This is a genomic window from Chromobacterium fluminis (assembly GCF_011602385.1).
Taxonomy (GTDB): Bacteria; Pseudomonadota; Gammaproteobacteria; order Burkholderiales; family Chromobacteriaceae; genus Chromobacterium; species Chromobacterium fluminis.
Genome location: NZ_JAAOMA010000038.1, coordinates 1 through 48265, shown reverse-complemented (window position 1 = coordinate 48265; position 48265 = coordinate 1). Strand labels below are relative to the sequence as shown.

The 48265-nt window shown below is 62.4% G+C and carries 56 protein-coding genes and 1 tRNA gene; 48 read left to right on the top strand and 9 right to left on the bottom strand.

All coding sequences use genetic code 11. The features are described 5' to 3' along the window. Window positions 1-491 precede the first annotated feature (491 nt). The 19 genes from HA052_RS20945 to HA052_RS20855 all read left to right on the top strand — a co-directional run bounded on the left by HA052_RS20945 (window position 492) and on the right by HA052_RS20855 (window position 17290). Window positions 492-1016: a hypothetical protein gene (locus tag HA052_RS20945; protein ID WP_166453431.1), complete on the top strand. Its 525-nt coding sequence runs from the start codon at window positions 492-494 to the stop codon at window positions 1014-1016. Between the two features lie 431 nt (window positions 1017-1447). Beyond that, entirely contained in the window at window positions 1448-1729 is a 282-nt protein-coding gene (locus HA052_RS20940; RefSeq protein WP_166453430.1) for a hypothetical protein, read from the top strand. Window positions 1730-1828: 99 nt separating this feature from the next. Next, window positions 1829-2509 (top strand): hypothetical protein, encoded by a 681-nt coding sequence (locus HA052_RS20935; protein ID WP_166453429.1) that lies wholly within the window; start codon window positions 1829-1831, stop codon window positions 2507-2509. A 99-nt stretch (window positions 2510-2608) separates the two neighbouring features. Next, window positions 2609-3142: a terminase small subunit gene (locus HA052_RS20930; protein ID WP_166453428.1), complete on the top strand. Its 534-nt coding sequence runs from the start codon at window positions 2609-2611 to the stop codon at window positions 3140-3142. Beyond that, window positions 3081-5081: a phage terminase large subunit family protein gene (locus HA052_RS20925; protein ID WP_166453427.1), complete on the top strand. Its 2001-nt coding sequence runs from the start codon at window positions 3081-3083 to the stop codon at window positions 5079-5081. Before HA052_RS20930 ends, HA052_RS20925 begins: the two co-directional genes overlap by 62 nt. Window positions 5082-5119: 38 nt before the next feature. Next, window positions 5120-5380: a gpW family head-tail joining protein gene (gpW, locus tag HA052_RS20920; RefSeq protein ID WP_206118984.1), complete on the top strand. Its 261-nt coding sequence runs from the start codon at window positions 5120-5122 to the stop codon at window positions 5378-5380. A gap of 167 nt (window positions 5381-5547) precedes the next feature. After that, a complete protein-coding gene (locus HA052_RS20915) occupies window positions 5548-7053 on the top strand; it encodes a phage portal protein (RefSeq protein ID WP_206118983.1) in 1506 nt (501 codons plus the stop codon). Continuing rightward, entirely contained in the window at window positions 7050-7910 is an 861-nt protein-coding gene (locus HA052_RS20910; protein ID WP_166453425.1) for a S49 family peptidase, read from the top strand. The genes HA052_RS20915 and HA052_RS20910 overlap by 4 nt, the downstream gene beginning before the upstream one ends. Window positions 7911-7942: 32 nt before the next feature. Beyond that, window positions 7943-8602 carry a hypothetical protein gene (locus tag HA052_RS20905; protein ID WP_166453424.1) on the top strand — a complete coding sequence of 220 codons (660 nt, stop codon included), beginning with the start codon at window positions 7943-7945 and terminating at the stop codon, window positions 8600-8602. Between the two features lie 28 nt (window positions 8603-8630). Beyond that, the gene (locus tag HA052_RS20900) at window positions 8631-9281 is read left to right on the top strand and encodes a head decoration protein (RefSeq protein WP_166453423.1); all 651 of its coding nucleotides are present in this window, start codon (window positions 8631-8633) and stop codon (window positions 9279-9281) included. A gap of 67 nt (window positions 9282-9348) precedes the next feature. Then, window positions 9349-10386 (top strand): major capsid protein, encoded by a 1038-nt coding sequence (locus HA052_RS20895; RefSeq protein ID WP_166453422.1) that lies wholly within the window; start codon window positions 9349-9351, stop codon window positions 10384-10386. 2 nt (window positions 10387-10388) lie between these two features. Then, window positions 10389-10718 carry a head-tail joining protein gene (locus HA052_RS20890; protein ID WP_166453421.1) on the top strand — a complete coding sequence of 110 codons (330 nt, stop codon included), beginning with the start codon at window positions 10389-10391 and terminating at the stop codon, window positions 10716-10718. 2 nt (window positions 10719-10720) lie between these two features. Next, on the top strand, window positions 10721-11251 hold the full coding sequence (locus HA052_RS20885) for an ATP-binding protein (RefSeq protein WP_166453420.1): 531 nt from the start codon (window positions 10721-10723) through the stop codon (window positions 11249-11251). Between the two features lie 9 nt (window positions 11252-11260). Then, window positions 11261-11425, top strand: coding sequence for a DUF2635 domain-containing protein (locus HA052_RS20880; RefSeq protein WP_166453419.1), 165 nt, complete (start codon window positions 11261-11263; stop codon window positions 11423-11425). A 58-nt stretch (window positions 11426-11483) separates the two neighbouring features. Further along, window positions 11484-12965: a phage tail sheath subtilisin-like domain-containing protein gene (locus HA052_RS20875; RefSeq protein ID WP_166453418.1), complete on the top strand. Its 1482-nt coding sequence runs from the start codon at window positions 11484-11486 to the stop codon at window positions 12963-12965. A 58-nt stretch (window positions 12966-13023) separates the two neighbouring features. Next, window positions 13024-13392: a phage tail tube protein gene (locus tag HA052_RS20870; protein WP_166453417.1), complete on the top strand. Its 369-nt coding sequence runs from the start codon at window positions 13024-13026 to the stop codon at window positions 13390-13392. Then, a complete protein-coding gene (locus HA052_RS20865) occupies window positions 13392-13667 on the top strand; it encodes a phage tail assembly protein (protein WP_166453416.1) in 276 nt (91 codons plus the stop codon). Before HA052_RS20870 ends, HA052_RS20865 begins: the two co-directional genes overlap by 1 nt. Before the next feature lie 144 nt (window positions 13668-13811). Beyond that, a complete protein-coding gene (locus tag HA052_RS27425) occupies window positions 13812-15848 on the top strand; it encodes a hypothetical protein (protein ID WP_206118982.1) in 2037 nt (678 codons plus the stop codon). Continuing rightward, window positions 15845-17290, top strand: a complete 1446-nt coding sequence (locus HA052_RS20855) for a DNA circularization protein (RefSeq protein WP_166453415.1) — start codon at window positions 15845-15847, stop codon at window positions 17288-17290. The genes HA052_RS27425 and HA052_RS20855 overlap by 4 nt, the downstream gene beginning before the upstream one ends. A 1-nt stretch (window position 17291) precedes the next feature. On the opposite strand, the gene HA052_RS20850 is transcribed toward HA052_RS20855, so the two are convergent. After that, entirely contained in the window at window positions 17292-17546 is a 255-nt protein-coding gene (locus HA052_RS20850; RefSeq protein WP_166453414.1) for a hypothetical protein, read from the bottom strand. Window positions 17547-17621: 75 nt separating this feature from the next. On the opposite strand from HA052_RS20850, the gene HA052_RS20845 reads away from it, so the two are divergent. The 16 genes from HA052_RS20845 (at window position 17622) to HA052_RS20770 (ending at window position 29595) form a co-directional block, all read left to right on the top strand. Further along, window positions 17622-18707 (top strand): phage baseplate assembly protein, encoded by a 1086-nt coding sequence (locus HA052_RS20845; RefSeq protein ID WP_166453413.1) that lies wholly within the window; start codon window positions 17622-17624, stop codon window positions 18705-18707. Beyond that, a complete protein-coding gene (locus HA052_RS20840; protein ID WP_166453412.1) occupies window positions 18704-19309 on the top strand; it encodes a phage baseplate assembly protein V in 606 nt (201 codons plus the stop codon). Before HA052_RS20845 ends, HA052_RS20840 begins: the two co-directional genes overlap by 4 nt. A gap of 2 nt (window positions 19310-19311) precedes the next feature. Further along, entirely contained in the window at window positions 19312-19755 is a 444-nt protein-coding gene (locus tag HA052_RS20835; RefSeq protein WP_166453411.1) for a phage GP46 family protein, read from the top strand. A gap of 1 nt (window position 19756) precedes the next feature. Further along, complete coding sequence (locus HA052_RS20830) at window positions 19757-20893, top strand: baseplate J/gp47 family protein (RefSeq protein WP_166453410.1); 1137 nt, start codon at window positions 19757-19759, stop codon at window positions 20891-20893. Window positions 20894-20902: 9 nt separating this feature from the next. Beyond that, window positions 20903-21499, top strand: coding sequence for a YmfQ family protein (locus HA052_RS20825; RefSeq protein WP_166453409.1), 597 nt, complete (start codon window positions 20903-20905; stop codon window positions 21497-21499). A gap of 8 nt (window positions 21500-21507) precedes the next feature. Continuing rightward, a complete protein-coding gene (locus HA052_RS20820; protein ID WP_166453408.1) occupies window positions 21508-22794 on the top strand; it encodes a gp53-like domain-containing protein in 1287 nt (428 codons plus the stop codon). An 11-nt stretch (window positions 22795-22805) separates the two neighbouring features. Then, window positions 22806-23354 carry a hypothetical protein gene (locus HA052_RS20815; RefSeq protein WP_166453407.1) on the top strand — a complete coding sequence of 183 codons (549 nt, stop codon included), beginning with the start codon at window positions 22806-22808 and terminating at the stop codon, window positions 23352-23354. Then, a complete protein-coding gene (locus HA052_RS20810) occupies window positions 23351-23884 on the top strand; it encodes a DUF7338 family protein (RefSeq protein ID WP_166453406.1) in 534 nt (177 codons plus the stop codon). Before HA052_RS20815 ends, HA052_RS20810 begins: the two co-directional genes overlap by 4 nt. Window positions 23885-23957: 73 nt before the next feature. Beyond that, complete coding sequence (locus tag HA052_RS20805; protein WP_166453405.1) at window positions 23958-24248, top strand: hypothetical protein; 291 nt, start codon at window positions 23958-23960, stop codon at window positions 24246-24248. After that, entirely contained in the window at window positions 24233-24856 is a 624-nt protein-coding gene (locus HA052_RS20800; RefSeq protein WP_166453404.1) for a transglycosylase SLT domain-containing protein, read from the top strand. Before HA052_RS20805 ends, HA052_RS20800 begins: the two co-directional genes overlap by 16 nt. Then, complete coding sequence (locus HA052_RS20795) at window positions 24856-25122, top strand: hypothetical protein (RefSeq protein ID WP_166453403.1); 267 nt, start codon at window positions 24856-24858, stop codon at window positions 25120-25122. The genes HA052_RS20800 and HA052_RS20795 overlap by 1 nt, the downstream gene beginning before the upstream one ends. A 1-nt stretch (window position 25123) precedes the next feature. Beyond that, a complete protein-coding gene (locus HA052_RS20790) occupies window positions 25124-26395 on the top strand; it encodes a hypothetical protein (RefSeq protein ID WP_166453402.1) in 1272 nt (423 codons plus the stop codon). A 56-nt stretch (window positions 26396-26451) separates the two neighbouring features. Next, window positions 26452-27009 (top strand): P-loop nucleotide/nucleoside kinase family protein, encoded by a 558-nt coding sequence (locus HA052_RS20785; RefSeq protein WP_166453401.1) that lies wholly within the window; start codon window positions 26452-26454, stop codon window positions 27007-27009. Beyond that, window positions 27006-27557 (top strand): hypothetical protein, encoded by a 552-nt coding sequence (locus tag HA052_RS20780; RefSeq protein WP_166453400.1) that lies wholly within the window; start codon window positions 27006-27008, stop codon window positions 27555-27557. The genes HA052_RS20785 and HA052_RS20780 overlap by 4 nt, the downstream gene beginning before the upstream one ends. A 143-nt stretch (window positions 27558-27700) precedes the next feature. Beyond that, complete coding sequence (locus HA052_RS20775) at window positions 27701-28312, top strand: hypothetical protein (RefSeq protein ID WP_166453399.1); 612 nt, start codon at window positions 27701-27703, stop codon at window positions 28310-28312. Between the two features lie 314 nt (window positions 28313-28626). Then, on the top strand, window positions 28627-29595 hold the full coding sequence (locus tag HA052_RS20770; protein ID WP_166453398.1) for a Rha family transcriptional regulator: 969 nt from the start codon (window positions 28627-28629) through the stop codon (window positions 29593-29595). 422 nt (window positions 29596-30017) lie between these two features. On the opposite strand, the gene HA052_RS20765 is transcribed toward HA052_RS20770, so the two are convergent. The 4 genes from HA052_RS20765 to ispB all read right to left on the bottom strand — a co-directional run bounded on the left by HA052_RS20765 (window position 30018) and on the right by ispB (window position 31992). Beyond that, complete coding sequence (locus HA052_RS20765) at window positions 30018-30278, bottom strand: XRE family transcriptional regulator (protein WP_253314624.1); 261 nt, start codon at window positions 30276-30278, stop codon at window positions 30018-30020. 142 nt (window positions 30279-30420) lie between these two features. Next, window positions 30421-30762 (bottom strand): helix-turn-helix domain-containing protein, encoded by a 342-nt coding sequence (locus HA052_RS20760; RefSeq protein WP_166453396.1) that lies wholly within the window; start codon window positions 30760-30762, stop codon window positions 30421-30423. A gap of 110 nt (window positions 30763-30872) precedes the next feature. Beyond that, a tRNA-Arg gene (locus HA052_RS20755) sits at window positions 30873-30947 on the bottom strand. 115 nt (window positions 30948-31062) lie between these two features. After that, on the bottom strand, window positions 31063-31992 hold the full coding sequence (gene ispB, locus HA052_RS20750; protein WP_206118985.1) for an octaprenyl diphosphate synthase: 930 nt from the start codon (window positions 31990-31992) through the stop codon (window positions 31063-31065). Between the two features lie 229 nt (window positions 31993-32221). On the opposite strand from ispB, the gene rplU reads away from it, so the two are divergent. The 7 genes from rplU (at window position 32222) to HA052_RS20715 (ending at window position 37730) form a co-directional block, all read left to right on the top strand. Continuing rightward, the gene (rplU, locus tag HA052_RS20745; protein WP_039753142.1) at window positions 32222-32533 is read left to right on the top strand and encodes a 50S ribosomal protein L21; all 312 of its coding nucleotides are present in this window, start codon (window positions 32222-32224) and stop codon (window positions 32531-32533) included. Between the two features lie 12 nt (window positions 32534-32545). After that, window positions 32546-32821, top strand: coding sequence for a 50S ribosomal protein L27 (rpmA, locus tag HA052_RS20740; protein WP_043640972.1), 276 nt, complete (start codon window positions 32546-32548; stop codon window positions 32819-32821). Between the two features lie 130 nt (window positions 32822-32951). Beyond that, entirely contained in the window at window positions 32952-34112 is a 1161-nt protein-coding gene (gene obgE, locus HA052_RS20735) for a GTPase ObgE (RefSeq protein ID WP_166453394.1), read from the top strand. 450 nt (window positions 34113-34562) lie between these two features. Next, on the top strand, window positions 34563-35342 hold the full coding sequence (locus HA052_RS20730) for an ABC transporter substrate-binding protein (protein ID WP_166453393.1): 780 nt from the start codon (window positions 34563-34565) through the stop codon (window positions 35340-35342). Between the two features lie 204 nt (window positions 35343-35546). Continuing rightward, window positions 35547-36236 carry an ABC transporter permease gene (locus tag HA052_RS20725; protein ID WP_081548507.1) on the top strand — a complete coding sequence of 230 codons (690 nt, stop codon included), beginning with the start codon at window positions 35547-35549 and terminating at the stop codon, window positions 36234-36236. After that, window positions 36233-36946, top strand: coding sequence for an ABC transporter permease (locus HA052_RS20720; RefSeq protein ID WP_166453392.1), 714 nt, complete (start codon window positions 36233-36235; stop codon window positions 36944-36946). The genes HA052_RS20725 and HA052_RS20720 overlap by 4 nt, the downstream gene beginning before the upstream one ends. A 16-nt stretch (window positions 36947-36962) precedes the next feature. Continuing rightward, a complete protein-coding gene (locus HA052_RS20715) occupies window positions 36963-37730 on the top strand; it encodes an ABC transporter ATP-binding protein (RefSeq protein WP_166453391.1) in 768 nt (255 codons plus the stop codon). A 111-nt stretch (window positions 37731-37841) separates the two neighbouring features. On the opposite strand, the gene HA052_RS20710 is transcribed toward HA052_RS20715, so the two are convergent. Both HA052_RS20710 and HA052_RS20705 read right to left on the bottom strand, forming a co-directional pair. Beyond that, window positions 37842-38078: a putative hemolysin gene (locus HA052_RS20710; protein ID WP_166453390.1), complete on the bottom strand. Its 237-nt coding sequence runs from the start codon at window positions 38076-38078 to the stop codon at window positions 37842-37844. Between the two features lie 18 nt (window positions 38079-38096). Continuing rightward, window positions 38097-39224 carry a succinylglutamate desuccinylase/aspartoacylase family protein gene (locus tag HA052_RS20705; protein WP_166453389.1) on the bottom strand — a complete coding sequence of 376 codons (1128 nt, stop codon included), beginning with the start codon at window positions 39222-39224 and terminating at the stop codon, window positions 38097-38099. A gap of 154 nt (window positions 39225-39378) precedes the next feature. Here HA052_RS20705 and HA052_RS20700 point away from each other — a divergent pair, with 154 nt between their 5' ends. From HA052_RS20700 to HA052_RS20685, 4 genes are all read left to right on the top strand, one after another. Next, entirely contained in the window at window positions 39379-40656 is a 1278-nt protein-coding gene (locus tag HA052_RS20700) for a hypothetical protein (RefSeq protein ID WP_254894574.1), read from the top strand. Continuing rightward, window positions 40656-41420 (top strand): hypothetical protein, encoded by a 765-nt coding sequence (locus HA052_RS20695; RefSeq protein ID WP_081548394.1) that lies wholly within the window; start codon window positions 40656-40658, stop codon window positions 41418-41420. Before HA052_RS20700 ends, HA052_RS20695 begins: the two co-directional genes overlap by 1 nt. Next, on the top strand, window positions 41420-44230 hold the full coding sequence (locus tag HA052_RS20690; RefSeq protein WP_166453388.1) for an ATP-binding protein: 2811 nt from the start codon (window positions 41420-41422) through the stop codon (window positions 44228-44230). The genes HA052_RS20695 and HA052_RS20690 overlap by 1 nt, the downstream gene beginning before the upstream one ends. Window positions 44231-44307: 77 nt before the next feature. Beyond that, window positions 44308-44862 (top strand): REP-associated tyrosine transposase, encoded by a 555-nt coding sequence (locus tag HA052_RS20685; RefSeq protein WP_081548398.1) that lies wholly within the window; start codon window positions 44308-44310, stop codon window positions 44860-44862. 473 nt (window positions 44863-45335) lie between these two features. On the opposite strand, the gene HA052_RS20680 is transcribed toward HA052_RS20685, so the two are convergent. Beyond that, entirely contained in the window at window positions 45336-45743 is a 408-nt protein-coding gene (locus HA052_RS20680; RefSeq protein WP_166453387.1) for a hypothetical protein, read from the bottom strand. Window positions 45744-46067: 324 nt separating this feature from the next. On the opposite strand from HA052_RS20680, the gene HA052_RS20675 reads away from it, so the two are divergent. Both HA052_RS20675 and HA052_RS20670 read left to right on the top strand, forming a co-directional pair. Continuing rightward, window positions 46068-46337: a hypothetical protein gene (locus HA052_RS20675; protein WP_166453386.1), complete on the top strand. Its 270-nt coding sequence runs from the start codon at window positions 46068-46070 to the stop codon at window positions 46335-46337. A 691-nt stretch (window positions 46338-47028) separates the two neighbouring features. Continuing rightward, entirely contained in the window at window positions 47029-47367 is a 339-nt protein-coding gene (locus HA052_RS20670) for a DUF1484 family protein (protein WP_166453385.1), read from the top strand. A 228-nt stretch (window positions 47368-47595) separates the two neighbouring features. Here the strand turns inward: HA052_RS20670 and HA052_RS20665 are convergent, their stop codons facing one another. Beyond that, window positions 47596-48063 (bottom strand): DUF1842 domain-containing protein, encoded by a 468-nt coding sequence (locus HA052_RS20665; RefSeq protein WP_166453384.1) that lies wholly within the window; start codon window positions 48061-48063, stop codon window positions 47596-47598. Window positions 48064-48265: the final 202 nt, after the last annotated feature.

The following is a 48265-nucleotide window of genomic DNA, read 5'->3' as shown; positions in this document are numbered from 1 at the left end:
GGGCTTGCCGAGATGGATTATCTGGGCGACCATATATCCCAGTTCCGCCATGCCATGCGCGATGCCGAAATCAGCCTGCCCGACGACCTCTAAATGTGCAGGGTGTGCAAGTAGTGTTCAGGTTTCTGTGCAGGTTGCAAACTCAATAACGACGCGGGTTTGTGCAGGATGTGCAGCTAAAACGGTCATGCGCGCAGGCGCGTGGCCTTTTTTATTTTTCCCTTTCCCCATTTAAATGTTTTTGGCGGTGAAAATAATATCTCGCGTGCGCGTAAAAACAGCCTGCACAGGCTGCACAACCTGCACAAATCCCCGTTGTTATTAGCTTTGAGGATTGGCGGTATTTGCACATGGCCATGCACAAGGGGTGCACGGGTATTTTTGCAACCCTGCTGGCATTGAACTTGGCCTGTAGTAAAATACTGATTAATAAAAGAAAGCCTGGCTTGACTGGGCTAAGGAGTCTCCAAGGGTCTTCACGGAGGCGAACTGTGAACCGCAACCAAAATATCGACGTTGTATCTATCGTCCGGAAGGCGATTGAAGTTTTATCCGCAGCGGGTGGCGCCAAGGCCATCGATTATGGGCGTGGTCCTTGCGGCCGGGAGTTTGTCGGCGCGCTGGTGATGGATGTGGAGGCGGCTTCGGCCATCAACGAGGCCATGATTCTGCTGCCGCCCGAGCACAACCTGGCGCTGATGTGGAAGGTGCTCAACAATGACCCGCGTGATGGCTGGGCGGTTTGCCAGGATCTGGCATGCTTTGCCTCTCATCACCTCGGGCCATCTGGTGATAAGTTCGGGCGGGAAGGGCTGCTGTACTGGGTGCGCCATTGGGCGAGGCGCGACGGAAGCTGCCGCGAGGCCGCCTGGCGATTTGGCTCCTCCTACGACACCCATAACCGTTACTACCGCGAGGTTGTCCAGCCGTTGATCAACGGTTGGTTCGTTGCCGCCAGGGGCGCTCTTGAGCCTGTCATCGAAAATTATTACCTATCCGTTCGGGATGCAGCTTGACAGGGTAAAAATCTGACAATAATATGCAATCTGCAGCGACCCAAATTGCGTCTAAAGCCCGGAGAACCCCTCCGGGCTTTTTGCATTTCGGGCGCCAGAAAGGCGGCGACCACGGCCAGCAACCGAGCAAAGGAAGCGGATGGGTGGAGTTGGCGAAAGGCGGAGTTACCCAGCCAAGGATGGCGCACCAAGCGCATGGGGTACTGACCGGGTGGCGACCGGATAACGCATCAGCAGCCTTACTTACGACGACATCGCAACGCAATCAGCCGGACGAGTCATGCCAAACCGGCCCCGGACGCTGTAACCGGGATCGAGTACCTCTAGATCGCCTCCGCTTGGGCTTCTTGCCTGGGCGCGCCGCCCTTCGGGGTGGCACCCTTCCAGCCCCGCGCATCGTCGCGGGGCTTCTGCTTTCCAAGGAGCATCACATGTCGAAGCCGTCTCAGCCGTTTGCCCGCGCGCTCGCGTTCAGCCAGGCGCTGACCGCCATCATCAACCTGCCGCTGGCGCTGCGGATTGCCAAGCTCGCCGAGCTGGGCAGCTACCAGTCGCAGGGCAAGGGTAAGGGGCGCTTCACGGGCAAGTTCAGTGCCAAGCGCATGCGCAACTCCAACAAGGCGTTTGAGCATGCCTGCGGCTGCGGCCCGCGTGAGGTCGCCCGGCGCCGTCGCCAGATCGAGCGGGGCATGCTCCAAGTCTCTCCTGTTTAAGCCCTGCCAGATCGCAGGGCTTTTTGTTTCTGCGCGCGGTTGGCATAGGAGCCATAGAACCTACGGGTAATCCGCGTGCCCCTCATTCGAAAGTCCGCCATGGCTGCCAGCATTTCGGTATTGACCAATGCCCGGGAGCTTCAGCGCAAACTGGGAGCCGTTGCGCGCAAGCAGCTGCCATTTGCCACGGCCCAAGCACTCACCGCGGTGGCGGGGCTCGTCCAAGATGGCGAGACCAAGCTACTGGTGGAAAGGCTCAAGAACCCGTCGCCCTTCACTCGAAAATCGGTGGGGATGCGCGGAGCGCGCAAGAGCAACCTGGAGGCGATGGTCTTTATCAAGGACAGGGCTGCCCGCTACCTGGAGCCGTTCGAGGATGGCGGTGTGCACCGGCTGGCCGGTCGTGCGCTGCTCAACCCGAAGGACATCAAGCTGAACGCCTACGGGCAGCTGTCGCGCGGCGCGCTGGCCAAGCTCAAGGCCCGTCCCGATATCTTCATCGGTCCGGTGAAGACCAAGAAGGGTGTGGTAAACGGCGTGTGGCAGCGGCCTACCGATACCCGCCGCGTCACGCTGCTGAACTCCAAGGGGAAGCGGCTGAGCCGGCTCAACAAGGCCGCCGAACAGCGTGGCCATCTGAAACTGCTGATCCGCTTCGGCGATGCGTTGCCGGTCAAGACCCACCTGGGCTACCGCGAACGGGCGCAGCAGATCGTCGCGCGCAACTTCAATCCCGAGTTCGATAAGGCGCTGGCCAATGCCTTGGCCACAGCCAGATGACCTAGGCGATTGCCATGGGTCCTTCCTGGAGGGGTAAGTCCCGAGGGCATTGCGCGCCGCGTTTCCTTTCTAGTCACGAGGTTTTCCATAGGGGGTTATATGGTGCACGGCCTTGCCCGACCCGGCACTCAAGCCGAGTTCGGCCACCTGGTTGGCATCAGCCAGCCCGCCGTCAGCGACTTGGTCGCGCGCGGCGTGCTGCCCCCCGGCGCCAACCTGATCGATTGGCTGCAGGCGTACTGCGCGAATCTGCGCGAGCAAGCAGCGGGCCGGGCGGCCGAGGGTAATGGCCCGAGCCTTGTCCAGGAGCGTGCCCGGCTGGCCAAAGAACAGGCTGACTTGGTGGCGATGAAGAACGCCCGCGAGCGCCGCGAGCTGGCACCGGTCTGGATGCTCGAGGTGGTGCTAGCCGGCGTGTCGCGCCAGATCGCCGGCATCCTCGAGGCGATCCCCATCAACTTGAAGCGGAACTCCGGTTCGATCACCACCAAGGACCTGGAGTACATCACCCGCGAAATCACGACTGCCCGAAATCTGGCCGCGTCGGTAGAGTTTGACTGGAGCGAACTGGATGGACAGGAGCGAGATCCAGAAGGCCATTCAGCGGGGCCTGACCCCGATGGGGGCACCTGATCCGCTGACGCTGTCCGAGTGGGCCGCCGAGCATTTCTACTTATCGGCCGAGTCCTCATACGTCGAGCAGAAATGGGAAGCTTACCCGCCCCAGGTGGCGGTGATGAACGCCATCAGCAACGACGACATCCGAGAGGTGGACTGGATCAAGTCCGCCCGGGTGGGGTACACCAAGATCATCCTGGCGGCCATGCTCTACATGGCCGAGCACAAGCGGCGCAACCAGGCCATATGGCAGCCGACCGACGACGACTCCGACGACTTCGTGAAAACCGAGCTGGAGCCAGCGTTGCGGGACGTGACCGCCATGCGCAAGGTATTTCCGCAGTATCTGGCCCGGCACAAGAGCAACACGCTCAAGCAAAAGAAGTTCGTCGACTCGATCCTGTTCACCAAGGGCGGCAAGGCCGCCAAGAATTTCCGGCGAATCTCGATCGACACCGGCTTCCTCGATGAGGCCGATGCTTTCGACCGCGACGTAGAGAAAGAGGGCGACCCGTTCACCCTCGCCAAGAAGCGGACCGAAGGCGCCACCTTTCCCAAGATGGTGGTGGGCAGCACGCCCAAGCTCAAAGGCTTTTCGCTGATCGAAGACCGAGCGGCGCTGGCCGATGTCCTGCTGCGCTTCCATATCCGCTGCCCACATTGCGGCGAGTGGATCACGCTGCAGTGGGGCGGCAAGGACAAACCGTTTGGCTTCAAGTGGGTCAACGGCGACCCAGAGACGGTCGCCCACCTCTGTTGCGAATGCAGCGCCCTGTTCACCCAAGCCGATTATCTAACGGTCTGGGGTTCCGGGCGCTGGATCAGCGACTCTGGGATCTGGACCGCTGATGGTATCCGCTTCTACAACGCTGCGGATGAGGAGGTGCCAGTACCGGTCCACGTCGCATTCCACATCTGGACCGCCTACAGCCCGCAGGCTACATGGGCCGACATCGTGCGTGAGTTCCTGGCCGCCGCCGAAAAGGCCAAGGCCGGCGACATGTCGAAGATGAAAACCTTCGTCAACACCACGCGCGGCGAAGTTTGGGAAGAGGACGTCGAGAAAACCGACTCCGACGCACTGGCCGAACGGGCCGAGTCCTTCCCGCTGCGCGTGGTGCCGATGGGTGGACTGGTGCTGGTGGCCGGCGTCGACGTGCAGGCCGATCGCTTCGAAGTGGTGGTGTGGGCGCTCGGCCGCGGCGAGGAGTCCTGGACGGTCGATTATGTCCAGTTGCATGCCAACCCCGCTGACGAAACCGAGTGGGACAAGCTCGACGCCTACCTGCAGACGGCCTTTCCGCACGCGGCCGGCAGTATGTTGACCATCGAGGCTGCCGCAGTGGATACCGGTGGCCACTACACCCACCAGGCTTACAACTTCTGCCGCCAGCGCGCGCGTCGCAAGATTTTCGCGGTCAAGGGCGATAGCCAGCAGGGCAAGCCGATCAAGGGACGCAGCTCGTCGCAGGACGTGAACTGGCGCGGCAAGGTGATCAAGCGCGGCGTCAAGTTGTGGCTGGTCGGTACCGACACGGCCAAGGACTTGCTGCACGGCCGGCTGCAGATCGTTGGGGCCGGCCCTGGCGCGGTGCATTTCAGCAAGGAGCTGCCGGAGACGTTCTACAAGCAGCTGACGTCGGAATACCGGGTGCTGGCGAAAACCCAATCGGGCGATCAATACCGCTGGGTGAAGCCGTCAGGTAAGCGCAACGAGGTGCTGGATTGCACGGTTTATTCGATGTTCTGCGCCCAGCAGCTGGACCTGCACCGCTTTACCGACAAGATGTGGGAGCGGCTCGAAGCCGCAGTGCAACCGCCGAACCACGATCTGTTTGCCGCGGCACCGGCACCGGCTCCGCTTCCTGAAAAGCCGCCGGAGCGACCGGTGGACGCGCCGGCGCCACGCCCTGATCCCGCCCCGCGCCGATCCCGGATTTCCCGGTTTGCGTAGCCAGCCCGCTTCGGCGGGCTTTTTCTTTGGAGACAGTCTTGTTCAATCCGAACACGAGCCTATTGGCCGGCATGTCGACGGCGGCCCTGCAGCAGGCGCTGCAGGACGCCCAGCAAGCCTATATCGATCTGTCTACCGGCGCCAAAGGCGAATCCTTCTCCTACACACAGGGGGATGGGGCTAAGTCGGTGACTTACACCCGCGCCAATATCGGCCAGCTGCAAATGCTGATCAGGCAGCTTCAGCAGCAGCTCGGCATTATCTCGCGCGCCCGGCGCGCTATCCGTCCCATCTTTTAAGAATGGTCGCTCCCATGATCCTCGACTCTACAGGTAATCCAATTGCGCCCGCCGCGCCGACGGGAGCGGCGTATGGCCGGGCTAGGGCCGATTTAGGCCCCGGTGCCGCCCTGGCACCGTATTCCAGCGTATTCCCTTACGAGGCATCGAGCTGGCAGACGCAGGAAATGGGCGACTGGCTGCCGTGGATCCGCTCGCCCGATGCTGAGATCAACCAGTTCCGCGACCGCATGGTCGCCAGGAGTCGGGATCTCGCTCGAAACGATGGCTGGGCCGCCGGCGGCATCACCCGGATACTCGACAACACGGTGGGCGCCTCCATGCGTCTGGCGGCCAACCCCGACTACCGGGCCTTGGCCGCTTTGACCGGCAACAGCAAGTTCGATGCGGTCTGGGCCGAGGAATTCCGGCGCGCGGCCGAAGGGCTGTGGCGCGGGTATGCCGACGATATCGGCCGCTATAACGATGTGTCGCGCCAACTGACCGTATCCCAGCAGTTGCGCCTGGCGCTGCGGCACAAGCTGATCGACGGTGATTCGCTGGTGGTCGCCTACTGGCTGCCCGAACGGATCGGGCGCGGTGGTGCGCGCTATGCAACCTCGTTCATGGTGGTCGATCCTGACCGCCTGTCCAATCCGTACCAGATGGTGGACACCAAATACCTGCGCGGTGGCGTCGAGATCGACGACTATGGCGTGCCGGTGGCCTACCACATTCGCAAGGCCCACCAGAACGACTGGTACAACTCGGTCGAAAGCATGCAGTGGGAGCGCGTCGAGCGCGAGGACGAGGACGGCTGGCTGCGCGTTATCCACGATTTCGAGCGTGACCGTGCCGGCCAGAATCGTGGCATTGGCGTGTTCATCCCGGTGCTGGCGCGCTTCAAGATGCTGGCGCGGTACTACGGGGTAGAGCTACAAGCCGCCACGATCGCCGCGACCTTTGGCACCTACGTCACCAGCCCGTATGACCCGGAGCAGGTCGACGACGCGCTCAGCGATGGCGAGTTATCGAACTACCAGCAGTTGCGCTCCGACTGGGCGAGTGAGCGCCCGGCGATGCTTAACGGAGCGCGCATCCCGACGCTTGCACCGGGTGAGACGATCACCTCGGTGGGCGCCGCGCATCCGCACAACGGCTTCGGAGAGTTTGCGCACGAAATGCTGCGCACCTTCGCGGCGGCATCCGGCGTATCAGCAGAGCAGATAACTCAGGATTGGTCGAAGACTAATTACTCGAGCGCGCGCGCCGCCTTGCTGGAGAGCTGGAAGACGCTGACCCGGCGCAATACAGAGTTCAAGATCGGCACGGCCACCCCGATGTATGCGTGTTGGCTGCATGAGGCGATGGACCGGCGCGATCTTCCCTTGCCGCGCAATGCGCCGGACTTCCTCGATGCGCGCACCCAATACTCGCGCTGCGACTGGCTGGGGGTGGCCCGTGGTTGGGTCGATCCGGTCAAGGAAAAGCAAGGCGCCATTTTGGGCATGGATGGTTGTCTTTCCACCCTCAAGCGCGAGTGTGCCGAGCAGAGCCTCGATTACGAAGAGGTTATCCAGCAGCGTGGTGCCGAGAAAAGGCTGTTCGAAGAAGCCGGACTGCCTCCGCCCAAGTGGTTCGGTGATGGTGCCGCCGATGCCGCTCAACCCCCAGATGAGCCTCAACCGCAATGATCAATTATCCCCATCTTGCCCAGCGCCTGTTCAACGTGCCGATCGCGATCACCCCGCAAAAGGCGGAAGTGGTAATGGCGGCACTGGCCGATCGCTTCGGCATCGCCAGGCTGTTCCGCGCCAACGGCGATGCCGTCGCACTCGATGGCTTTGGCTACGACAGCGAGCCCGCCCAGGATCGCGCCTATGAGGTGGTCGCGGGCGTGGCCATCATCCCGGTGACGGGGACGTTGGTCCAGAAGCTCGGCACCATGCGCCCGTACTCGGGCATGACCGGCTATGACGGCATTCGCGCCAACCTAAGCATGGCCTTGGAAGACAAGGACGTGCGCGCAATCGTGCTCGATATCGACAGCCCCGGCGGCGAGGTGGCTGGGTGCTTCGACCTGGCCGATGCGATCTTCAAGGCGCGCGGCACCAAGCCCATCTGGGCAATCCTGACCGAGTCGGCCTTTTCCGCGGCTTATGCCCTGGCCAGCGCCTGCGACCGCATCATCGTGCCGCGCACGGGCGGCACTGGCAGTGTCGGCGTGATCTGTATGCACGTTGACATGTCGAAGGCGCTCGGCGCCGCCGGCATCACGGTGACGCTGATCCACTACGGCGATCGCAAGACTGATGGCAGCGACATGCAACCCCTATCGAAAGAAGCGCTGTCGCGCTTTCAGGCGGATGTCGATGCCATGGGAGAACTGTTCGTTAAAACGGTCGCCCGCAACCGCAAGCTGTCTGCTGCCGTCGTGCGCGGCACGCAGGCCACCACCTTCCTTGGCGCCGAGGGCGTCGAGATTGGCTTCGCCGATGCAGTAATGGCGCCGGATGAAGCGTTCCGCTCCCTGCTCGCCGAGCTGGGTTGAAGTGCTCCTGTAACTCTTACCAAGAGGTTTCTATGACTAAGCTTTCCCGCGTGGCGAGCGCGCTCTCGTTCGCCCATCTCGCAAGCATCGGTTCGTTCAAGGGCAAGCGCGCCCGCGCCGACGATGACCAGGATGACCGCCGTCCGGACGATGAGGCCGACGACGAGGGCCTGGACGAACGCGAACAGGACCGCGACAACGGCGATAGCCGCAAGAGCAAAAAGAGCCGCCGTGCCGATGACGATCGCGACGACGAAGAGGCGGACGACGAGCAGCTCGAGGATGGCGAAGACGACGACAACAAAGGCAAAGGTGCCAAGCGCGCCCGTGCCGATGATGACGACGAATCGGCAGAGGACGACGAGCGCGACGACGACGAGGACGAGCTGCGCGGCAAGAGTGCCGCCGCCTCTGCTCGTCGTCGTGAGCGTGCCCGCTGCGCCGCCATCATGGGGTCCAAGTACGCGGCCGGCAACCCGGTGCTGGCTGCCAATCTCGCCTTCAACACCTCGATGACGCGCAAGCAAGCCGTTGCCGTGCTGCGCGACACTCCGGCGGCCTCCAGCCCCGGTCAAGGTCGCTCGGCTCGTAATCCGGCCCTCGGTGCCGGCGGTGAGCGTTCGGGCAATTCCAGGGCGGCTGCTGCATCCAGCTGGGACACCTCGATGCAGCGCGCGCGCCCCGGCAAGTAACCCCTTTCACCATTAAGGACCCAACAGCATGACTTATGTTGCGCAAACCCCGCTGCAGGAGCAATGGCACGCCGGCGGCTTTCTCGTTTCCGAAGCCCATGGCCGCCGCTCGCGAGACCGCGGCACCTTTGCCAGCGGCACCAAGGCGCTGCCCGGTGCCGTTCTTGGCAAGCAAACGGTCGGCACTACCGCTGCGGCTGCCGCACTCGGCACCAATACCGGCAACGGCACCTTTGGTGCGATTACCCTCTCGGCCGGCGCCATTGCCGGTGCGTATGCGGTCGAGTTTGACGACGCCACCCATTTTGTCGTTTCGGACCCGACCGGAAAACAAGTCGGTCACGGCACGGTCGGCGCGGCCTTTGCCGCCGGCGGCATCGGTTTCACCATTACCGCTGGCGGCACTGCTTTCGTCGCTGCGGACAGCTTCACGGTGACCGTGGCGCAGGGTTCCGGCAAGTGGGTGCCCTGCACGTCGACTGCGACCGATGGTTCTCAGATCGCTGCGGGCATCAGCTTCGGCTATGTCGATGCGACGCTGCTCGACACGCCGGGCACGGTTGTCACCCGCTCTTGCGAAGTCAACGCCTCCGAGCTGGTCTGGGATGCCTCGATGAGCCAGGGCAACATCGCCGCTGCCCTCGCGCAGCTCACGGCTCTCGGCATCATCGCCCGCTAAGCCCCTCCCTCCCTTTCGAATCCCATAAGCCGCCTTCGGGCGGCTTTTCTATTGTTGGAGCACATAGATGGCCAGTTTGGACATTTTCCACCAGGATGCCTTTTCGACGATTCAACTGACCACCGCAGTTGAACGTCACCCGTTCTTGCCCTCCGGTCTGGGCGAGTTGAACGTTTTCGAGCCGGACCCGATCCGCACCACCGCGCTGGCAGTGGAAGAGCGCCAGGGCAAGCTGACGGTGATTCCGTTCTCGGAGCGTGGTCAGTCCGGCACCCAGCGCCAAACCGAGAAGCGTAAGGCGCGCTACTTCGATGTGCCGCGCCTTCGCCATGAGGACACCATTTACGCGAACGAACTGCAAAACATCCGCGCGTTCGGTACTGAGTCCGAGCTGATGCAGGTGCAGGACGAAGTCGCCCGCCGCCTGAATGGCCCGACTGGCTTGACCAGCAACATCGAATACACCTGGGAATACCACCGTCTCGCCGCCGTGCAAGGCCTCTGCCTGGATGCCGATGGCTCGGTTCGCTACGACTGGTTCCAGGAGTTCGGCATCACGCCGGCGCAGGAGGTCGCTTTCAACCTTCCGGCTGCTGCGCAGAATACGCTGCGCCCGCTCATCAACGGCATTGTCCGTAACATGGCGCGCAAGGCCCAGGGCGCGTTTACCCAAGCCACCAAGGTAGTGGCGTTGTGCGGCGACGCGTTCTTCGACGAGTTCGTCAACCACCCGGACGTGATCCGCACCTTCCTGAACTGGAGCGCTGCCGCCGAGCTGCGCGACGGTAGCCAAGGCGCGGCCTTTAGCGCGTTCCCGTTTGCTGGGGTGTTGTGGGTCAACTACCGTGGTTCGGACGACAACACCACGCTCAAGATCCCGGATGACAAGGTGAAATTCTTCCCGGTCAATGCCCCCGGCATCTTCAAGGTGGCCTATGCACCGGGCGAATCGTTCGAATGGGTGAACACCCCGGGCAAGCCGATCTATGTGGTGCCGATCTTTGACCGCGACCGCAACGAGTGGTGGAAGATGGAAGTGTCCAGCTATCCGCTGCACATCTGCACCCGTCCGGAGGTGTTGCAGACCGGTCGAGCGGGTTCCTAATCGTGGCCATCGACTGGGAAAAGATGGTCATTGGCCCAGCGATGAAAGTGTTCGGCGAGCCGGTAGTGTATACGCCCGCTACCGGCCAGCCGTTCACGATTTACGGGGTGTTCGATGAGGCTTACCACTCCGTCGATGGCTTGGGCGATACCGTGCATACCTCCACCACAATGCCGGTACTTGGCGTCCGCGCGGGCGACTTCCCGCAGCCACCACTGCAACTCGACCAGCTGACCATTCAGCGCACCGGCATCACCTATGCCGTGGCGGATGTCCATCCGGATGGCCACGGGCACATCAAGCTGCTGCTCAACTACGTCTCAGGGGGCTGACCATGCTCTACCGCGCAGAATTGCGGCAGGCGGTGGTCAATGCCCTGCTGCAGGCGAACACCTTGGCTGGCCAGAAGGTCTATGCGCCGCGTGATCTGCCAACGACGCCGGTATCGATGCCGATGATCCTGGTGCAGACCCCGCTTGAACGCAAGGTCAGCCTGGGTCGCCATGCGCCGCTGTTCGCCACCACGGCCACCGTAGCTGTGAATGCCCGGGTGCAGGGTGCGTCTGTCCAGCAGGTGGAGGCCGACCTTGAAACGCTGTGCGAGCAGATCGAAGAGGCGGTGCTCACCGATTACACCGTACTGAAAATGGTGCAGCAGGTGGCGGCGGTGGATACCGAGATCGATGTGACCTCGGAATCGCGCAGCCACCTCGGCGAGGCATGGATTCGCTTCGACATGGAATTCCCGCAGGCGTACCGCCCGACCATCACGCAGCCTCTGACCGACATGGAATTGACCGCCACGGTCACCAGCGAGGGCGGTCCCCTGTCGCCACCGACCACCATCGGCATCCCCCTTACATAGGAACGAACCATGTACGTGTATCCCGCCCCCGGGCTCGTGATTCGCGACCCGGACTTGCATGACCTGTTGCCTGCGGCTGGGCGCGAGGTTCCCGACACCGACTACTGGCATCGCCGTGTGCGCGATGAGGATGTCGTTCTGGAGCCGCCGGCGTTGACCGGCCCTGGCGAATAAGCCCCAAACCCCTACAGAACCCCGCTTTCGGCGGGGTTTTGTTTTTGGAGCGTCGTGAATGACCATTCCATTCAAAAATATCCCGGCCAACATCCGGGTGCCGCTGTTCTATGCCGAGGTCGACAACTCGCGCGCGAACACGGCGCAGGCCAACCAGCGTGCGCTGATCATTGGCCAGATTACCGCCGCCGGCACTGGCGTTGCCAACGTGCCGGTGATTAGCCAGGGCGTCAGCGATGCGCAAACCGTTGGCGGGCAAAACTCGATGCTGGCCCTGATGACGGCGAAGTACCGCCAGAACGACCAGTTCGGCGAGGTGTGGTATCTGCCCTTGGCAGATAACGCCGGCGCCCTGGCTGCCACGGGCACCATCACCATCGGTGGTGCGCCAACCGCGAACGGCACCCTGTACCTGTACGTTGGTGGCGTGCGCTACGCGATCCCGGTGCTGACCACCCAGACCGCAGCGCAGATCGCCACCAGCATCGCCAACATTATCGGCGCCGATGCGGCATGCCCGGTGACCGCTGCTGCTGCCGGCAGCGTGGTAACGCTGACTGCCGTCAACAAGGGGCCGTGCGGCAACGATATCGACCTGCGCATGAACTACCAGGGGCCGATCGGTGGCGAGCAATTGCCCGCCGGCGTGTCGGTGACCATCGCCCAGATGAGCGGCGGCGCCACGGCGCCAGACATGACCACGGCGCTCGCTAACCTGGGCGACATGCCGTTCGATTTCATCGTCTGCCCGTACAACGATGCAACCAGCCTGAATGCGCTGCAGTCGCTGCTCAACGACCAGACCGGGCGCTGGAGCTATTCCAAGCAGCTCTACGGCCATGTGTTCGCCGCCTATCACGGCACGTTGGGCGCCCAGACCACGCTTGGCACCACGCGCAACAACCAGCACGAAACCATCATCGGTTTCAACGACAGCCCGACGCCGAACTGGCTCTGGGCCGCCGCGCTGGCCGGCGCTGCTGCGGTCAGTCTGCGCGCTGACCCGGCCACCCCGCTGCAGACAGTGGCGATTCAGGGTGTGCTGGCGCCGCCGTTGCAGAGCCGCTTCGTCCTGTCGGACCGCAACACCCTGCTGTTCGACGGCATCAGCACCTTTATGGTCGGCCAGGACGGCACGGTCTACATCGAGAACCTGATCACCTCCTACCAGAAAAACGCGTTCGGCAACCCGGACAACAGCTATCTGGAGGTGGAGACCCTGTTCTCGCTGATGTACGTGCTGCGCTTCATGCGGACGATCGTGACCAGTAAGTACGCACGGATGAAGCTGGCCGCAAACGGCACCCGCTTTGCCGCCGGCTCGAACATCGTCACGCCGGACATCATCCGCGGCGCCCTCATCGCAGCCTACCGCGAGCTGGAATACCAGGGGCTGGTACAGAACGGCGACGCGTTCAAGCAGGGGCTGATCGTCCAGCAGGACAGCAACAACCCCAACCGCGTCAACGTGCTGTGGCCGGGCATCCTGATCAACCAGCTGCGCATCTTCGCGCTGCTGGCCCAGTTCCGCCTGCAGTAACCAAACCAACCAAGCAGAGCCGCCTCCGGGCGGCTTTTGCTCTTTATGGGAGCCGTAAATGGCTGATACCACCAACCTGCTGGCCGGTACCGCAACGCTGACCGTCGACGGCACCGCGTACATGCTGGAAGGCGACCTGTCGTTCAGCGTGTCCAAGGTCTCGCGCGAGACCATGAAAGGCATGGACGGCGTGCACGGCTACAAAGAAACGCCGAACGCGCCGTTCATCGCCGGTACCTTCCGCGACTCCAGCGGCCTGACCGTGGCGGATTTCAACAAGATGACCAACGTGACCGTGACCGCCAAGCTGGCAAACGGGAAAACGATCATCGGTCGCAACATGTGGACGGTTGAAACCCAGGAAGTCGAAGTTGCCGAGGGTACTGTCAAGGTGCGCTGGGAAGGCATGAGCGTCGAGGAGGCGTGATGGCTGAAGAAAACAAAACCGAAGTGCCGGACGAGCTGACCATCGAGCTGCGCAAGCCGGTGGAGTTGGCCGGCGAGACGACTTTCGTGCTCGAGCTGCGCGAGCCGACCGTCGACGAATTGGACCGCTTCCTGAAAGCCATGGATAAGCACGGGCCGGTCGAGGCCACCAAGTTGCTGATCTCGGCGGTGTCCGGTGTCAACGTGGCGGTGCTGGGCAAGGTTGGCGCGCGCGATTTCAAGGCTGCTGAAAGCTACCTGTCCAATTTTTTCTGATCGCCCCGAACGGCATGCTGCCCCCGGACTGGGGGGATATTCTGGCCGACGTGACCGAGTTCTATGGCTGGGGGCCGCATGATGCGTGGGGGCTCACATGGTCGAGGGTGGAATGGTGGCGCGGCCACATGATGAGGAAGCGCTATGGCGGCTGAAAACCAGTTCCGATTGACGATCACGGCCGTGGACAAAGCCACGGCCGTTTTCAACCGTATCCAGAACAAGCTCGGCTCATTCGGCAAGCGCCTGGACCTGAGCAAGCGCCTGGGGTCGCTGGACGGCAAGCTTGCCAGTCTGCGGTTCGATACCCTGTCCAAGAGAGCGGCCAGTTTCGGCAACACCCTGGCCAGGGCTGCCGAGCCGATGAACGTGGTGGTCGGCGCTGCGACTATTGGTGGTCTGGCCGCCGCGGCATCCAATTGGGCTAGCCTGGGCAGTAACGTGTTGAAGACCTCGCAGATCATCGGGGTGTCCACGCAGGATCTGCAATCGCTGCGCGGCGCCGCCAAGTTGGCTGGCGTATCCGCCGAGCAGCTGGATGGCGGCCTGGCGCAGTTGGGCACCACGCTCAACGATGCATTCTATGGCCGCAACATGCAGGCGCTGGCCCTGCTCAGCAAGCTTGGTATCGGCATCCACCGCACTAAGGATGGAGCCATTGATACCACGCGTGCGCTGAAGGATATGGCCGATGTGCTGGCCAATCCGAAGATGAACGCCCAGACCAAGTCGATGCTGGCCGGCCAGTTCGGTCTGCAGGGGCTGCTGCCAATGCTGCTGAGTGGTAGCAAGAACCTGTCTGCCGGTCAGGCGCGAGCCCAACAACTGGGCGCAGTGCAGTCTGATGCCGAGCTCCGGAAGGCCGCAGAGACCGAGCAGAACAAGCGCGAAGCGTCGCTGGCCGGCCAACACGCGGAGAACTGGCTCGGCAGCACGATCAGCCCGCTGTACAACAAGATCATGGAGACGGCCACCAAATGGTTGTCCGAATCCCCTGGTATGACCATTGCCGGCAGCGCGGCGATGGGCGTGGCGGGAACCTGGATGGCCAAGAAGGCGCTGCAGACGGTGGGGTCCAAGCTGTTGAATGCTGCCGCCAAATCCGCCGCTGCTGCTGTGACCGAAACGGGTGGCGCCGCAGCTGCCGCCACCGGCGCCGAGGTGGCTGGTACGCTCGGCGGCCTGGGCTCGGCCATCATGGCGTGGGTATCCCGGCTGTGCGCGCCAGCCTACCTGCTACTGCATTCCGATTCGCTCAACGCAGGTGAGAACGAATGGATCCAAAAGCGCATGCAGGATAGCGGTCTTGGCTCCAAGACCTGGCACGGCATGGATATCAACGGTCGCGAGTACACCGCGCTGCGGGACAGGGCGCGCGGGGCCTATCAGCCGTGGTATGAGTTCGGCGACGAGAAAGACCTCGGCTATATGGAGCGCTACGTCAAGGAACATCCAAAGGAAGCGCCAAAGGGCTGGACTGCACAGGCTGCGGTATCGCAGGACGACCCTATTTGGCGTAAACGAGGCATTCGAAACAATAATCCTGGGAATCTGCAGTTCGTCGGCCAGGCTGGTGCTCGGAAAGAGCCTGGGGCCGCGGGTCGTTTTGCGGTGTACGACACTCCGCAACAAGGTCTTGATGCCCTAGCGATCCAGATTAAACGTTACGCAAATGCCGGAAAGAATTCCGTTCGGTCGATCATTGAGCAGTTTGCACCGCGCAATGAAAACAACACGGAATCATACATTGCGGGTGTAGCAAAGCACCTTGGTGTGAGCGATACCGCGCCTCTGGACTTCTCCCGGCGAGATGTTATGTCATCGGTAATGGATGCCATCGTTCGCAAGGAAAATGGGAAAAACCCATACCAACGGAAAATGTTGGATGCATCAGCAGCTGCTGCCGTTGACTACCAGGGGGTGTATGGTCAAAGGACAGTGCAGTCATCCGCTGCGGCTCGCAATGTCAATCAGCCGCCGGCTGTTGGAGATAGCAACAGTCAGATAGCCGCTTTGTTGGCTCAGTTGAACGACAACGTATCAAAGCTGGGGCAGCTTAAGGTCAGTGTGCAAACGCATGTTACCGGGCTGCCATCAGGTGCGTCAGCGCAGTCCAAGGTGGCCGACTCGGGTGGTTCGCCTCAATACAACTTTCCCATGCCTGAAATGGTGACCCCATGAGCTTTCAGGACGTTCTAAACGGTGTGCAGCAGGCAGCCGGCACCGTTAGCGGCGTGATGTCGGCCGCTGGCCGGCTGCTCGATGCGCTCGGCTTGGGCGCGCCCAGCTACCAGGATCAGGTGCGGCCGGCGTCGTTCCGCGGCATTCCATTTGCCGTGTTGGCTAGCGAGGGCAGCTTCGGTCGGCGTAACGCCATCCACGAATATCCCAACCGCGATACCGTCTGGGTCGAAGACATGGGCCGGGCGGCACGCAAAATTAGCCTGATCGGCTTCCTGGTTGGCGATGACGTGATCCAGCAGCGCGACCAGTTGATCGCCGCGGCTGAGACCGAGGACATGGGTGAGCTGGTGCATCCGACGCTCGGCACCATGTTCGTTAGCCTGATCACGCTGCGCGTCACCGAGAAATGGGACTCCGGTCGGGTCTTCGAAATTGCATTGTCGTTCGTCGAGTCCGGGCTGAAGGAGTTCCCGTCCGACACCACCGACACCGCTTCCGATGTGCTGGGTGCGGTGGGTGATGCCAACCTGGCCACTGCCGCCGATTTTCTGCACCAGGTCGCGGATGCGGTCAAACAAGGCATCGCGATCGTGCAACAGGTGGTGAACACGGTGACGAAGTGGGTCGGCATCGTCAAAAACGTCATCAACGCGGCGCGCAACCTATACAACGCGGTGCGCAGCATCCCGGGCACCTTTGGTCGTTTCCACGGCTTGCTCGACTCGGGCTCCAGCTCCGTGGCGGCGCCGCGCAATGCAACGGCGACCGCCGTTGCGGTGCGGCTGGCTATCGCGCAGGGCACCCAGGCCCGGGCGACCGTGGCCAACAATCTAAGCAGCATGTCGTTGGCTGCTGGCGCACTGAGCAGCAGCTCGAGCACGATCAACGCTTTCTCTTCATCCGTGCAGACAGTAGTTTCCAGCGTGCTATCCGCATGCACCAGCCCGCTGGACGGCATCAACGCGCTCACGCAACTGGCGCAGTTCACGCCGCCTGTGCTGGCGCAGGACAGCTCGCCGATCGGGCAGGCCATGACCGCCGCCCAGAATGCCACCGCCGCGCTGTTGAGGCGCAGCGCGGTTATCGGCGTTTGCCAAGCATCGGCCAGCTATCAGCCGGCCAGCTATGAAGGGGCCGCCGCGATGCGGGCGCGGGTCACTACGTTGTTGGACGTGGAGATTCAATCGGCTGCGGACCAGGGGCTTGATGCCACCTATCTGGCGTTGCGGCGGTTGCGCGCGGCGGTGGTGGCCGATTTGACCGCGCGAGGCGGGAAACTGTCGCGCATGACCACGGTAAGCACGCCCGTACCGGTGCCGGCCCTGCTGCTGGCGCAGCGTCTTTACCGCGACCCAGCCCGTGCCGACGAGTTGGTGCAACAAGCCGACCCGATCCATCCGGCGTTCATGCCGGTCAGCTTCAAGGCATTGGCGCAGTAGCTTACGGCGTCACCATCTCTGGCATCGGGTATCGCTTCATCTGTTCGGCCTGCTCGGCGCTGGAGATCGGCTTGACCGGGCCGCGCTTGGTTTTCTGGCAATAGAAGGTGGTCGGGTGGCCCTGCTGATGGTAGCGGGTCGATATGACCGGCCCCTGCTGCTGGCACTCGGCCTTGGTCTTGTATTCGGCGTAAGCAATTTGGCCGCCCTGATGGCCATCGGCGAATACCAGGGTCAGAACGAAAACGGTAATCATCGCGGTCTCTCTTCTCGGACCTATTTATTTTGAATCAATCCACCGCCCTCGTGGCGGTTTTTTTATGGCCGACGCATGGACGATCTCACCATTCTCACCGGCAATAGCCGGATTTCCGGCTGGACCGGAATCCGTGTTACGCGCGGCATCGAGCGCTTTCCCTCCGGCTTTTCGGTAACGATGACCGAGCGCTTTGCCGGCGATACGCGCGATGTGGTCGTCAAGCCTGGCGATCCGCTGCAGGTGTTGCTGGGCCAGGACGTGGTGGTCACGGGCTACGCCGACCGCTTTGCCCCCAGCATCACGGCCGGACAGCACAGCATCTCCCTGTCCGGCCGTGGCAAGTGCCAAGACCTGGTGGACTGCTCGCACGCGTGGAATGGTTGCCAGATGTCCAGCGTAACCGTGTTGGCGATCGCCCAAGGCTTGTGCGCGCCATATGGGATCTCGGTGACGGCGCTGGCCGATGTGGGGGCGCCCATCCCTCAGGTCAATCTGGCATGGGCAGAAACCCCGTACAGCGTGATCGAGCAGCACGCCCGCTATCGGCAATTACTGGTCTACGAAGACGAATACGGCAATCTCGTGCTGGCCCGGGCCACCATGCCAGACAAGGGTGGCGGCAATTACCCGGTGATTGAGGAAGGAAAAATCATCGAGTCCGGTGACTCGATGTTCTCGATGGATCAGCGCTTCAGTGAGTACGTGGTGCGGCGCTTGTCGATTGATCTCATGTCGGATGTCGGTGGTGGCCCTGATGTACTGGCGGTCGTTGCCGATCCTGGCGTGCCGCGCTTCCGTCGGCGCAGCCTCATCGCCGAGACTGGTGATGGTGCCGATTTCACCGTGTCAAAGGCCCGCGGCAATTGGGAGGCCGCGCGGCGCGCGGGTCGTAGCCTGCAAGTGAACCTCACCGTGGATAGCTGGCGCGATGGCTCCGGCAAGTTGTGGACCCCAAACACGCTGGTGACCGTCAGTGCGCCGTCGCTGCGCTTGCAGAGTTTGACCTGGCTGGTTGCCGAGGTGACCTACCGGCGTGATGCCTCGGGCACGCACGCCGACCTGGTGCTGATGCCCCCGCAAGCTTTCTTCCCGCAGCCCATCCTGCTATTCCCCGGAATGCAGGACGTGGTGGCAGCCCATGGAGCCGCGCCGAAATGATCCAGCAATTCGAACGCCTGGTGCACCGGCTTTGGATGCTGGTGGGCCGTGGCAAAACCACCACCGTCAACGACGCCGGTCCGATCCAGATGGTACAGGTCAAGCTGGGCGCCGACGAGGTGCGCGACAACACGCGCCGCGCCGCCGAGTATGGCTTCACCAGCAGCCCGCCAGCGGGCAGCGACGCAGTGCTGGTATTTGTCGGCGGCGACCGCTCCAACGGCGTGGTCATCGCCACCAACCACCAAGCTTCGCGCCTGAAGAACCTGCAGCCGGGCGAGGTGGCCATCTTCGACAACCAGGGCCAGTCGGTCTATCTGACGCGCGCCGGCATCGTGGTCAATGGCGCCGGGCTGCCGCTGACGGTCAACAGCACGCCGGTGGTGACAGTCAACGCTGCCACCAAGATCGCCCTGAACACCCCGGAGTTGGATGTTTCTGGCCAGATCAAGGCCGGCGGCGACATCACTGACAACAGCGCGAGCAGCGGCAAATCAATGGCGCAGATGCGCAGCATCTACAACGGCCACGGCCACCCGGTGCCGGGCGTTCAGGCCGGCAGCTCGACCGTGAATACCAATCCGCCCACCCAGCAGGAATAACCATGGCAGACATCTCGACGGTCTGGTCGCCGCTGATCGGCGCCGCCGACTGGCAGCAGCAGGGGCCGCTGCTGGCCAGCGGCAACGATCTGGAGACGGCCATTCTCATCAGCCTGTTTACCGATCGCATTGCCGGCCAGGCCGATGCGATTCCGGACGGCACCGGCGATCCGCGCGGTTGGTGCTGTGACGATCCAACTAGGCCGATCGGCTCCCGGCTGTGGCTGCTGAGGCGCGCCAAACAGACTACGGAAACCGCCAATCGCGCGCGCGACTACATCATCGAGGCGCTGCAATGGCTGATCGATGACGGTGCGGTGATCAAGTTCGACGTGCGCGTGCAATGGATCGGACCCGGCCAGCTCGGCGCCTGGGTCGTGGCTCATCGAGCTGATGGAACCAAGGCCGCCCTGCAATACGACTGGGCATGGAAGGGGATGAACTGATATGCCGTATATCCGGCCAACACTATCCGACCTACAGAACCAGGTCGCTCAGGACATCGGCGCGGCGCTACCCGGCAGCGATGGCCTGCTGCGCTTCAGCAATCTTAGTGTGCTGGGCAAGGTGCAGGCCGCGCTGGCCTACTTGCATTACGGCTATTTGGACTGGATCGCCAAGCAGGCGGTGCCGTTCACGGCTACCGGCGAGTACCTTCAGGGCTGGGGCGCGCTGAAAAAGACCACCATCAAGCCGGCCACCCAGGCCACCGGCCAAGTGACCTTTCCCGGCGTGGTCGGCACGCTGTTGCCCAATGGTTCCGCCATCAACCGCGGCGACGGGGTCGGCTATACCACCACGGCCGATGCCACTGTGGCCAGCAACGGCTACGTGACTACGCCGGCCATCGCCAATGCCGATCCGCAGGCGCTGACCGGCGCGTTCGGCAACACCGCCGCCGGTACCGCGATGACGCTGGCCACCGCAGTGGCTGGTATCACCTCGAGCGGCACGGCCGCCATTGCGTTTACCGGCGGTGCCGACCTTGAGGCCGACGACGCGTTCCGTCAGCGCGTGCTGATGGCTTACCAGACCACACCGCAGGGCGGTGCCAACAACGACTACGTGACCTGGGCGCTGCAGGTGCCCGGCGTGACCCGGGCCTGGGTCGCCAACAACGGCTTTGGTGTTGGCACCGTGGTGGTATACGTCATGCTGGACAATGCCGAGGCGGCCAACAGCGGGTTTCCCGTCGGCACGAATGGCGTGTCGCAGTACGACCAGGGGCCGGGTGGTGTGCCGCGCGGCACGGTCGCCGCCGGCGACCAGCTGACGGTGGCCAATTACATCTGCCCGCTGCAGCCAGTCACCGCTCTGGTCTACGTGGTGGCACCAACTGCGAACCCGATCAACTTCACCATCAAGGGTATCCCTGCCGGCTCGCAGGCAGCGGCCAAGACGGCGATATCCAACGTCTTTCTGCGCCAAGGCGCGCCGGGCGGCCAGATCAACCTGGCTAACGTCTGGACGGCGATCGCGTCGGTGTCGGGCGTCAACGACTTCCTGATCCTGTCGCCATCCGGCGCGGACATCGCCAACCCGACCGGCGCGCTGCCGACCTTGGGCACGGTCACCTTCCAATAACGAGGCCACATGCCCGCACCCAACTACTCCGCGGCCGACTACCTGGCAGCGATGCAGAACCTGTTGCCGCAAGGAAAGGCGTGGCCACGTGAGCCTGGGGCGGCCCAGACGCAGGCTCTGTCCGGGCTGGCGCCGGTCTACGCTCGCCAGCACGCCCGCGCCAACAACCTGCTGGCGGATACCTTCCCGGCGACCGCTTATGAGTTGCTGCCAGAGTGGGAATCCACGCTCGGGCTGCCCGACCCCGTGCTCGGCATGGCTTCGACCGTGCAGGGACGTCGGCAGCAGGTGGTGGCCAAGCTTACGGCGGTGGGTGGTCAGTCTGCCGCCTACTACCAGGCGCTGGCCGCTGCGCTGGGCTACAGCATCACCGTCACCAACTACGCGCCGTTTCGCTGCGGGCAGAGCAGCGCCGGGCAACCGGTTGGTTCGCAAGACTGGTGCCACACCTGGTCTGTCAATTCCGCGCTCAACACCATCATCCGTTTCTCCGCTGGCCAGTCTGGCGCCGGCGAGCCGCTGGCGAGCTGGGGCAATGCGCCGCTGCAGAGCCAGATCCAGGCTGCGGCCCCAGCGCATACCGTGGTCCAGTTCCACTACTCATGAGGTAGCGCATGTTTCAAATCGACAATTCGACCGCTGCAACGACGCAGCCAGCATCGACAAGCCCGGGAACCCCGGGCTTTTTTACTGACGGCAACCCAGTCAACGGCACGGCGCCGACGGTGGTGCCGGCCGAGTGGCTGAATGCGGTGATGATGGAGCTGGTCAACGTTGTGACCGGTGCCGGACTCACCCTCAACAAGGCGGCGTTCAACCAGGTGCTGACCGCGGTCAAGCGGCTGGGGCAGAAAACAGTGGTGCTGACCGATACCGGTGCCGCCAACGCCTATACCGCGACCAATTCGCCTGCACTGGCGGCTGGGGACTTGGTTGGCGGGCTGGTGCAACAGGTCAGCATCGCGCACGCGAATACTGGCGCATCGACCTATTCGCCGGATGGCCAAACCGCAGCGCCGATCTATGGCCTGGCGTTGCAGCCTTTGCAAGGCGGTGAACTGCCCGTGGGTGGTGTCGCAGTACTGATGCGCGCGACTATTGCGGGTGTCAACAGCGGCAACCCGATCTGGATCCTGATGGAGTGCGCTGGCGGTGCGCAGCAGGTGCCGAACGCCACGCAGAGCCAACACGCAGTGGCGCTGGGGCAGCTGACTGCAGCTACTTTGGCGTTGCAGAACCTAACCCCGGCACAGTTCGACAATTCGACATTGACGGCATCCACAGCATTTGTTCAGCGCGCACTTGGGGCGCGGCGCGGGTTCGGTGGCACGTTAACCGCGGCAACGACCCTAACCGCTGCTGACGTGAACAAGTTTTTCACGGTCAGCGGCACGACTCCCGTTACGCTACCGAACCCAACTACGGTGGCGCCCGGTTCGGTCGTTGAGCTGGTCGGAACAGACGGCGCCAATAACTACTCGGTCAACGTTACGGGTGGCAGCAACATCGGGGCGTACTCGGGCTTTTCTGGTACGACGCTCACGTGTAATGGCGGAACGCCAACGGTCCTAGAGAACACCGGCTCGATGTGGACAGTCGCTAGTGGCGCAGAGCGTTACCGGCAGGATTTCAATTCCTCACTCGCCTCTAGCGGATACCAGAAGCTGCCGAGTGGCCTGATTATCCAGTGGGGGCAGACCAATACCTCCACAGGAGGATCGGTAGCTATCACCTATCCACTGGCGTTCCCTAACAACGTATTTTCACTCATCGCAGGCAGTAACTCCGGTATAGGTTCGAACCTGATTGCAAGCTCGTACCCTCCATTTCCCAAGACCGGGTTTACTGCATATTCAAATAACGGTGCTATCCAATTAAGTTGGCTGGCCATTGGCAACTGATGGGGGCGCACATGACTCTTTACTACGCTAAATCTACAGGCGGCTTCTACGACGACACCGTCCACGGATGCAAAGAGTTGGTTATTGTTGATCCGACCTGGAGGCATCCGACAATCAAGGCACCAGACCCGGACTGGGCGCTGCCGTCTGATGACCCTGACGCTAAGGCCCCGTTGATCAACGTGCCGGATCCGGCTGCAGTCGTGCCAACTATCACCGTGCCGAACCCCGCCTGCCAGATTCCGGCCGATGCTGTGGAAATCATGGCAGAGGAACGTGCCGCGCTGCTGGCAGCACAATCCGCCGGCAAGGTGATCCAGGCCGATCCGAACGGTAAGCCAGTGGCGGTTGATCCTCCACCGCCAACTCCAGGACAAACGAACGCTGCAATCAAAGTGCAGTTGGCCGAGCTGGATAGCAAATCCATCCGTGCCCTGCATGAGGCAGTGCTGGCGCTGGCCTCAACTGGCACCGCATTGCCTGCCGACACGGTAAAGCGCCTGCAGGCGATCGAGGACGAGAAAGCCGCGCTGCGCGCCAAGATGGAGGTGACCCCATGATGAGCTTGATCCGATGGGTGATTCTGGCGGCGGTCAGCCTTGTGCTCACCGCCGCCGCTGTTTTGGGCGCACCGCTCCTGGTGCTGCTGGCGGACGCTGCTGGCAACCTGCCGCGCTGGCTGTCCTGGCTGCAGACGTCGGATGCATCGCTCGACGGTGACCAGTATTGGCGCGATCCGGCAGCGCACCCGACCATCAACCGGCTGCCGCGATACCTGCGCCGGTTGATCTGGATCTGGCGCAACCCCGGCGGCGGGTTCGATGAAAGGGTTGCCGGCGTTACCGTCGACCGCACCATGGTGCGCCAGGTGCGCGGCAATCCATGGATCAGCAACCAGCCGTATGCCCCCGGTTGGTGCTGGGCGCGCGTCGGGAGGTCATGGATGCTGTATGTGGTCTGGCCAACGCTGCCTGGCCGCTGCCTGCGCCTGTATCTGGGCTGGAAGCTGATGGGGGCCGTCCAGCACCCCATCGAGCCCGACCGAGTGCCAATCGTTCTCACGTTCAACCCCATCATGCCACGCAACTAGGGCCACATCTCGCGCCCCTTCGCCTTTATAACGCCCGCCGCGCGCGGGCGCTTTCATTTCTGGAGGTTCCCAAATGTTCCAACGCCTGCACGACTACCGCGTCTATCTGCTGATCCTGCCCTTCACCCTCGCGCTGTTCGCAATCGACCGCGTGATCGCCGAAACCTGGCTGCAGCTGGGTCTGGCCCTGCCAGTGCTGGTCGGCGTCGCCCTGGTGCTGCGCAAGTCGCTATTCCACATCGATGTGTCTCAAGCTGGCGACATCGCGCTGCATTCGCCGGTCGGCGCCGCGCTCGTGGTGTTGGCCGACCGGCTTTTCATGGCCGCGGTGCTGATTGGCGGTGTGCTGTGGCTGCGGGGCTGAGCGCCGGCGCGCTGGCGCTGCTGCCGCTGCTGGCGGCGTCCATCGGGCAATACTGGCCGGACATGCCAGCGCGCTCGGTGCTGGCGGCGCAGGTCGAGCAGGAAAGCGGCTGGCGCGTGAATGCCAGGCTGAAGACTTCGCGCGAGCTCGGCGCCGGCCTGGGGCAGTTCACCAAGGCATTCAATAAGGACGGCAGCGTGCGGTTTGACGCCATCGGCGAGATGACTGCCGCCCACCCGAAGGCGCTGCGCGGCTGGTCCTGGGCGAACGCCTACGACCCGCACTACCAGCTACCGGCCGTGGTACTGAAAAACCGCGATAGCTACCGCCTGATCAAGTGGGCATCCACCGACTATGACCGGCTGGCGATGATGGACGCCTCGCACAACTCCGGGCTGGGATCCGTGATCCAGCGCCGCCGGAAGTGCGCCAACACGCCCGGCTGCGACCCGGGCCGCTGGTTCGGCCACCTCGAGCGCAGCAGCACGCAATCAAAGGTGCGCCATGCTGGCTACGGCCAGTCGTTCGCCGAGATCACCAACACCCATGTGCGCAACGTGATGGTTGTTAGGCGCCCGAAGTACCAGGCTTATTTCAAGGAAAAATAATGACCGCACACACCAAGTGCGTAGCGGCGGACGATGTGGTTGTCCTGCCGCGCGAGGAGTTCCGCGAGCTGCTGGCCGAGGCGGCGCACCGTGGCGCCGAACAGGCGCTGAGAGAGGCCGGCGTTGATGCCGCAGTGCGGCTGGCCAAGCGTGTGGATGGTATCAGCGACAAGATCATCACCACCCTGGTGGCCGGCATCGTTGGCGGCATCCTCGTGGCGATCTGGGCCGGCGTGACCGCGCTTGCGCGCTTGAAAGGGGGCTGATTTGGCTACCAAGATCAACGAAGCCGATTTCGTGGCCGCCTGGGTCGATCTCGGTAGCGCCGCCAAGGTGGCCAAGCGCCTCGGCATCACCGAACGCGCCGTGCATGACCGTGCCGCTCGGCTGCGCGCCAAGGGCTACGAGCTGACCTGCGCCGATCCGCGTTCGCCAAATCGGGGCGCCACCACTGCGGCCAAGCAGGCCAATGCCACAGTCGAGCCCGCTGCCAAATTGGCCGATCCCGAGGTCAAGGCGCTCCGGGCGCAGTTGGCGGCCATGAAGGGCAACGAACTCGATGCCGAGTATGTGAAGCGCAAGATCATCGGGCTATCGTGCGCGCCAATCGAACCGCCTGATTGGCTGGTGCGGCGTGGGTTCGATGGCAAGGTGCTCGGGGTTCCGACACTGTTCGCATCCGATTGGCACTGGGCCGAGGTCGTCGATCCGCAGCAGATCAACGGCGTGAACGAGTACAACCTCGCGATTGCACACCGCCGCGCGCGCCGGATGATCGAGAAAACCGTAATGCTGCTGCGCGATTGTTTCGCCGGTGCCCAATACCCTGGGATCGTGTTCGCACTCGGCGGCGACATGGTATCGGGCGACATCCACGACGAGCTAGCCGTCAGCAACGAGGTCGACATCATGCCCTGCGTGATCGACCTGATCGGCGTGCTCGCCTGGTGCATTCGTGCGCTGGCCGACGAGTTCGGGCAGGTATTCGTGCCGTGTGTGTCCGGCAACCACGGCCGCAACACGCCCAAGATCCGCGCCAAGGGCAGAAACCATACCTCGTTCGACTGGCTGGCCTACTGCATGCTGGCGCGCGAGTTCGCCAATGACCCGCGCGTTCACTTTTTGATTCCGGACGGCCCGGACGCCTACTACCGCGTTTACGGCACCCGCTATCTTCTGACGCACGGCGACCAGTTCCGCGGCGGCGACGGCATGATCGGCGCGCTCGGCCCGATCATCCGCGGCGACCACAAGAAGCGCTCGCGTGCCGGCCAGGTCGACATGGCCTACGACGTGCTGCTGCTCGGCCACTGGCACCAGTTGATCCAGCTGCAGCGGTTGATCGTCAACGGGTCGTTGAAGGGCTACGACGAGTACGCCTACAGCAACAACTTCGGCTTCGAGCGCGCGCGCCAGGCGCTGTGGATCACCCATCCCGAGCACGGCATCACGTTCTCCATGGCCGTGAACGTCGACGACGACAGTGAGCGCGGCGGCAGCGCCGCTTCTGAATGGGTGAGCTTGCAGAAAGCCGCTTGATTGGATCGCGTTATAACCCAGCCCCGCTTCGGCGGGGCTTTTCTATGGAGCTGCGTATGCCGCAACTTCCCAATCTCCTGGCGCTCTGTGGTGCGGCCGGCGCCGGCAAGTCCACCATCGCCGCCGAACTGGTTGAGCGCCACGGTTACACCGTGATCAAGTTCGCCGGGCCGCTTAAATCCATGATGCGTGCCCTCGGCCTGTCCGAGGACGAGATCGAAGGTCGCCTCAAGGAGGTGCCGTGCGAGTTGCTGGGCGGCGCCACGCCGCGGCATGCGATGCAGACGCTCGGTACCGAATGGGGCCGCCAGCTGATCCACGCCGATTTGTGGGTGAGCGCGTGGCGGCGTGCCGTTCAGCGGGTGCTCGCTGCTGGTGGGCGCGTGGTGGTCGATGACTGCCGATTCATCAACGAGCTGGGCGCGGTGCTGGAAATGAACGGCGCGGTCGTGCGCTTGGAGCGTGCCGGCTCTGGCACGGCCTGCGTTCATAGTTCCGAAACCAGCCTGTCTGGCATCGAGCTGCCGACCGTGACCAACGACGCCGCGCCGGCGCTGGTAGCGGCGCGCGTCCTATCGGTGAAGCGCTGGGGCGTGCCGGGAGGGGCGAAATGATCGAGCTGCTCAAGCCGTACTTGGCGCTTATCCGTGCAACCTTGATCGTTGCGGCGCTGGTGGTGGCCTTCGCAGGCGGTTGGCATTTTTCTAGCCTGGAGAGCGAGGCCGGCCGGCTGAAACTGCAAAACGCGGCCGTCGCCGAAGCGCTGCAGCTCGAGCGCCGCGCCGCTTCCCTTGGTGCCGTACTGGCGCAAGGTGAGCAAGGGCGCGCAAATGCGCGCGAGGTGAGAACCCAAACCGTTACCAAGGAGGTCGTGCGATATGTTGAAAGGGAAAAAGCCCGCGCTGCTGCTGGCCGGCCTGTCGTTGTGCTCGATGCTGACTGGGTGCGCGGGCACGACCTCGCTGCCGCCCCGCCCGATCTTGTCGGCACCGGCGCCGTTCCTGCTGGAGGAGCCGGGACGGCTACGGCTGGTGAAGCGCTCGAGGCCGTCAGCGACAACTACGACCAGTGCTACCGCTGGCGCGACCAAGTGATCGGCTGGCAGAGCTGGTGGCGCGTGCAGCCGCATGACCAGGTAGAGGTGCCGGCGGCGCCAAAGTAGAGAGGATGAGGCCGGCCTGGGTGTTCGCGCACCTGAGCCGGCCTTTTTTGTGCGTTGGAAGTATCACAAAAAGTGAAATTAGCATGACGCGGGGCGCACCTATGACTTTGGCGTTGTAGAATGATCCACCGCATGGAGGGATCATGAAAAAGGTTGTTATCGTATTGCTTGGCCTGGCCGGCGTCGCGGTGCTTGTTCAGATCGGAACGGTGCGGAGTGATGCGCCGGCGCATCAACAAGAGGAATCCCGGGTGGTGTCGGTGGTTGAGAGTTCTGCACCTGCTAGTCAGCCGAATTTGACGACGAGCGCGCCTGAACCTGCGCATTACTACGAGTTCGAGGATAACTGGGAATACGGCTACAAGATGCCGTTGCCGGAAGGTGGTCAGAAAATCATCTCGGTCCGCTATATGGGTCTACGTGATGGGGTGCCGGTTTTCTATTGGCAATCAGGCCCGGAACAAACGACCATGAAATGCAAGCACCGCTGTGCCTATGCCAATGTGAAGAGCTATTTGAACGGCTACTTGGGCAGTGAGGAAACCATTGAAGTTGCAGCAGGTTCACCGGCTTGGGAAATGGTAGAAGATGCCAAGGCGGGGCGTTTGAAAGCATGGTATTCCACATTCGAGCGAAAGGCACCGAAATTGCCAGCCACCTTATCGTCAGAACCCGGCGTGAATACTCCCGTGACGCAGGGGCTGCGGCAGCCGGAAGAAGCCAACCAGCCGACGTCGGCTTCTGGCGGCCTTTAGCCATGACTCACAAAAAGTGATAACTTGCATTGACAACCTGTCTACTTTTCCTCTACGGTTCTGCCTAGGTGCTCAACACACCTTTCGTAGGCGGATAACCGCACCCGTCAGTCTAGCGGTTTTTTTGCGTCCATAGTTTTTGCGTGCCCTGCTTTGTCAGGACAGCGCTAGCCTATGGCCGGGTGGCGCGCAGCTATATAAGACCTCCGCAAGGGGGGAAGTCTGCGGGCGGCCCTACGACCGTGTTGAAGCACCCGGCCGCCTCTCTCAACAAGGGGCGTAGTTGGAATGTCAACGAATCGTAGGAGGCCATCATGCCCGCATCCCTCAACCTCACTCCTCAAGATCTGATTCTTGTCCACGACAACGAACTGCGTACTACATCGCTAAAAGTTGCTGATGCATTTGGTAAGCTGCACAAGGATGTGTTGCGTCGAATCGAAAGCCTTGATTGCTCAAAGGAATTTGCATCAGCGCATTTTTGCGCCAATACCAGAACAGAGAAAATTGGTGATCGTGGTGCTAAGCGCGAATTCAAATACTACGAAATGACCAAGGACGGTTTCATGTTCTTGGTGATGGGCTTCACCGGCGCCCAGGCCGCGCGCATCAAGGAGGCGTACATTAATGCCTTCAACTGGATGGCTAAGCAGCTGTTTGGCCCGGGGGCCGGCTCTGGTTTAAAAAATGGGGATGTGACGGTGTCGGCGCGCGGCCTTGAGTCCTTGCGTTTGACCTTAAATGACTTCCGCGCCAGCGCCCTTCGGGTCAGCGAGACGATGATTTCCCAGATGCCCTGGCCGCGCCGCGGTGAGGTGCTCTCGCTTTGGACCTATGCCCATGAGTTGCCCCTTTCCTGGTTGCAGTTGGGGCATGATAAATCTTCCGGGGTGAGCGCTGTGCTGTTGTCGTCGGGCAAGGCCCCGGCGCTTAAGCCCTTGGATCGGTGGCCAAGGTCCCCCACCACAACGGCCCGCTGGCTCATGGCCACCGCCGGCCGCTCGGTAGGCAAGCCAGTCGGCAGTCCGGGGCCGGTGATCGGAGTGCGCTCGGAATACATGGTAGTTCGAGAAAAGGTTCTCGCGTGGCTCTCCGGAATTCAGCAGCCCATCACGGCCAGGGATGTGGCAATGCATGCCTTGGGTCTTTCCCCAGAGCAGGTGTCGGCTGGCGATCTGATTCGGGTTGGGCGCGTGCTTAGGTCCGCTCGTTGGCATCACTCGCATATCGATGTGGACGGTAAGTACGTGAGGGTGTATCACCCACCCCGTAGATTTGAATAGCGGCATAGACCGTTTAGCGCTGTAATCGGCGCAGAGGAGGATGCGGGGATTTCACGCTCGGCAACAAGAGGCCCGCATTGCGGGCCTTTTTTTCATCAATTTCCATTTGGTGGAGCGCTCGACTGCTCCATCTTGGCCGATTCAAATCGGATCGCCCCGCCGACGACTTGGAGGAAGTAGAGCGCCATTTCCCCGTTTAGCGTGGCCCCCGTGGTTCTGTCGGCGATCAGGGAGCACTGCCCATCCAGTAGGCAAATGAGGTTCTGCATTGTGTCGGAGGAAGAGCCCCCGATTAGCGGGTTCAGGCTGTTTGCAATATTGCGCGATAGTTGAGAGAGCGGCATTTTTGTTCGTCTTTTGCTGTATGACGGGTACAGCTTATCGCGCCGCGCAAGATGTCGCACGATTGCCAGACTAAAGTTTTACTGGCCTTTTTTAGCGAATTCTTTGGCCGTCATTAGCAAAACAGTGAGCTGGTAGTTGGAAAGCTGTGGCACCAGTGTGCGCAACTCATGGACGATTTCATCACGAGTTTCAGAGCGGTCTCCGTGCACCAGGTGATCAACCGTCACATCTAAAAATGTCGCCAGACTTGCCAAGTGATTGTTTCTAGGCATTGTTGTTTTGAGCCAACCGTAGACAGTCGGTTCCGTCACCGCGCATGCAAATGCTATTTCTTCCACGGTGACGCCGCGCCTTTCTTTCAGGCGCCGTACCCGTTCTGCAAACGTCTCCACCGGTGAAGGGTAAGAAAGAATTTAAGCGTCGGCAAGGCGCAAACTATAGGTTCTTCTAAAGTTTGCTTTATAAAACGATGTAACGTGGTTACAACACTGGTATAAATGACAAAATCAAGCGAAATATTTCAGCTAGTTCATCGTCGCTCTTGCGGGCGAGTTGGCGCGCTAGGTCTTCTGGTGATTCTGCGGCGACGTAGACGTTTTCTGGGGGCGGCATTGCCTCACGGGGGCCTCTGCCAGTTTCGAGCCACATCGGGTTCACGTTCAGCGCCTTGGCGATATCAACAAGCCGCGTTGTAGCACGACTGCGCCCGATCTCGATACTTGCGATAGTTGTGGCACCGACGCCAGCCTTTCTGGCAAGGCTTCGTTGTGTCCAGTTTCGCTTTTCCCGCTCGGTTCTGAGCCTGGTCCCTAGAGTTTCCATTCTGGGATTCTGCGGGAATGTTTGTGCGCAACGGTGCTCATGCTGATGCGAATTGCGATCAATATCAGGCAATAAAAAAGCCCTCGCAATTGATGCGAGGGCTGTGATTGTGGCGCTCCCGACAGGAATCGAACCTGTATCTGCCGCTTAGGAGGCGGCCGTTCTATCCGTTGAACTACGGTAGCGGTGCTATGGAAGTGCTACTTGATTTTTTATGCTGATCGTAACGGCATGTATTTAATGCAAAATCTTATCCAGTCAATCCCTTTAACTACGGAGACGCTTAGAGAAACTGCTGGGTCAGGCGCTGCGGTCCACCGACAGGCGGGCCAATTCCACCAAGGCCTGACGGGTGTCCGATTCCGGAATCGGCGCCAGCGCGGCGACGGCCTGTTCGGCCACTTTGACCGCTTCGGCCCGGGCGTAGTCCAGAGCGCCGCAGGATTGTACCGCAGCCAGCACGTCCTGGAAACGATCGCGGCTGGCGTGTTCCAGCGCGTCGCGCACGGTGGCGGAGGCTTCCGGATTGCCGTTGCGCATGGTGTAGATCAAGGGCAGCGTTGGTTTGCCTTCGGCCAGGTCGTCGCCCAGGCTCTTGCCTATGGTGTCGGCGTCGCCGCTGTAGTCCAGCACGTCGTCGATGATCTGGAAGGCGGTGCCCAGGTACATGCCGTATTCGGCCATCGCCCGCACTTGTTCGGCGCTGGCGCCGGCGCTGAGCGCGCCCACGCGGGCGGAGGCTTCGAACAGCTTGGCGGTCTTGTACTTGATCACGCGCAGGTATTCGTCTTCGGTAACGTCGGTGTTGCCGATGTTGAGCAGCTGCAGCACCTCGCCCTCGGCGATGATGTTGGTGGCTTCCGCCATCACCGCCAGGATGTCCATATTGCGGGTGGTTACCATCATCTGGAAGGCGCGGGTGTAGAGGAAGTCGCCCACCAGCACGCTGGCGGCGTTGCCGAACAGCGCGTTGGCGGTTTCGCGGCCGCGGCGCAGGTCGGATTCGTCCACCACGTCGTCGTGCAGCAAGGTGGCGGTGTGGATGAATTCGATCATCGCCGCCAGCTCGTGCAATTGGTTGCCGCCATGGCCCAGCGCGCGGCCGGACAGCAGCGTCAACACCGGGCGCAGGCGTTTGCCGCCGGCGGAAATGATGTATTCCGCTACCTGGCGGATCAGGACGACATCAGAGTGCAGCCGGGCGCGGATGACGCGGTCTACGGCCTGCATGTCGTCGGCTATCAGTGTACGGAAAAGCGGGGTGGACACGATTTCAACCAGTTATTTGAGATGGGTACGCCAAAGCCGAGAATGTTACCAGAAAAGCCCCTCCAGCCGCCATGGCGCGTACTCCTTAGGACTAAGTCGATGAAATCATTGACAACTTGACGGGCTGTCCGTATAGTTTCGCGTTCTCCCGCAACAGGCGGCGAGATTTTATATTCAGGAGCTCATGCGAATGTATGCGGTCATAAAAACCGGCGGCAAGCAGTACAAAGTTGTCGTTGGTGAAAAACTCAAAGTAGAACAGATACCTGCAGACGTCGACAGCCAGATCGTACTTGAAGAAGTGCTGATGATTGCTGACGGTGAACAGGTTGTTGTAGGCGCCCCGATGATTGCCGGCGCCACTGTTAAGGCCACCGTTGTTTCCCACGGTCGTGGCGACAAGATCCGCATCTTCAAGATGCGTCGTCGCAAGCACTACCAGAAACATCAGGGTCATCGTCAAAACTTCACCGAAATCCGCATCGACGCGATTTCGAAGTAAGGATAAACAGTCATGGCACACAAAAAAGCAGGCGGTAGCTCCCGCAACGGTCGTGACTCCGAAGCCAAACGCTTGGGCGTTAAGGTTTACGGCAGCGAACTGATTCCGGCAGGTTCCATCATCGTGCGTCAGCGCGGCACCCGCTTCCACGCAGGTGAAAACGTTGGCCAGGGCAAGGATCACACCTTGTTCGCCAAGGTAGACGGCTACGTTGAATTCACCATCAAAGGTGCAATGAAGCGCAAGTTCGTTAATGTGGTTCCGTACACCGGCGTAGACGGCGAATAATTTTTCGCTTTCTAGTGACCGAGAAAGCCCTATCCTGCGATAGGGCTTTTTTTATACCGAGGGGCAAGGCGTGAGGGTTGAAGCGTGTCAATCCTGACCCCTGACTCCTCGCCAGACAGAGGTTGAAAACATGAAGTTTATTGATGAAGCCCGCATTGAAGTGTTCGCGGGTCGCGGCGGCAACGGCGCGGCCAGTTTCCGTCGCGAGAAGTTCGTTCCCTTCGGCGGCCCGGACGGCGGCGACGGCGGCAAGGGCGGCAGCGTGTACGCGGTGGCGGATGAAAACGTCAACACTTTGGTGGAATTCCGTTTCGTCAAAAAATACCTGGCGGAACACGGCGAACGCGGCCGCGGCGCCGATTGCTACGGCAAGGGCGGCGATGACATCGAACTGAAAATGCCGGTGGGCACGGTGATTACCGACCACGACACGGGCGAACTGGTGGCGGACCTGACCCACCACGGCCAGCGCATCATGATTGCGCGCGGCGGCAAGGGCGGCCTGGGCAACATCCATTTCAAATCCTCCACCAACCGCGCGCCGCGCCAATGCACGCCGGGCGAGCAGGGCGAGCAGCGCACTTTGAAGCTGGAACTGAAGGTGCTGGCGGACGTGGGCCTGCTGGGCATGCCCAACGCGGGCAAGTCCACCTTTATCCGCGCGGTGTCGGCGGCGCGTCCCAAGGTGGCGGATTACCCGTTCACCACGCTGCATCCCAACTTGGGCGTGGTGCGGATGGACGATACCCGCAGCTTTGTGATCGCCGATATTCCGGGCCTGATTGAAGGCGCGGCGGAAGGCGCTGGTTTGGGCCACCGCTTCCTCAAGCATTTGCAGCGTACCGGCCTGCTGCTGCACGTGGTGGACGTGGCGCCGTTCGATCCGGACGTCGATCCGGTGCGCGAGGCGCGCGCCATCGTCGAGGAATTGAAGAAGTACGACGATGAACTGCACGGCAAGCCGCGCTGGCTGGTGTTGAACAAGGTGGACATGCTGCCGCCGGACGAGCGCGAGCTGACGGTGTCCGCCTTCCTTAAAGCCTATGGCTGGCCGGAAGAGCAGCCGGACGACCGTTTCGGCTTCGATCTCAAGGCGCCGCGCGTGTTCAGCATCTCCGCGCTAAACCACGAAGGCACCCGCGAGCTGACTTTCGCCATCATGTCCTATCTGGACGTGGTGCGCGCCGAGCAGCGCAAGCTGGCGGACGAGGCGCAGCAGCAAGCCGCCGCCGCGCGCCAAACGGTGATTACGCCGGATGCGGCCATGCATCAGGATACGACCGAAGAATAAGAGTCCGTCCACTGCCGCGCGTCGGCATCCACGGCAAGCAACAAGGCCAGTCTAGCGACTGGCCTTTTTTCATGCGGTTTCTGTCCGAGTCCGTCTTCCCCTTCCTTCTCCCGTCCGCGGATACCAAGCGTTACTTGAGTTGGCGCCTGGATGTTGTATTTTTTCCTCAATAAAGCGCGAGTTTGTGCCGCTACCTGGAATCTAAAGTCATTAATTGCGCCACTTGGCATGACAAAAGGTTGGCTGAGCGCGCCCTGATAGCCGGGCGTGAGAGACGGTATAGACAAATTGCTCTATTTATATAACATGAAGCGCTTCAGCCCCTCCGGGGGCGATGCCGGATCAGAGGGCGAAAAGCCCCGGACGCTTTAACTTGTGAAATGCATATGCCCGGCTGTCGGCTCGGGATTTTCACCGTTGGCTGTAGATGAAGTCTATGAGGAGAAGCAAATGAAGAAAGCATTGGCTGTGATGGCCCTGGGTCTGATGACCGCGTCGATTGGAGCATGGGCCAAGGATTGGAAGGAAGTCCGCTTCGGGGTGGACGCCAGTTACGCGCCGTTTGAATCCAAAGCGGCCAATGGTCAGCTGGTGGGTTTCGACATCGACCTGGGCAATGAAATCTGTAAGCGCCTGAAAGCCAAGTGCGTGTGGGTGGAAAACGATTTCGACGGCATGATCCCGGCTTTGAAAGCCAAGAAGTTCGACGGCGTGCTGTCCTCGATGTCGGTGACCGAAGCCCGGATGAAGGAAATCAGCTTCTCCGCCAAATTGTTCAACACGCCTACCCGCATGGTGGCCAAGACCGGTTCCGGCCTGATGCCGACTCCGGCTTCGCTGAAGGGCAAGCGCGTGGGCGTGGAGCAAGGCACCATCCAGGAAGCCTACGCCAAGAAATACTGGGCGCCGGCCGGCGTGGAAGTGGTGCCTTACCAAAACCAGACCCAAGTACTGTCCGACCTGACGGCCGGCCGTCTGGACGCCTCGCTGCAAGACGCGGTACAGGCTGACGAAGGCTTCCTGAAGAAGCCGGAAGGCAAGGGCTTCGCTTTTGCCGGCAAAGAACTGGTGGACCCGAAAACCCTGGGCGAAGGCGCCGCCATCGGTCTGCGCAAGGAAGACAAGGAACTGAAGGCCGATATCGACAAGGCCATCGCCGGCATGCTCAAAGACGGCACCTATAAGAAGCTTGAGAAGAAATATTTCAACTTCGACGTTTACGGCAAGTAAACCGTAAGAGCCTGTTCAGAGCTGTATTGCCGTTGTGCGGCAGGCTTTGAACCGGTTCTTGTAAGCCGCCGACAAAACCGTTGCATTGGAACCCGCAGCGCCTCCGTGGCCGGAGTTGGCCATCCGTTTTGTCGGCGGCTCGTCTTTTGCGCAAGTCAGGAACGGCCCGACGCCCACCGTCGCCGCTCCTGGAAGGGGATGAGCATGTTTTTGCATGGATTCGGTTCCATTATCTGGGAAGGCACGCTGGTGACGCTGGAGCTGGCGGTGCTGTCCTTGCTGCTGGCTTTTCTCATCGGCCTCATCGGGGCCGGGGCCAAGCTGTCCAGCAATCCCTTGCTGAGCGGCGTGTCCACCTTGTACACCACCTTGATCCGCGGTGTGCCGGACTTGGTGTTGATGCTGCTGATTTTTTACAGCCTGCAGATCGGCATTAATCATCTGACCGAATGGCAGGGCATGGAGAGGATTGATCTCAATCCCTTTGTGTCCGGCGTGGTAACCCTGGGTTTTATCTACGGCGCCTACTTTACCGAAACGCTGCGCGGCGCCTTCATCTCCGTGCCCAAGGGCCAGCTGGAGGCGGGCACCGCTTACGGCATGAGCCATTGGCAGGTGTTTTCCCGCGTCCAGTTCCCGCAGATGATGCGTTTCGCGTTGCCCGGCATTTCCAATAACTGGCAGGTGATGCTGAAAGCCACCGCCCTGGTGTCCATCATCGGCCTGACCGACGTGGTCAAAGTGTCGATAGACGCCGGCAAGAGCACTTACAAAGTGTTCTTCTTCACCCTGGTGGCCGGGGCGATCTATCTGCTGCTCACCACGGTGTCCAACTTCGTGTTGATGTGGCTGGAGCGCCGTTATTCCCTGGGCGTGCGGGAGGCCGAGCTATGATCGACATCATTCAACAATACTGGCGTCCCTTCCTGTGGTCGGACGGCTACCATTTGTCCGGCCTCGCCGTCACCATGTGGCTGCTGGTGCTGTCCATCGCCTTTGGCTTCATCGTGTCCATCCCGCTGGCGGTGGCGCGGGTGTCCAAGGTCAAATGGCTGGCGCGCAGCGTCTGGTTTTACACCTATGTGTTCCGCGGCACGCCGCTCTATGTGCAGCTGCTGTTCTTCTACACCGGCATGTACAGCCTGGACGCGGTGCGGGAAGTGGGCTTCCTCAACCACTTCTTCCGGGAAGGCTACAACTGCACCATCCTGGCGTTCGCGCTCAACACCTGCGCTTACACCACCGAGATCTTCGCCGGCGCGATCAAGGCCACCCCTTACGGCGAAATCGAGGCCGGGCGCGCCTACGGCATGAGCAAGTTCACTCTTTACCGAAGAGTGATCATTCCGTCCGCGCTGCGCCGCGCGCTGCCGGCGTACAGCAATGAAGTGATCCTGATGCTGCACGCCACCACCGTGGCCTTCACCGCCACCGTGCCGGACATTCTGAAAGTGGCGCGCGACGTCAACGCCGCCACCTATGACTCCTTCAACGCCTTTGGTCTGGCCGCCCTGATCTATCTGGGTGTCACCTTCGTCCTGGTGGGCCTGTTCCGCAAGGCCGAGACCAGATGGCTGGCCTATCTGCAGCCGGCGAAAACCTGAGAAACGGATTAAGAAGATGGACAAGCTGAATATCCAGAACATTTACAAGAGCTACGGCAGCCACGAAGTGCTCAAGGGCGTTTCGCTGACCGCCAAGGCCGGCGACGTGATCAGCATCATCGGCTCGTCAGGCTCCGGCAAAAGCACCTTTCTGCGTTGCATCAACTTCCTGGAAAAACCGAACCAGGGCAGCATCAGCCTCAATGGCGAGCCCATCCGCCTGGCCGCCACCAAGAACGGCGAACTGACGCCGGCGGACCAGAAGCAATTGCAGGGCATGCGCACCAAGCTGGCCATGGTGTTCCAGCACTTCAATCTGTGGGCGCACATGACGGTGCTGGAAAACGTCATCGAGGCGCCGGTGCACGTGTTGGGGATTTCCAAGGAGGAGGCCACTCAGCGCGCGGTCAAATACCTGCGCAAGGTGGGCCTGGACGAGCGCGCGCAGGGCAAGTACCCGGCGCATTTGTCCGGCGGCCAGCAACAGCGGGTGGCGATAGCGCGCGCGTTGGCGATGGAGCCGGAAGTCATGCTGTTTGACGAGCCCACCTCGGCACTGGACCCGGAACTGGTGGGCGAGGTGCTGAAAGTGATGCAGGCCTTGGCCGAGGAGGGCCGCACCATGATCGTGGTCACCCACGAGATGGGCTTCGCCCGCAATGTGTCCAATCACGTGATGTTCCTGCACCAGGGACGGGTGGAGGAGGAGGGCTGCCCGGACGAGGTGTTCGGCAACACCAAGAGCGAGCGCTTGAAGGCCTTCCTGTCGGGCAGCCTGAAGTAAGCCTGGCCCGGCCCCGCTGACGAAAGAGCAAACCCGCCGGCGCGCGATGGCCGGCGGGTTGGGTTTTTGTGGATAAGTTTGAGTTTGGCTGTTGGCTGTGGATAAGCGGGTTTATTGGGGATGATCGGCGCGGAACAGCGTCCATTCCTCCACCGTGCGGCCGTCCGGCAGCTGGCACAGCGCGTACTCATTGCCCTGGGCGTCTTTTTGCGGCAACAGCTTGCCGCCCTTTTCCCCGCAATACACGGAGGCCGGATTGGCCATGCCCACCGCGGGGCGCTCCGGCGGCTTGGTCTGGCTGCAGGCGCTCAGGCCCAAGAGCGCGGCGGCGCATATCAAGATTCTCATGCGGTTTTCCTTTCAGTATCAGGCCGACAACAGCTTGCCGGATTTGAAGGCCTCGCGGCTGGCCACCTTGGCCAGCGACAGGCCGGTGGTGGTGTAGGTGCGGGCGCTGGTGGCGTACAACATGCCGGGGCGGTTGGCGCGGATCTCGCTGCAGCGGTCGCCTATCGGGTCTATCACCTCGGCCAGCAGTTCGCCGCTGGCCACCTCGCTGCCCGGTTGGGCGTGGTAGACCACCACGCCGGCGTGCGGCGCGTACAGGTTTTCCGAGCCGGCCAGCGGCGTGGCCGGGAAGGGCAGTTCCGGCTGCGGCGGCGCGGCTTCGGCGATCACGCCGCGGTGGCGCAGGAAGTTGAGGATGCCTTCCGCGTCCTGGCGCGCGTAATCGTGATGGACGTCGCTTTCGCCGCGCAGTTCCACCGTCACCGCCAGGCAGGCCATGTCGATCTGCGCGTCCAGGCCTTCAGCCGTCGCCAGATCGCGCAGCTGCCACCACAGCTGGCCGCAGGCTTCGTCGAAGGGGTGGTCGCCGGAGTCGGTGGCCAGCAGGGTGGCGCAAGCGCCCAGATAGCGCGATAGCGGCTCGCACTGTTCCCATAGCGGGGTGCCGGTGTACAGGTGCAGGCCGGCGCGGCAGTCGCAGTGCAGGTCCAGTACGACGTCGGCGTCGAAGGCCAGCTTCATCAGGGTGTGGCGCAGCGACTGCAGCTCGCTGTCGGCGCGCAGCGCGCCCAATTGCTGGCGCGCCTCCGCGCGGATCAGGGCGGTGTTGGCCTTGCCGTCGCGGCCCAGCTGCCCTTTCACCGCCTCGAAAATCGTTTCGGACAGCACCGGGTAATAGCGGTTGAAGTTCTGGCCGGTTTGCAGATCGAAACGCCCCAGCAGCTTCTCGCTCTGGTTCTGGTTCAGGCCGATGGGGTTGGCCACCGGCACCAGGATCACCTCGCCGCGCAGCAGGCCGGCGGCGTCCAGCCGCTGCAAGCCCTGCTTCAAGTGCCAGGCGGTCAGCATGCCGGGCAATTCGTCGGCATGCAGGCTGGCCTGGATATAGATTTTCTGGCCGCTTTGCGGCACGCCGAAATGGAAGCTGGTCAGATCGCGCTGGCTGCCCAGGCTGGGCGACAGCAAGGGCTGGCGGTGGGTGTACATGGGTTCTCCTCTTACGGTGTGCGGCTCGGTCGTGGAATCTTATTCCAAACCTGCCCGGGCAAGATAGGGCCGCCGCGCGGACATGCGTTGACGAACGACCATGCCCCCCGGACAATCATGGCTTTTGCCATTCCACGCCCGCGCGCGTGGTGGAGTGCCCTTGGATTCTCTCTCCGACTTCTTCCAGCCCGGCATCGAGCCCGCCTCCTTGCAGGCGGTGTCGCGCCTGACCGGCGCCTGGCCTTATCTCGCCGTCTTCGTCACCCTGTTCCGCGGCGGCGACGAAGAGGTGCTGATGCGGCTGCTGGTGTTGCGGGAACTGGGCGGCCGCGCCGAAGCGCCGCTATGGACGCCGCAGGAAATCGCCCAGCGTTTCGCCTATCTGAACGACACCAAGCTGGCCACCATTCTGGGCCGGCTGCGCGAAGGCGGCCTGCTGGTTTACGACAGCGACGGCGGGGTCTACCAGCTGTCCGAAGGCGCGCGCGTCGCGCTGGCTGCGCTGGCCACCATGGTGGATTTCGCCGGCGACGATGTGGAACTGGGCTATCTGACCAGTCAAGTGGCCGCCGGCCAGGCGGTGGGCCAGGTGTCCGACGAGGCGCTCAAACACCTGCTGGCGCGCTTGAACGAACTGTACGCGGAGTTCGAGGACGCGCTGGAGTCGCAATCCGAATTCCGTATCCGCGCCGCTCAGCACCGCTTGGAAGCCGTGTGGCGCTGGGTGGCCAAATCCACCGAAGTGGTCAAGAGCCTGACCCAGGACGACACGCTGAGCCTGCTGGTGCTCAACCAGGCGCAAGCCATCGCGCTGGCGCAAAGCCGCATGCTGGCGCTGGCCGGCACGTTTGAGCGCCGGCTGGCGCAATTGGCCGCGCAGCGCGTGCACCTGGGCGGCTCCGGCCTGACCTCCACCGACATCGCCGACTGGCTGCGCCGCATGGCGGCCGGCCAGTTGGCGCACAAGCTGGACGCCTGTCTGTCCATCGCCCCCGAGCCCGCCTTCCTGTCCACGCCGGAGCTGGCCGACGTGGCCGAATTCGAACTGCTGGCGCGCGAGCGCGCCAAGGCCGGCTCCATGACGCTGCCGGGCGGCGAAGCCGCGCCGCTGGCCGACGCGCCGGAAATGGAGCGCCTGCTGGAAGCCGAGGCCATGTACGACGTCTTGCTGGAGCTGGGCATGTCCGGCGCGGCCGACGCCCACATCAGCCAGGCGGTGCTGGCCGACAGTTACAACGAAACCGCCTACCGGCTGTCGCTGCTGTCCCTGATCGGGGATCCGGAAACCAGCAACGACCAAAGCATCGTCGCCGCGCTGGCCAAGCTGCCGTTCAGTCTGCAAGGCGGCGAGCGCGTGATCGAGCCGGACCACCCGGAAGTGGCGTCGCTGTCCGACGCGCGCCTGGTGGCTGCGGCGCAAAAAGGTTCTTAATGGAAACAGAAATCAAAACCCTGACCGCCCGTTTGCTGGCGCATCGGGTGGTGCCGCGCGGCGACGCGTTGGCGAAGAAGGCGCTGCTGGACGACAGCTTCCGCCTGGAGTTGGACAAGAGCCTGGCCGCCGTTGGCCTGCGTTTGGTGGAGAACCCCTACGCCGAGCACGTGGCCGTGGCGCTGCTGCCGGAAATGACCGAGCCGGTGTTCGGCTCCGGCGACGCCTGGCTCAATAATAATCTGGGTCTGCCGCGCGACGGCGTGGCGCTGCTGGTCATCCTGTGGTCGCTGATCATCCTGCCCAAGCGCGAGCGCCAGATCGCCCGCGTGGAAGCCGGCAAGGAAAACCAGAGCGATATGTTCGGCGCGCAAAAGCCGCTGGAAACCGGCGACGCCGTGTCCACCGGCGTATCCGAGGACGCGCTCTACGCGGACTTCGGCAAGGCGCTGGGCGGCCGCACTCGCTTCAACGCCAACCTGGGCCGCCTGGTCAACCTGGGTTTCATCGTGCGCCGCAACCGTTGGCTGGACGAAGGCCCGATGCTGGACCTGATGATCGACTACGCCCAACTGGCGCCGCGCATCATCGAAGGCGCGCTGGCCGATGTGCTGCTGCGCCGCGAAGGCCGCGACGCGCTGGCCGACAAGCGCGCGGAGGCGACCGAGGACGAGCTAGAAGCCATCGCGGACGCCGACGACTCCGCCGGCCCGCTGTTTGACCTGCCGCCGGACGACGACGCGGCCCACGAGGAGACGCGCTGATGTTCCAGATGAAATCGGTGGAAATGGTGCACTGGGACTTCTGGCAGCGGCTGACCGTGCCGCTGGACGCGCAGATCGTCACCATCATCGGCCCCAACGGCTCCGGCAAGACCACCTTGCTGGACGCGATGCGCACCCTGCTGGCGATCAAATGCTCGGGCAAGCGCGATTACAAGCGCTACGTTCGCAACAATAAAGAGCCCTTCGCCTATCTGCGCGGCGTGGTGGACAATCCGCGCCGTCCCAGCGGCGGCCTGTACCCGACGCCTTTCTTCCCCATCGTCGCGGACGCCGTCACCCTGCTGTGCCGGATCAAGAAACAGGGCGGGGACTGGGTGCGCCACTACGCCATCCTGGACGGCGACGTGCCGCTGGAGCAGGCCGAAGGCCAGGCCCAATGGATGGGCGTGCAGGAATACCGCCGCCGGCTGGAAATGGCCGGCCTGACCCCGGCGGTGGCCGAAGTGCTGGCGCTGGAACAGGGCGACACCGACAAGCTCACCGAATACAGCCCGCGCCAACTGCTGGACCTGGTGTTCCAGGTCTTCGGCGACAAGGACGTGCTGGACAACTACCAGCGCGCCCGCGATGAGCAGCGCGCCACCGAGCTGGAGCTGGAATCGCTGAGCCGTCAGGAAGAGGCGCTGCAGACGCGGGTGGAAACCATGAAGACCCGCGCCAACCGCTATCTGGAATGGCGGCAGCTGCAAACCGGCATCGCCCGGCTGCGCGACGAGGCGCTGCCGGTGCTGGCCTATCTGGACGCCAAGTCCGCGCTCGGCAATGTCTGGAAAAACTACCGCGGCAACTTCCACACGCTGAACCAGGCCCAGGGCGAGCACGCCGACACCCTGCAACTGGTGGCCAAGCTCAAGGCGGCGGAAGTGGCCGCCGACGCCTCGCGCAAGGCGGCCGAAACCGCCCGCGTCGGCGCGCAGGAAGCCTTTATGGCGGCCAAGGGCGAACACGCCGGCGTGGCCGGCCAGCTTAAGGAACGGGACCGGCTGCAAGCGCTGGCCAGCAAGGAATACGGCGCCGACGCCGCCCAGTTGGCCGACAAGCTCGCCGCACTGCGCGGCGAAGCCGAGCAATTGAAAGACGGCCTGCGCGAACTGAAAAAGCAGCGCCAGGACAGCTCCCAGCACCTGGAGGCGCTGGAGATAGGCCGCGGCCGCGCGCCGGAAGACGTGCGCCAGTTCAAGGCCGCGCTGGACGAGGCCGGCATCGGCCACTTGATGCTGTCCGACATTGTGGAAGTGCTGGACCCCAACTGGCAGGCGGCGGTGGAGGCGCTGTTGCGCGGCTATCGCCACGTGGTGCTGCTGGAGCGCGAATCCGACCGCCGCGAAGCCTGGCGCATCGGCGAGAAACTGCGCTACCGCCACTTCGTGGTGCCGGAGCGCAGCAGCCCGCCGCGCGCCAACGCCGGCAGCCTGATGGAAGTGGTGCGCTTCTCCGCCGACGCGCCGGAATGGCTGTATCGGCAATTGAACAGCGTCAGCCGCGTCGACGGCGCCGAGCAGGGCGCCGACGTCAGCGGCGACTGGATCACCCGCGACGGCTATTTCCGCGAACGCCGCGGCGCGCGCCACATCGGCGTGCCGGCGCATGAGTTCGCCTTCGGCGAAGCCGCCCGCCAATCGCGGCTGCTGGCGGTGCGCGAGGCATTGAAGGCGCTGAACACGCGCATCCTGGCCGATGAAGAACGCTTGGTGGCCGCCACGCGCGAAGCCGCCGGCCTGGCCGAATACCTGGGCGGCATGGACGCCATCCGCCAGCTGGACAGCCGCGCCGAAGAGTTCGCCGCGCTGGAAACGCGCAAGCAGGGACTGGAAAGCGAAATCGCCCGCCTGGGCGCGGCGCTGGGCCTGGTCAGCGCGGAGAAGGAAGCCGCCGACCAACGCTACAGCGACGCAAGGCTGGCGCACGACCGCGTCTGCCAGCGCGAACAGGACAGCCTGGCCGCCTTCCGCCAAAAACAGCAGGAAGTGGAACAGGCGCGCCGCCAGGTGCGCCGCCTGCTGTCCGAGCTGCGCGAATGGGCGGAGCGCTTGCCCGATGCGGCGCTGGCGGCGGATAACGTCGCGGCGCTCGAAAGCGAGTTCGACACCGCCGCCGACGCCAAGCACCAGCTCAATTACTTGGAAGAGCGGCTGCAAAGCGGAGACTGGGAGCAGGACGAAGCCGTGTTGGCCCTGAAGGACAAGCTGGTGGAAGACCTGACCGGCCTGGACCGCGAACGTCAGCGCCGCCAGAGCGAAGTGGACCGCTCGCGCGAACTCACCGACGAAGCGCGCGCCGCCTATATGGGCAAGCTGCGCGCCACCGTCCGCGTCTACGGCCAGAACGTCAAGCGCTTGGGGGAACTGGCCGGCATCCAGGTGGAAGTGGAACTGCCCCAGTTGTCCAACGACGACACCGCGCTGGCCCAGGCCGGACTGGTGCTCAGGTTCAACTTCGACCAGAAGGGCCTGATGGGCATGAACGACGGCGAAGCCTCCGGCGGCCAGCAGGTGATGAAGTCGCTAATCCTGTTGATCGGCCTGATGATGGACGAGTCCAACCCGTCCGGCTTCGTCTTCATCGACGAGCCGTTCGCCCACCTGGACATCTTCAACATCGACCGCGTCGCCGGCTTCCTCAAAGCCACCGAGGCGCAGTACCTGATCACTACGCCCAACACCCACAACATCAATATCTTCGCGCCGTCGGAACTGACGCTGGCCACCCGCAAGAAGCGGCCGGGAGAGCAATGGGCGCCGCCCATTCTGCAAACCCGCCGCCGAGTGGACGGCGGCGAACCGGCTTGAGCCAGACCACGCAGCCGCCCCCAGGGGCGGCTTTTGCTTGTTAGCATGGACAGACCCTAGCCCTGCCAGGAGAGTCCATGTCCAATTATCGACGCGACCGCAGCGCCGGCGGCAGCTGGTTCTTCACCGTCAACTTGGCTGATAGGCGGCAGCGTTTGCTGCTCGACCATGTTGAGGTCCTGCGTGAAGCTTTCCGTTACACCTTGCGCCGCCATCCCTTCCGGGTTGAGGCCATCGTGATCATGCCCGACCACCTGCATACGGTGTGGACTCTGCCGGCTGCTGACGTGGATTACCCCCTGCGTTGGCGTTTGATCAAAACCATGTTTACCCGATCATTGCCGGCGCTAGAGCGGATCTCCGCTTCGCGCCGTGGCAAGGGCGAGCGACATGTCTGGCAGCGGCGTTATTGGGAGCACCGTTTGCGGGATGAGCAAGACTTTGCCCGCCATATCGATTACATCCACAACAACCCGCTCAAACATGGCTACGTTTCCACACTTGCGGACTGGCCATGGTCTTCCTTCCATCGTTACGTGAGGCATGGTGTGTTGCCGGAAGATTGGGCCGGGGGAGATGGCGAGGGCGCCGAGTTTGGGGAGCGGGGGGATTCGATCACAAGGAGTGAGTAGATAGACTCAGCTTCCGTATGGTTGCGCTCCATCCTCGCCACTGCGAGTGGTGCATAGGGTGGGCGGAGAATCAGCAATCAAACAGGCCGGCGGCATGGAGTGCGTTTCCGCGTGGGTATCGCTTCGCTCCACCCACCCTACGACGAGCTGAGCGTAGGGTGGGCGGAGCCGCAGGCGATGCCCGCCAATGATCAGAAATCAAACAGGCCGGCGGCGTCGAGCATGTTTCCGCGTGGGTATCGCTTCGCTCCACCCACCCTACGGCGAGCGGCGCGTAGGGTGGGCGGAGCCGCAGGCGATGCCCGCCAATGATCTGTAATCAAACAGGCTGGCGATGTTGAGCACGTTTCCGCGTGGGTATCGCTCCGCCCACCCTACGGCGAGCGGCGCGTAGGGTGGGTGGAGCCGCAGGCGATACCCACCAATGGCTTGTCATCTCAAACAGGCTGATGAGCTGGGGGCATGGCCGTCGCTCACGGCTGGTTGTAGCTGTACTCGATGCCGTTGATCGTGGACTTGAAGCCGTAGCGCGGGAAGGCCGGGTTCGGCTTCTTGGCGAGGTAGGCGTCCGCCAGCGCCTCGGCCGCCTGGCGGTAGAACTTGGTCTGGTTCTTGTTGTACCAGGGATCGTCGTGGGGATTGGGGCTGAATTTGTAGCTCTGGTCGCGACCGCCGGCGATGTAAATGCGGATGCCGCGCGCGCCGGGGCCGGAGCCGCCGCTTTTTTGCTCCACATAGTTGAAGGTGATGCCGCTGTCCTTGTAATTGGGCAGGCTGCCGCTGATATTGGCTGCCAGCGCTCCGCCGGCGGTCAGCGACAGCGCGCTGACGGCGAGCAAGGCCGCGACGCGGCGGAACAGGAAGTTGTGTGGGGGATGCATGGCGCTCCTTTGGGTGATGGTTGAGAACCGTCGGCAAGCGAGCGGCCTTGCCGGCGAGGCGTTAGCGTCGTGAAATGGCGCTTAAATGTCGCCTATTTATACAAATGGCAATTATCTTTCGTCTTTAAATGCCATTTGGATTGTGAAGATAGGCGAGCGCGAGGCTATCAGCAAGCGCCGCATGCCAGTCCTTAAGGCCGGGCGGCGAGAAAGCGCTGATGAGGCGTTTGCGCGGCGGGCCGCGCTTGGACGGCGGATGGCGTCCCGCCGCCTCTGGCCTATGCTGAGAGGGAGGCATGAGCGTTGTGGGAAAGCGGGTTTGAAATGGAAGAACGCGATTTGGTGAGCAGCGCCATCCCCATGGCGCAACTCAAGCTGGAACTGCGCCCGAACGGCGTTTTGCGGATTGCGGTGTACGAGCTTGACGATGAGGAGCCGTTTTTCGTCTACGAGGCCAGCGATGACTTCGATCCCGAGGCGGTGCTGAGCGTCGCGGAAAGGCGGCTGGACCCGGTGCGGCTGGCCGTCTTCAAGCATGTGTTCTTCCCGGCTCAGGACGATTTCGAGGATGGACGGGAAGAGGGCGATAGGTAGAGAACTTCCGAGCAGCTTCGTCCATTGCAGGCCAACACCCCGCCAGGCGGGGTGTTATGTTTACGCTGATCGCAATGGCTTTGGCCCTGATGAACCGGCAAGTACAATCTTGGTCGTGTCGTTCAATTGGCGGAGCCGGATTTGGCGCCCTAAATATATTGATTCCTTTGTCGAGAGTGGTTTTCTCGCATCTATTTAAAGCAACGTAGTTGTGTTTCCTATGGCAGGCAGTGGCAGGGAGACCTTGATGGTCTGCCGGTCCTCAGTGCGCCGGTTCGCTAACCCTGTCACGTGCCTGTTTTTCCCCATGTGTGGTGGAGTTCTCGCCGCTTAGCCGGGAACAGTGGCCGCCATGGCCTTGACCCTGATGGACAGGCAAGCAACAATCCTTCCCGTGCTGCCGCCATAGCAGCACCGGGAGTGGAAACCCGTATTGCTATAAGAAGGCAGACGCGTGGTATGCGCGCGTCTGAGTCATTCCACGTCTGCAAGGCGGGGGGTGGCAGGGAGGCCTAGCGCCTGCCGATTGCCTTCTTGTCGGTTTTCCACCCCTGCCGCCTGCCCGCCACCCGAGTGGAAACGGGTGCCGGGCCGATCTTTTCGAAGAAGGAGGCCCCATGCTTATCCGCTATTTGTCTCATTTCTCATTACCGTCCCCCTTGCCATCCCCGCACATTGAGGAGATCCGGCCATGACTGCGCTGCCGCTTGCCGCTTCCTCCCTGAGCCCGCGCCGGGAGCTGGCCCGTACCTTGAGTCGTCTGCATCAGATGCGGATGGAGCACGAGAGCCTGGCCTTGATCGACACCCAACTAGCCTGGCTGGACCACGCGATCGGTGAAATCGACGATGCCATGGACCACGTCATCCAGTGCAAGCAGGCCCTGGCCTTGCTGCTGCAACTGCTGAGCCTGAGCGGGCAGGCGCAATTGTCGGGTCGTACGCTGTGGGCCTTGCTGGAGCCGGTGCAGCGCCGGCTGGCCGAGGCTTGCCAGGCATTGGACGATCAGTTCGACCGGCCGCGAGCCTGAGCCAAGACGCCCAAAGCCCGCCTGGGGGCGGGCTTCGGATACTGATGGATGGCCCGGTTAGGGAACCGGGCGCATGCGCTTAGAACCTGTTTACGATCAGCTGCGCGTCGGTAGAGACATTGTGCGATGAGCGCCGTCTTCGAAATGCTCATGTACCATGAGTACATTCCGCTTTCTCAGCGGTTTTCGCCTTGTCTCGCCTTAGCTCGCGAGATCGTAAACCTGTTCTTAGCGCAGGTTCAACGCTTTGATCGCGTTGTTGATTTCATCCGCCAGGCGCACTTCCTGACCCAGCTGCTCGTGCCATTGCTGGTTCTGGAAGAAGGCGTAGCGCGCCTTGGAGTTGTTGCCGGCTTGCCAGCCGTCTTTCAGTTGACCGTCGAAGAAGAACTGTTCCAGCAGCGCGTGGCCGGCGGCGTGGGCCTGGTTTTGCGCGTGCTGATCGTGCAGGCGCGGCGCGCCCACCAGATGCAGTTCGATGTCGCGGCCTTGCTCTTCGTAGCGGCCTTGGATCGGATGCTCGAATACCAGCGGCTGCAGCGTGGCGTGGGTGATGGTGGCGCGGCCGGTGATGTGGCGCGATGGGGTGTATACGGTCAGGTCCAGCCGCAGGTTCAGGCCGCCCGCCTGGCCGGGTTTGTTGACGTTGTAGCTGACGATGAACAGGCCGGATTTTTGATCGCGATCGATAGTCATGTGTGGACTCCTTGTGATCAATAACATCAGATGAGAAGTGTGAACGTCCGGTAGGACGTCCAGGCCCAATGGCGATGTGCAAGCTGCGGCGGTAACCGCTGCTGCCCTGTAGTTATATAACCTTTGATTTTATTTTCAGCCGTACTTAATGGCAGTTGGAAATAAAGCGGGGATGGGGCTTGCGCGCGGGGCTAGGGAGGGG

Bases quoted from the DNA above. Each gene is read 5' to 3' on its own strand.
- HA052_RS20940 (WP_166453430.1), top strand. From the start codon at position 1,448: ATGTCGAAGCCGTCTCAGCCGTTTGCCCGCGCGCTCGCGTTCAGCCAG.
- HA052_RS20935 (WP_166453429.1), top strand. From the start codon at position 1,829: ATGGCTGCCAGCATTTCGGTATTGACCAATGCCCGGGAGCTTCAGCGC.
- HA052_RS20930 (WP_166453428.1), top strand. From the start codon at position 2,609: ATGGTGCACGGCCTTGCCCGACCCGGCACTCAAGCCGAGTTCGGCCAC.
- HA052_RS20925 (WP_166453427.1), top strand. From the start codon at position 3,081: ATGGACAGGAGCGAGATCCAGAAGGCCATTCAGCGGGGCCTGACCCCG.
- HA052_RS20915 (WP_206118983.1), top strand. From the start codon at position 5,548: ATGGGCGACTGGCTGCCGTGGATCCGCTCGCCCGATGCTGAGATCAAC.
- HA052_RS20910 (WP_166453425.1), top strand. From the start codon at position 7,050: ATGATCAATTATCCCCATCTTGCCCAGCGCCTGTTCAACGTGCCGATC.
- HA052_RS20905 (WP_166453424.1), top strand. From the start codon at position 7,943: ATGACTAAGCTTTCCCGCGTGGCGAGCGCGCTCTCGTTCGCCCATCTC.
- HA052_RS20900 (WP_166453423.1), top strand. From the start codon at position 8,631: ATGACTTATGTTGCGCAAACCCCGCTGCAGGAGCAATGGCACGCCGGC.
- HA052_RS20895 (WP_166453422.1), top strand. From the start codon at position 9,349: ATGGCCAGTTTGGACATTTTCCACCAGGATGCCTTTTCGACGATTCAA.
- HA052_RS20885 (WP_166453420.1), top strand. From the start codon at position 10,721: ATGCTCTACCGCGCAGAATTGCGGCAGGCGGTGGTCAATGCCCTGCTG.
- HA052_RS20880 (WP_166453419.1), top strand. From the start codon at position 11,261: ATGTACGTGTATCCCGCCCCCGGGCTCGTGATTCGCGACCCGGACTTG.
- HA052_RS20875 (WP_166453418.1), top strand. From the start codon at position 11,484: ATGACCATTCCATTCAAAAATATCCCGGCCAACATCCGGGTGCCGCTG.
- HA052_RS20870 (WP_166453417.1), top strand. From the start codon at position 13,024: ATGGCTGATACCACCAACCTGCTGGCCGGTACCGCAACGCTGACCGTC.
- HA052_RS20865 (WP_166453416.1), top strand. From the start codon at position 13,392: ATGGCTGAAGAAAACAAAACCGAAGTGCCGGACGAGCTGACCATCGAG.
- HA052_RS27425 (WP_206118982.1), top strand. From the start codon at position 13,812: ATGGCGGCTGAAAACCAGTTCCGATTGACGATCACGGCCGTGGACAAA.
- HA052_RS20855 (WP_166453415.1), top strand. From the start codon at position 15,845: ATGAGCTTTCAGGACGTTCTAAACGGTGTGCAGCAGGCAGCCGGCACC.
- HA052_RS20850 (WP_166453414.1), bottom strand. From the start codon at position 17,546: ATGATTACCGTTTTCGTTCTGACCCTGGTATTCGCCGATGGCCATCAG.
- HA052_RS20845 (WP_166453413.1), top strand. From the start codon at position 17,622: ATGGACGATCTCACCATTCTCACCGGCAATAGCCGGATTTCCGGCTGG.
- HA052_RS20840 (WP_166453412.1), top strand. From the start codon at position 18,704: ATGATCCAGCAATTCGAACGCCTGGTGCACCGGCTTTGGATGCTGGTG.
- HA052_RS20835 (WP_166453411.1), top strand. From the start codon at position 19,312: ATGGCAGACATCTCGACGGTCTGGTCGCCGCTGATCGGCGCCGCCGAC.
- HA052_RS20830 (WP_166453410.1), top strand. From the start codon at position 19,757: ATGCCGTATATCCGGCCAACACTATCCGACCTACAGAACCAGGTCGCT.
- HA052_RS20825 (WP_166453409.1), top strand. From the start codon at position 20,903: ATGCCCGCACCCAACTACTCCGCGGCCGACTACCTGGCAGCGATGCAG.
- HA052_RS20820 (WP_166453408.1), top strand. From the start codon at position 21,508: ATGTTTCAAATCGACAATTCGACCGCTGCAACGACGCAGCCAGCATCG.
- HA052_RS20815 (WP_166453407.1), top strand. From the start codon at position 22,806: ATGACTCTTTACTACGCTAAATCTACAGGCGGCTTCTACGACGACACC.
- HA052_RS20810 (WP_166453406.1), top strand. From the start codon at position 23,351: ATGATGAGCTTGATCCGATGGGTGATTCTGGCGGCGGTCAGCCTTGTG.
- HA052_RS20805 (WP_166453405.1), top strand. From the start codon at position 23,958: ATGTTCCAACGCCTGCACGACTACCGCGTCTATCTGCTGATCCTGCCC.
- HA052_RS20795 (WP_166453403.1), top strand. From the start codon at position 24,856: ATGACCGCACACACCAAGTGCGTAGCGGCGGACGATGTGGTTGTCCTG.
- HA052_RS20785 (WP_166453401.1), top strand. From the start codon at position 26,452: ATGCCGCAACTTCCCAATCTCCTGGCGCTCTGTGGTGCGGCCGGCGCC.
- HA052_RS20780 (WP_166453400.1), top strand. From the start codon at position 27,006: ATGATCGAGCTGCTCAAGCCGTACTTGGCGCTTATCCGTGCAACCTTG.
- HA052_RS20775 (WP_166453399.1), top strand. From the start codon at position 27,701: ATGAAAAAGGTTGTTATCGTATTGCTTGGCCTGGCCGGCGTCGCGGTG.
- HA052_RS20770 (WP_166453398.1), top strand. From the start codon at position 28,627: ATGCCCGCATCCCTCAACCTCACTCCTCAAGATCTGATTCTTGTCCAC.
- HA052_RS20760 (WP_166453396.1), bottom strand. From the start codon at position 30,762: ATGGAAACTCTAGGGACCAGGCTCAGAACCGAGCGGGAAAAGCGAAAC.
- ispB (WP_206118985.1), bottom strand. From the start codon at position 31,992: ATGCAGGCCGTAGACCGCGTCATCCGCGCCCGGCTGCACTCTGATGTC.
- rplU (WP_039753142.1), top strand. From the start codon at position 32,222: ATGTATGCGGTCATAAAAACCGGCGGCAAGCAGTACAAAGTTGTCGTT.
- rpmA (WP_043640972.1), top strand. From the start codon at position 32,546: ATGGCACACAAAAAAGCAGGCGGTAGCTCCCGCAACGGTCGTGACTCC.
- obgE (WP_166453394.1), top strand. From the start codon at position 32,952: ATGAAGTTTATTGATGAAGCCCGCATTGAAGTGTTCGCGGGTCGCGGC.
- HA052_RS20730 (WP_166453393.1), top strand. From the start codon at position 34,563: ATGAAGAAAGCATTGGCTGTGATGGCCCTGGGTCTGATGACCGCGTCG.
- HA052_RS20725 (WP_081548507.1), top strand. From the start codon at position 35,547: ATGTTTTTGCATGGATTCGGTTCCATTATCTGGGAAGGCACGCTGGTG.
- HA052_RS20720 (WP_166453392.1), top strand. From the start codon at position 36,233: ATGATCGACATCATTCAACAATACTGGCGTCCCTTCCTGTGGTCGGAC.
- HA052_RS20715 (WP_166453391.1), top strand. From the start codon at position 36,963: ATGGACAAGCTGAATATCCAGAACATTTACAAGAGCTACGGCAGCCAC.
- HA052_RS20710 (WP_166453390.1), bottom strand. From the start codon at position 38,078: ATGAGAATCTTGATATGCGCCGCCGCGCTCTTGGGCCTGAGCGCCTGC.
- HA052_RS20705 (WP_166453389.1), bottom strand. From the start codon at position 39,224: ATGTACACCCACCGCCAGCCCTTGCTGTCGCCCAGCCTGGGCAGCCAG.
- HA052_RS20695 (WP_081548394.1), top strand. From the start codon at position 40,656: ATGGAAACAGAAATCAAAACCCTGACCGCCCGTTTGCTGGCGCATCGG.
- HA052_RS20690 (WP_166453388.1), top strand. From the start codon at position 41,420: ATGTTCCAGATGAAATCGGTGGAAATGGTGCACTGGGACTTCTGGCAG.
- HA052_RS20685 (WP_081548398.1), top strand. From the start codon at position 44,308: ATGTCCAATTATCGACGCGACCGCAGCGCCGGCGGCAGCTGGTTCTTC.
- HA052_RS20680 (WP_166453387.1), bottom strand. From the start codon at position 45,743: ATGCATCCCCCACACAACTTCCTGTTCCGCCGCGTCGCGGCCTTGCTC.
- HA052_RS20675 (WP_166453386.1), top strand. From the start codon at position 46,068: ATGGAAGAACGCGATTTGGTGAGCAGCGCCATCCCCATGGCGCAACTC.
- HA052_RS20670 (WP_166453385.1), top strand. From the start codon at position 47,029: ATGACTGCGCTGCCGCTTGCCGCTTCCTCCCTGAGCCCGCGCCGGGAG.
- HA052_RS20665 (WP_166453384.1), bottom strand. From the start codon at position 48,063: ATGACTATCGATCGCGATCAAAAATCCGGCCTGTTCATCGTCAGCTAC.